The following is a 56,071-nucleotide window of genomic DNA, read 5'->3' as shown; positions in this document are numbered from 1 at the left end:
GGCATCGACCTCATTCTCGTCGGCGGCCCACTCAACCGCGCCGTTGGTGCTGCCGTCGGCGCGCGGGCGCAACGGGATATCGAACAGCTTCGGCCCGACCTTTGCATCCTCGGCACCTGCGGCGCCGATGCTGATGCCGGCCTGACGGCGATCTTTTTCGAGGACGCCGAGTTCAAGCGGCTGATCGCATCGCGCAGCCGCGCCCTGCTTGTCGCCGTTACCAACGACAAACTCGGCACGGCCGCATCCCACGCGGTTGTCGGCATCGACCAGGTGACGACGCTGGTGCTGGAGGCCGACGCGCCGGCGCACCACGTCGCCGCCTTCGAGGCATCTGGGACGACCGTGATCATGGCTGGAGGGAGCGAACGATGAGCATCGCGCATGTGGCTCTTTGGACCAGGGATCTGGAGGGGGTCGCGTCCTTCTGGTCGCGTTTCTTCGGCGCGAGCGTCGGAGACGCCTATGAGAGCCGGCGTCGTCCGGGGTTTCGCTCCCGCTTTCTGACCTTTGGCGATGGGCCGGCAATCGAAATCATGGAGGGGCCTTGGGTGGCTCCGGCCGAGCCCGAAGGCGTCGAGCGTACGGGGCTCGCGCATGTAGCCCTGTCGCTCGGCAGCGGAGCGGCGGTCGACGCGATGGCGGCCCGGGCCTCGGTTGAGGGCATTCTGGTATCGCAGGCGCGGTGGACGGGCGACGGCTTCTACGAGGCGGTGCTTCGCGACCCCGACGGCAATCTGATCGAAATTACCATTTGAGCCGGCGGCTTCCGGCATAGAGGCACAATCATGGACCAACGTTCCGCTCCCACCGCCGTTCGGCAGGGTTACATGACCCGCGACCGGCTTGCCGTGTCGCTGCTCTTCCTGATGAACGGCTTCGTCACCGGAAGCTGGGCACCGAAGATCCCCGAATTCAAGGATCGGCTGGGCATCAGCGAAAGCGTGCTCGGCCAGCTCATCCTGATGTTCGGCGTCGGCTCGCTGGTGCTGATGCCGATCGCCGGCGGCTTTATCGCCCGGGTCGGCTCGCAGAAGGTCGTCAAGGTCACCGCCATCCTGCTGTCGCCGCTGCTCCTGCTTTTGACGCTGCTGCCGAATGTCTGGGCCGCTGCCGTCGGCATGTTCCTGCTCGGCGGCTTCGTCGGCGCGATGGACGTGGCGATGAACGCCAATGCGGTCGAGGTCGAAAAATCGATGCGCCGCGCCATCATGTCCTCCTGCCACGCCTATTGGAGCCTCGGCGGCCTGATCGGTGCCGGCATTGGCGGCTTCCTGATGGCGCGCTTCGGCGTTCTGCCGCACGTCATCGTCGTGACCTTGCTCAGCCTGGCAGTGCTCGCGATCGCCTGGCCGATGATCCTGGCCGACAAGCCGCACCCCGCCGCCACCAAGGAAAAGCTGCGCCTGCCGATGACGCCGCTTCCCTGGCTGATCGGCATCATGGCGCTGTTTTCGATGGTGCCGGAAGGAACCGTGCTCGATTGGGGTGCGCTCTATCTGCGCAACGAACTCGGCGCTTCGGTCGAACTGTCCGGCTTCGGCTTTGCCGCCTTCTCTGCGACGATGGCGACGATGCGTTTTGCCGGAGACCATGTGCGTGATCGTTTCGGCGCCAAGCGGACGCTGCGCATCTGCACGGTCACAGCGCTTGTCGGCATGGTGCTGGCGGGCCTCGCGCCGAATGCCTACCTCGCCATCCTCGGTTTTGCGATTGCCGGGATCGGCATTTCCAACATGGTGCCGATCGCGTTTTCGGCCGCCGGCAACATGCCGGGCCTGCAGCCGGGTATCGGCCTCTCGGTCGCAACCTTCATGGGCTATTCCGGCATGCTGTTCGCACCGTCGCTGATCGGCTTCGTCGCCGAACATACAGGCTTTGCGATCATCTTCGCCTCGGTGCCGGTGCTGTTCATCGTCGTGCTGATGCTGTCGCACCATGCCGTTCATGCGGACCATGGAAAGGGCCATTGAGGTCGGGCGCCTGCCATCAAATCGCCGTCAGGGCATGATGTCGCCGTTGACAACGATGCTTTCCTCATCCACCTGATGGACGAAAAGCAGGAGCGGAACGGGAAAACCCATGCGGGTTTCCGTCTGCATCCCGCGCTGAAACGATGAGACCAGGTCACCGGCGTGACCTGGGGGACCAAGAGGCCTTCATGTCTGCCGCCTTTGATTTTGATCCGCAGCCCCGCCGCGCGTCCGTCGCCGTCGATGTCGGCGGAGTCATAGTCGGCGGCGGTGCGCCGGTGGTCGTCCAATCGATGACCAATACCGACACCGCCGATATCGACGGAACGGTGGCGCAGGTGGCGGCGCTTCACAAGGCCGGCTCGGAGCTGGTGCGCATTACCGTCGACCGCGACGAAAGTGCGGCTGCGGTGCCGAAGATCCGCGATCGGCTCGAGCGCCTCGGCCTCGACGTGCCGCTCGTCGGCGATTTCCACTATATCGGCCACAAGCTGCTTGCCGACCATCCGGCCTGCGCCGAGGCGCTGGCGAAGTACCGCATCAACCCGGGCAATGTCGGCTTCAAGGACAAGAAGGACAAGCAGTTCGCCGAGATCGTCGAGATGGCGATCCGCTACGACAAGCCGGTGCGCATCGGCGTCAACTGGGGCTCGCTCGATCAGGAACTGCTGACGCGGCTGATGGATGAGAACCAGGCGAACGGGTTTCCGCTGACGGCCCAGCAGGTGACGCGCGAGACGATCGTGCAGTCGGCGCTGCTTTCGGCCGAACTTGCCGAAGACATCGGCCTGCCGCGCAACCGCATCATTCTTTCGGCCAAGGTGTCGGGTGTTCAGGACCTGATCGCCGTCTATGCCATGCTGTCGACGCGCTCGGACCATGCGCTGCATCTCGGCCTCACCGAAGCCGGCATGGGCACCAAGGGCATCGTTGCCTCGTCGGCCTCGCTCGGCATTCTCATGCAGCAGGGCATCGGCGACACAATCCGTATTTCGCTGACGCCGGAGCCCGGCGGCGACCGCACCCGCGAGGTGCAGGTGGCGCAGGAACTGCTGCAGGTCATGGGCTTCCGCCAGTTCATTCCCGTCGTTGCCGCTTGTCCCGGATGCGGCCGCACGACGTCGACGGTGTTTCAGGAGCTCGCCCAGAAGATCCAGGACGACATCCGCCGCAACATGCCGGTCTGGCGCGAGAAATATCCGGGTGTCGAAGGCCTCAAGGTCGCGGTCATGGGCTGCATCGTCAACGGCCCCGGCGAAAGCAAACATGCCGATATCGGCATCTCGCTGCCCGGCACCGGCGAAACGCCGGCCGCACCCGTCTTCATCGACGGCCAGAAGGCGATGACGCTGCGCGGCCCCAACATTGCCGGCGATTTCGAGACGCTCGTTTCCGACTATATCGAAAAGCGTTACGGCCAGGGTCAGGCCGCGGCCGAATAGAGCGTTTCCGGTTTAAGCGGAATCACACAAGTGCTCTGTTTCTTTGTTTCTACGCATTTCCTGACGGAAAACCGCTTCACACTTTTCCTGGAAATGCTCTAGCTCAGAGCCGCGTCGTCAGCAGTTTCAATCCTGCGAAAGCGAAGAAGCCTGCCATCAGGCTCTCGATGATGCGTCGCGACTTGAGATAGCCGCGATGCACCGGCGGCAGCGAGAACACGATCGCAAAACCGCAGAAGGTCACGAGACCGAGCAGCATGCATCCGGCGATGAAGGCGGCGGTCACGGCCGTCGGCGCGCCGGCGGGCATGCCGAGCGAGACCAGCATGATCCCGGAGAAAATCGCCTTGGGATTGGTCAGGTGGATGCCGAGCCCCTTGAGATAGTGCTTCTTCAGCAACGCCTGTGGTTGGCCCGGCATCGCCTTTGGGGGCGCATGTCCGCGCATGGCGGCGCGTAGCGCGTTGTAGGCGAGCCAGAACAGGTAGCAGGCGCCGGCGATCTTCAGGACGATCAGCGCCTGTCCGTAAGCGCCGATGAGCGCAGAAAGGCCGGATGCCGTTAGCATCGCCCAGGTGTAGCTGCCGGACAGTACGCCGAAGGCGAGCGCCAGGCCCGCCTTGCGCCCCTGGCTGATCGAGGTGGTGATGATTGCAAGCACCGCCGGACCTGGCGATGCGGTCGCAATCATATAGGCCGTCCAGGCGACCGCGAGTTGCGAAAGGTATGGCGACAGGTCGAACATGGAGAGGGCTCCGGCGTGGATCGCCGGACCTTAGCGAATGTGTCTTTCGCGGCCAAGTGCCTGAGCCAAGTCTGAGAGCCCCCGTCTCGGGACCAGATCTCAGAGAATGTCGTCGAGCGCTTCGATCAGCCGGGCGCATTCGGCATCGGTGCCGATGGTGATGCGCAGGAAATCGGAGATCCTGGGCTTGGCGAAATGGCGCACGAGCACGGCACGCTCACGCAGCGCCTGCATCAGCGCGTCGCCGGAATGGCCGGGATGGCGGGCGAAGACGAAGTTTGCCTGCGATGGGAGGACCTCGAAACCGCGCTCGGCGAGTTGACCGGTGAGGCGTTCACGGGATGCCATGATTTTCTTGCGGGTCGTTTCGAACCAGGCTTCGTCTTCGATCGCAGCGGTCGCTCCTGCCTGGGCCGGGCGGCCAAGCGGATAGGAGTTGAAGCTGTCCTTCACCCGCTCCAGCGCCTCGATCAGCGGCCGCTGACCGATGGCGAAGCCGACGCGCAGGCCCGCGAGCGCACGCGACTTGGAGAAGGTCTGGACGACCAGCAGGTTTTCGTATTTCGGCACCAGCGCGATCGCCGACTGGCCGCCGAAGTCGATATAGGCCTCGTCGATGACAACTGGCTGATCCGGGTGGGCGGCAACGAGCCGCTCGATTTCGGCAAGCGGCAGGCCGATGCCGGTCGGCGCATTCGGGTTTGGCAGGATGATGGCGCCGCAGGACCTGTCGTAATCGGCTAGATCGATGCGGAATTGAGTGTCGAGCGGGACTTCGACGGCATCGATCGCAAACAGCCGGGCGTAGGTCGAATAGAAGCTGTAGGAGATGTCGGGATAGAGCAGCGGGGCGTCGTGCTTCAACAGCCCGGCAAAGATGTGGGCCAGGACCTCGTCCGAACCATTGCCGACGAAGACCTCGCCGGCGGTGACCCGGTGACGGGCCGCGATCGTTTCACGCAGGCGGAGCGCCAGGGGGTCGGGGTAGAGCCTGAGATCGCTGTTGGCCGCTGCGGTGATTGCGCTCAGAACCTTGTCCGAAGGGCCGTAGGGGCTCTCGTTGGTATTGAGCTTGACGAGGTTGGCGATGCGCGGCTGTTCGCCTGGCACATAGGGCTTGAGCGTCGAAACGATGGGCGACCAGTATTTGCTCACGATTCAATTCCTGCGATTGGCGATGAAGCGGGCGGTTTCGGCAAGGATCGACGAGCGCTCGCCATAGGGTTCGAGCAGCGCCTCTGCCTCCGCCACCAGTTGTTCCAGCCGGGTCTCGGCCCAGGCCTGTCCGTGGAGCGCGACGAGCGTGCCCTTGCCGCGTGCGGCATCCTTGCCGGTTGCCTTGCCCATGGTCTCGGCGTCGGCGGTGAGGTCAAGCAGGTCGTCGGCGAGCTGGAAGGCAAGGCCGATCTTTTCGCCGAAGCTGCGCAGACGGTGACGGTCGTTCGCGTCTGCTCCGGCGACGATCGCGCCCGCCTCGCAGGCAAAGCGCAGAAGCGCGCCTGTCTTCATCGCCTGAAGGGTGACGATGCCGGCTTCGTCGGGAGTGGATTTCTCCGCCGCAAGGTCGAGCGCCTGTCCACCGGCCATGCCGCCATGGCCGGCAGCACGCGCCAGCGCGAGGACAAGCGCCGCCTTCTGTGCGTCGGCAAGCGGCGTCTCCGGCGATGCGATGATGTCGAAGGCGAAGGTCAGCAGGCTGTCGCCGGCAAGGATCGCAGTCGCCTCGTCGAAAGCCTTGTGTACGGTCGGCTGGCCGCGCCGGATGTCGTCGTCGTCCATCGCCGGCAGGTCGTCATGGACCAGAGAGTAGCAGTGGACGCATTCGAGCGCCGCACCGACCCGCAGCGCTGCATCGAAGCGTCCGCCCAGCAGGCTGGCGCATTCGATCACCAGAAACGGGCGCAACCGCTTGCCGCCGTTGAGGACGCCGTGACGCATCGCGCCGAGCAGGTTTTCCGGGCGGCCGATCTCGTCGGGTTCGATGCTCAAACCCAGCAGGCGCCCCAGCAGCGTCTCGATCGCGAGCGCGTTGCGTTTCAGTTGGGTCTCGAAGGTCGGTGTTTCCTGTCTCATGAGCGCTCTTTGACATGCGCGAAAGGCGCTTTCAACGGGCTTTCGTGTCGCGGCAGTGCGCTTTGTCGAGGACAGACCTGTGAGTGCCTTGCCTTTTGCCAGAAAGCCCGTTCAACTTTGCCAGCCCATGCACTAAGAGAAACGGATGGACAGAGAGGTGGACAGTCAGGCCGTGGACATCGTTCCCGAGGCGCGTGAGGAGGGCGATATGCCCGCCAGTCGCTGGTCGTCCCTCCGTCGGACGTGGCGCCTGCATCGCCGTCGCATCATTTTCGTCGTTCTTGGCCTGTTGCTTCTGCCCTATGCGCTGATTGCGCTCTATCTCATCGACTTCATTCGCCCGGTTTCGACGCTGATGCTGCGCGACCTCGTGCTGCTGCGCGGCTATGACCGACAGTGGGTCGAGTTCGACAAGATAGCGCCGGTGCTGGTGCAATCGGTGATGATGTCGGAGGATGGCCAGTTCTGCATCCACGACGGCGTCGACTGGGGGCAGATGCGGGGCGTGGTTGAGGATGCGCTCGATGGGGAATCGACGCGCGGCGCCAGCACCATCCCGATGCAGACGGTGAAGAACCTCTTCCTCTGGAACGGCCGCTCCTTCGTGCGCAAGGCGATGGAACTGCCGCTCGCCATCGCCGCCGACTTCGTCTGGAGCAAACAGCGGATGATGGAGATCTACCTGAATGTCGCCGAATGGGGTGACGGTATCTACGGCATCGAGGCTGCCGCCCGCCACCATTTCGGCGTTTCCGCCGCCAAGCTTTCCAGGCGCCAGGCCGCTCTTCTCGCCGTGTCGCTGCCCAACCCGAAAGAGCGCAACGCCGGAAAACCGGGGCGCGGACTGAAACGCCTGGCATCACTGATCGAGCGCCGGGCCAGCCGATCGGGCGGATACATCACCTGCCTTTATGATTGAGATGACGCCTATTCATTGGTCCTGATGCTCGCCGTGGCCTACTGCATGTTTCCTTAAATCCTATTCGATTTAAGGATAAAAACATGCAGCAGTTCAAAGTGCTACAGCGACCTTTGCGCGTCTAATAAGACGCGCGGCGCTGTAATGGTTGCAGCAGGGTGCATAGGGAGATCCAATCTTGAACAAACTCGTCCTTTACGTCGGCAACAAGAACTATTCGTCCTGGTCGCTGCGACCGTGGCTGGCGCTCGAAGCCTCAGGCATTGCCTTCGAGGACGTGGTCATTCCCTTCGATTTTGCGACCGGAAACCCGAAGCTGCGGGAAATCTCGCCGACCGGGCGTGTGCCGCTTCTCGAGCATGGCGACGTCAAGATCTGGGAGTCGCTGGCGATCATCGAATATGTCGCCGAACTGTTTCCGGATGCCGGGCTTTGGCCGGCAGACCAACAGGACCGGGCGCGGGCGCGCAGCTATGCCTGCGAAATGCTCTCCGGCTTTCGTGCCTTGCGCAGCGCCTGCCCGATGAACATTCGCCGGCAGAAACAGACGCTTGGGGTTTCGGGCGACGTGCGCGCCGATGTCGCCCGCATCGAGACGATCTGGGCCGACGCGCTCGCGCGCTCCGGCGGTCCGTTCCTTTTCGGGTCGTTCACGGCTGCGGATGCGATGTACGCGCCTGTGGTTAACCGCTTCGACGTCTACAATCTCGTTAGCGACCCCACGACGTTGGGATATATGGAGCGAGTAAAGGCGCATCCGGCATCCCGGAAATGGGAAGCGGCCGCACGAGCGGAACCGTGGATCGTTGCCGAGGAAGAAGTCTGATTCGACTTCCTTGCGAGGAGGAGTCGAAAAATTGCGCTCGGGGACTGGTCAAGCGGCAGTTCGCCATGTATAAGCGCGCCAAATTTCCGTGATTAACATCTGTTTTATACGGCCATTTCGGCTGCTGAACAGTGTTTTGCCCGATAAGTGGAGAATGAAATGGCTGTACCTAAAAGAAAAACGAGCCCGTCCAAGCGTGGCATGCGCCGTTCTGCTGACGCCCTCAAGACGCCGACCTACATCGAAGACAAGAACTCCGGTGAACTGCGTCGCCCGCACCACATCGACCTGAAGACCGGCATGTACCGTGGTCGTCAGGTTCTGACCCCGAAGGAAAGCGCATAAGCGCTGACATTGGCGGACCGAGTTAAAGGGCTGGCTTTGCCAGCCCTTTTCTTTTGCATGCCTGACATCTTCTCGACGGAGAGGTTGGTATTAAGTCGGCGTGGTGATCTCTGGCGTCACGTGGCGCATGTAGCGATCACTCATTGAAGAGGGAGCGCATTTGTTCATGCTTGCCGCCATTCCATTGCTGATCCTGCCCTTTGCCATCTACAACCTTGCCATGCTCGGCCTTTTCGGCGGCACGGCTGGCCTCGGTGCCGGCGTGATGTCGCTGTCCATGCTGTCCGGCGCGACATGGGCCATGAGCTTCGGCGATCTCCTGATCGTCGTGGCCTTGCTTCTGCTTTTCGTGGAAATTCTCAAGGCGACCCGCACCGGCACGCGGGCGCTGATGGACCATCTGTTGTCGATGGTGCTCTTCATCGCGTTCCTGGTCGAGTTCCTACTGGTCGCCCCGGCGGCCACACAAATCTTCTTCATCCTGATGACGATCAGCTTCATCGACGTCATCGCCGGCTTCTCCGTGTCGATGCGATCGGCCGGCCGGGACGTTTCAATCGGTCTTTGAAGCGGACTGAAGAAGAACGCTCACATCGCCGCGTGCCGATGAGGACCGCGGCGCCGTCGCGATACGCTCAGCCGAGATTGTCGAGCTTGGTCTGAAGGGCGCGCAATTGCTCCTTCAACTCGTCGATATCCTTGGCTTCCGCCTTCTTGGTCTCCTTGACCGGAGGCGAGGCGATGAACGGCGAAAACATCTGCATCGCCTGATGGAACATCTCTGTGTTGCGCCGAACCTGCTCCTCGACCAGTTGCAGCGGCGCCTGCAGGTTCTTGCCGAGCGGCGTGTCGCCGAAGGCCTTGTTGATCTGCTCCCGCATCTGCACCTGCTGCTCGGTGAAGGCCTGCATCGAGTGCTCGAGATAGCTCGGCACGACCATCTGCATCTGGTCGCCGTAGAAGGAAATCAGCTGGCGCAGGAACGAAATCGGCAGCAGCGTGTTGCCGGTCTTGGATTCCTGCTCGAAGATGATCTGCGTCAGAACCGAATGGGTAATGTCTTCGCCTGATTTGGCGTCCTGTACGGTAAACTCCTCGCCCTTCTTCACCATCACGGCCAGGTCGTCGAGCGTGACGTAGGTGCTGGTCCCGGTGTTGTAGAGCCGCCGGTTCGCATATTTCTTGATTACGATCTGGCCGTCGTTCTTCGCCATCAGGCTCTCCTCATTACCCGCGGTCCGTCTTTTTCTACTTTTCAGAGTATCCGCAAACGAATGCCGCTGACAATGTCTTTGTGCGATGCGGCGACGCAAGTGCGAAATCTCGCGGTCGGCAGGGGATGACGGTTTTGCGGCAGTGCATCAAGGCGTTTGACTTGCGCCCCGCGCTTTGCCAGTCTGCTGTCGTCACGCAAGAAAATCTGAGGAAACGTCCCCCATGAGCAATCCCTCCATCGTGATCGCCAGCGCGGCACGTACCGCCGTCGGATCCTTCAACGGTGCCTTCGGCAACACACCGGCCCACGAGCTTGGCGCCGCCGTCATCAAGGCGGTACTCGAACGCGCCGGCGTCGAGGCGAACGAGGTCGATGAAGTGATCCTCGGGCAGGTGCTGCAGGCAGGCGAAGGCCAGAACCCGGCGCGCCAGGCCGCGATGAAGGCGGGCATTCCGCCAGAAAAGACCGCCTGGGGCATGAACCAGCTTTGCGGCTCGGGCCTGCGCGCAGTCGCGCTCGGCATGCAGCAGATCGCATCCGGCGATGCAGAAATCATCATTGCCGGCGGCATGGAGTCGATGTCGATGGCACCGCATTGCTCGCACCTGCGTGGCGGCGTGAAGATGGGCGACTTCAAGATGATCGACACGATGATCAAGGATGGCCTGACGGACGCCTTCTACGGCTACCACATGGGTATCACCGCGGAGAATGTCGCCCGTCAGTGGCAGCTGACCCGCGAGGAGCAGGATCAGTTTGCGCTGGCGTCGCAGAATAAGGCCGAGGCCGCGCAGAAGGCGGGCCGCTTCGCTGACGAGATCGTTCCGTTCGTCGTCAAGGGCCGCAAGGGTGACGTCATCGTCGATCAGGACGAATATATCCGCCATGGCGCGACCATCGACCAGATGACCAAGCTGCGTCCGGCCTTCGACAAGGAGGGAACCGTGACCGCCGGCAACGCATCCGGCCTCAATGACGGTGCCGCCGCCACCCTGCTGATGACCGAGGCAGAGGCCGCCAAGCGCGGCATTCAGCCGCTCGCGCGCATCGTTTCCTGGGCCACGGCCGGCGTCGATCCGCAGGTGATGGGCACAGGCCCGATCCCGGCATCGCGCAAGGCGCTGGAGAAGGCCGGCTGGGCGATCGGTGATGTCGAACTCGTCGAAGCCAACGAGGCCTTCGCGGCACAGGCCTGCGCGGTCAACAAGGACCTCGGCTGGGATCTGTCGATCGTCAACGTCAATGGCGGCGCGATTGCGATCGGACATCCGATCGGCGCGTCCGGCGCCCGCGTTCTCAACACGCTGCTGTTCGAAATGAAGCGCCGCGGCGTTTCCAAGGGCCTTGTGACCTTGTGCATCGGTGGCGGCATGGGCGTCGCCATGTGCGTCGAGCGTCTCTGACCGGCCCGACCGCATGCGTCATGTCAGCGGGTTGATCTTTTCGGTCCTGTTTGTCGCTTCGTCGGCGAACCAGGGTCATGCGACATCTCCGCCGTTCGAACAGGCAAAAGTGGTCCAGTGCATGCTGGACCACACGACTGTCGATGACGAGACCGTTTTCAAGAACCTGATGATCGCTGCCCTCAACGACGACAGCGGCAGTGTCAAATCCTACGTCGTCCAGATGAGCAGTCTGTTGATGAACCTCGCGCTGACCAAGTGCGAGGTCGGAATGTCCATGCTCGCTGATCCGCAATTTCAGGCTGCGGCCAGGATCTACGGGCAGCATATGGGCGAAAAATTGATGAAGAAGGCCTTTGATAAACTGAATTAATCAAGTGGGAGGCGAGCATGAGCAGGGTAGCATTGGTTACGGGTGGGTCACGCGGCATTGGCGCCGCGATTTCCATCGCGCTGAAGAATGCAGGATACAAGGTTGCTGCCAACTACGCCGGCAATGACGAGAAGGCGCAGGCGTTCAAGGAGGAAACCGGCATCCCGGTCTACAAGTGGGATGTCTCCAACTATCAGTCCTGCGTCGACGGCATTGCCAAGGTCGAGGCCGACCTTGGGCCGATCGAAGTGCTTGTCAACAATGCCGGCATCACCCGTGATGCCATGTTCCACAAGATGACCCCGGAGCAATGGGGCGAGGTGATCAACACCAACCTGACCGGCCTGTTCAACATGACCCATCCGGTCTGGACCGGCATGCGGGACCGCAGCTTCGGGCGGGTGATCAATATTTCGTCGATCAACGGCCAGAAGGGCCAGATGGGGCAGGCGAACTACTCGGCCGCCAAGGCCGGTGATCTCGGCTTCACCAAGGCACTCTCCCAGGAAGGGGCTGCCAAAGGCATCACTGTCAATGCCATCTGCCCGGGCTACATCGGCACGGAGATGGTGCGGGCGATACCGGAAAAGGTTCTCAACGAGCGGATCATTCCGCAGATCCCGGTCGGTCGTCTGGGCGAGCCGGAGGAGATTGCCCGCTGCGTGGTTTTCCTCGCATCCGACGATGCCGGCTTCATCACGGGGTCGACGATCTCCGCCAATGGCGGACAGTTCTTCGTCTGATCCTGTTATCGCCCGCACTTTCGACGGCGCTCCGTTTGGGGCGCCGTTTCATTTTTATTGCCTGCTCGGTTCAAAGACAGAAGGTTAATGGCGCACCGGAATCTGTCCGCAAGTTGGAGAAAGCCGGTTTCTGGCCTGTTGTTTGCCGTGCGTCGACATACCATATGTTGTGGAGAACGAATGTGGAACGCAGTGATGTCTGTGATTCGTCGTCGATTCGTTCCGGCTTTGGTCGATGTGTTAACGCAGCGATTCCCATTCCCTGATTCCGGCGAATCAGCCTGATTCTTCGGTTAAAATTTCCTAAACTTTCCAGAGTCTTGGATTCCGAATCCTTTGCCACCTTTAATGCTTCGGCAACCCAGATTAACGCTCGGGGTGCACGGCGCACGCGCTGCCAGAGACCTGATTCAGCATGTGGTGCAATATTGGCAGTTGCAATCTATATGTAGCCGTGAACATACAGTGAATCGAGTGGAGTCAGCGATTCGTCGCCGATTCGTTCCGTGGCTGTTCCGAACCTTAATTTCGCACGTCCAGATATGGTGGTGCGGGCAGGCGCTGGTTTGCCGGGAAATGGTTTTAGTTGCCGGCGCCCCTTGCGTTTGCCGCGGTGCGTGGGCATGTGTTTGCCGCCGGCGCGTAAAGGCGCCTCTTATGTTCTTGAATGCCCGGGATCGATGACGTGTCCGTTCACCCCATGATCCTGAGCGGCCGCGGCGTCACCGCGGTGCTCGGGCCAACCAATACCGGCAAGACGCATTATGCGATCGAGCGCATGATCGCGCACGATAGCGGCGTCATCGGGCTGCCGCTGCGGCTGCTCGCGCGCGAGGTCTATACGCGTGTTGTCGAAAAGGTCGGCCATCACAACGTTGCGCTGATCACCGGCGAGGAAAAGATCACCCCACATCGCGCCCGCTACTCGGTCTGCACGGTCGAGGCGATGCCGCGCGAAACGACGGCGTCCTTCGTGGCGATCGACGAAGTGCAGCTCGCCGGCGATCTCGAGCGTGGTCACATCTTCACCGACCGGCTGCTCTATCTGCGCGGCCGCGGCGAGACGCTGCTGCTCGGGGCCGCGACGATGCGGCCGATCCTCGAACAATTGTTGCCGGGCATCACCGTCGTCGAACGCCCGCGCATGTCGCAGCTGCTCTATGCCGGGTCGAAGAAAATCACCCGCCTGCCGCATCGCTCGGCCATCGTCGCCTTTTCGGCAGACGAAGTCTATGCGATTGCCGAGCTGATCCGCCGTCAGCGCGGCGGCGCTGCCGTCGTGCTCGGGGCGCTGTCGCCGCGCACGCGCAATGCCCAGGTCGCGCTCTATCAGGAAGGCGACGTCGAGTTTCTGGTGGCGACCGATGCGATCGGCATGGGATTGAACCTCGACGTCGACCATGTCGCCTTCGCACAGGACCGCAAGTTCGACGGCTACCAGTTCCGCAACCTCAATCCGGCCGAACTGGCGCAGATCGCCGGGCGTGCCGGGCGGCACCTGCGCGATGGCACGTTCGGCGTCACCGGCCGGGTCGATCCGTTCGACAACGAGCTGGTGCATCGCATCGAGTCACATGAATTCGATCCGCTCAAGGTGCTGCAATGGCGCTCCAAGGCGTTTGACTATGCGTCGCTTGCCGCGTTGAAGCGAAGCCTGGATGCCGCCCCGACAATTCCGGGGCTTGCGCGCGCTCTACCTGCGGTGGATCAGCAGGCGTTCGAACATTTGTCGCGCTATCCCGAAGTGGCCGATCTGGCGACGACGCCGGACCGGGTCGAAAAATTGTGGGAAGCCTGTGCATTGCCGGATTATCGCCGCATTACACCGGCTCAACACGCCGATCTGATCTCCACGATCTACGCCGATCTTGTCCGACGTGGCGCCGTGAACGAAGATTTCATGGCCGAGCAAGTCCGTCGGGCGGATTATACCGATGGTGAGATCGACACACTTTCGGCGCGAATCGCGCAGATCAGAACCTGGACCTATGTGTCGAACCGGCCCGGATGGCTTGCCGATCCGACACACTGGCAAGAAAAGACGCGGGAAATTGAAGATCGATTGTCCGACGCACTACATGAACGGTTGACGAAACGCTTTGTTGATCGCAGGACATCTGTGCTCATGAAGCGCCTGAGAGAGAATGCTATGCTGGAAGCTGAAATCAGTGTGAATGGTGACGTCTTCGTTGAAGGCCATCACGTAGGACAACTAACCGGTTTCCGGTTTACGCTGGCGACCGGCGGAGACGGACCGGATGCCAAGGCCGTGCAGGGTGCTGCGCAGAAGGCGCTGGCGCTCGAGTTCGAAGCGCGTGCGGCGCGTCTGCACGCCTCCGGCAATGGCGACCTTGCGCTATCGTCCGACGGACTGGTGCGTTGGCTCGGCGATCCCGTGGCTCGGCTTGCGGCCAGCGACCATGTCATGCGTCCGCGCGTCATCCTGCTTGCCGACGAGCAGCTGCAGGCCAATGCGCGCGAGCATGTCGTCGCCCGCATCGAGCGTTTCGTGAACCATCATATCGGCACGGTGCTGAAACCGCTTGACGATATCTCGCGCGCCGAGGATCTCGAAGGCCTCGCCAAGGGGCTGGCATTCCAGCTCGTCGAAAATCTCGGCGTGCTGTTCCGCCGCGACGTCGCCGAAGAGGTGAAGTCGCTCGACCAGGACGGTCGCGCCTCGATCCGCAAGTATGGCGTCCGCTTCGGCGCCTATCACATCTTCCTGCCCGCGCTGTTGAAGCCGGCTCCGGCCGAGCTCATTACGCTGCTCTGGGCGCTGAAGAACGATGGCCTCGACAAGGCTGGCTATGGCGATCTGATCCCGATGCTGGCCGCTGGCCGCACCTCGGTCGTTACCGATCCCTCGTTTGAGCGGACGTTCTACAAGCTCGCGGGCTTCCGTTTCCTCGGCAAGCGTGCCGTTCGCATCGACATCCTCGAGCGTCTGGCGGATCTCATCCGTCCGCTGCTGCAGTGGAAGCCGGGTGCGCAGCCGCGTCCCGAAGGCGCCTATGACGGCCGTCGCTTCACCGCGACGACCTCCATGCTCTCCATTCTCGGCGCAACGCCTGACGATATGGAAGAAATTCTCAAGGGGCTTGGCTACCGCGCCGATAGCGTGAAGGCCGAGGATGCCGCAGCGTTCCTGGCAAGCCAGGGCGTGGCGCCTGCAGCCCCGGCCGAGGCGTCCACGGAAGCTGCCGCCGACCACGACGATGCGGATGCAAGCGGTGAAGGCGAACCGGCGGCTGAAACCGAGGCACCTGCCTCCGTCGAGCCGGCGACTGCCGAAGGCGAAGCTGCCGCTCCCCAGGCAGCCGCGGAAGAGGGTGCCGAGGCTGCCGAAGCCAAGCCGGTTCTCCTCTGGCGTCCGGGCACCCGCCAGGACAATCAGCGCCAGGGTGGCCGTCACCAGGGCGATCAGCGCCGTGGCGGTCCGCGCCAGGGGCAAGGCCAAGGCCAGGGCGAGGGACGCGAAGGCGGCCGCAAGGCCGGCGCACCGGCCCGCGGCAAGCGGCACGACGGCAAGCCCGAGGGTGGCCAGCGGCAGGATCGCCATGATCGTCACGATCGCGGCGGCAAGCCGAACGCGGCCAAGTTCGAGGCGCGCCCGCCGCGCAAGGAGAAGCCGATCGATCCGGATTCGCCCTTTGCCAAGCTTGCCGCTCTCAAGGAGCAGATGAAGAAGTAGGAACGCCATGGAGAAACAGTCTGCGTCCAACCCGGCATCGCGCCAGCGTCTCGACAAATGGCTGTTCTTCACGCGCCTGTTGAAGTCCCGCTCGCTCGCCCAAAAGGCGATCGAGGCGGGGCACGTCACTGTCAATGACGAACGGGTCAAGCAGTCCTCCTTCCAGGTGAAGGCGGGCGATGTGCTCGCTGTGTCGCTCGAGCGGCGCGACGTGATCGTGCGTGTGCTTCTGCCCGGCGAACGACGCGGCCCTTTCGATGAGGCGCGGCTGCTCTACGAGGACCTGACGCCGGCGGAGCCGCGGGAAAAGCTCTCGGCTTTTGACCTCGCGACGCGTGAGCCGGGGGCGGGGCGACCCACCAAGAAAGAGCGGCGCGAAACCGACCGGTTGAAGCCCGGTTTCAATCCGCTCGACGATTAGAAAACTCTGCCTTCAGCGCGGCGTTTTGCGCATTGAATATTCTTGCAAAGGGTCCATAAAGCCTTTACCTGACAACCCACGTTGAGTGCATCGGTCTTGCTTCGGCAGCTATGCGCGCCGGACATTCCTAGCATGCGCGGACATGAGCATCACCATTGATTGCGGTCCGCCATCAAACGTGAGCATTGGCTGGAGTACCTCATGACGTATGTCGTGACCGACAATTGCATTCGCTGCAAGTACATGGATTGCGTTGAAGTCTGCCCGGTGGACTGCTTCTACGAAGGCGAGAATTTTCTCGTCATTCATCCCGATGAATGCATCGATTGCGGCGTCTGCGAGCCGGAATGTCCTGCCGAGGCCATCAAGCCAGACACCGAGCCGGGCCTCGATATGTGGTTGAAAGTGAACGCTGATTTTGCCACCAAGTGGCCGAACGTCACCATCAAGCGCGACGCGATGCCGGAAGCCAAGGAAATGGACGGGGTCGAAGGCAAGTACGAGAAGTACTTCTCTGCCGAACCCGGCCAGGGCGACTGAGGCGCTCGGCCTCGGTCCGTGCGCCGAGGCTGGCGAGACGATAATGACCCCGGCGTCAAATCTGGGGAAAATCAGGCTCCGCCCTCGCATCTGCGAGAATGGCGGCTTGATGGCTGCCATGCAGCAAATTATTGATTTCCGCAGTTTTTTGTGATAGGGTCCTTCTACTGATCCACAGAGGGTGTTTTTGCGCGCCCGAAAACCTCACGAAAGCAAACGATCTCCACAGCGCGGTTTTTCCAGATACGCACCGTTGCGTCTCTCTATTGTGACCGCGTTTGATGGGATTGTTTGGGTTCCTTTGGACGGACCAGGATGGACCCACCCGGCGGTATCCCCGTCTATCCCGGGCCTCACTGACCCGGCCCCGGCCAAGAATGGCCGGGTGCGAAACAGGGAGTTTTTGAAACGAATGACGACCCAGCAGAAAAAATCTTCGACACGCCACGGCTTCAAGACCGGTGAATCGATTGTCTATCCGGCCCATGGCGTCGGACAGATCGTCGCTATCGAGGAGCAGGAAGTTGCCGGCATGAAGCTTGAGCTTTTTGTCATCGATTTCGAAAAGGACAAGATGCGCCTGAAGGTGCCGGTCGCCAAGGCCGTCAGCATCGGCATGCGCAAGCTCTCGGAGACCGATTTCGTCGATCGCGCGTTGAAGGTTGTGCAGGGCAAGGCTCGCGTCAAGCGGACCATGTGGTCGCGCCGCGCACAGGAATACGATGCCAAGATCAATTCCGGCGATCTGATCTCGATCGCAGAAGTCGTGCGCGACCTCTACCGCGCAGAAAACCAGCCGGAGCAGTCCTATTCCGAACGCCAGCTCTATGAAGCTGCCCTCGACCGCATGGCGCGCGAAATCGCGGCCGTGAACAAGATGTCCGAGACCGAGGCTGTTCGCCTGGTCGAAGCCAATCTTAACAAGGGTCCGAAGCGCGGCAAGGCGATCGAAGAAGACGACGCCCAGGACGAGGCAGCTTAAAGAGCGCCAGTCCCATACCATCACGACAAGACAAAGCCCGGCCATCGCGCCGGGCTTTTTCGTTTGCAGCTTTTTCGTCGGGGCGAGGGAACTTTTCTCGCCGGCGCGCATTTATCAAAGCCGGCAGGGATGCGCCGCCTTCCTGCCGGGGCGATCTGGGTGCTCTGATCTTCTGTCAGAATTCAGCTTCGTAGTTTGGAAGTAGGGCGCTGCACCGGTTCTTCAAGCTTCGGTGTCGTCGCACCAGCCGCCGTCGGCGTCGGTCGGGTCCTTCCGTCCGGCCCTTGGACTTCACCCGTTAGCGGCGTCCAGGCGCCCGCCATGGAGCGATCGATGAGGACTCTCACAGCAGACAGGCGCATGATCAAGATTGCGATGGAGGCGCCTTATCTCGAGCGTGAAGAAGAACACGCCCTGGCCACGGCCTGGCGAAACGATCACGATCAGGACGCCCGCAACAAGATCGCCATGTCGCATATGCGGCTGGTCATTTCCATGGCGGCAAAATTCCGCAATTTCGGCCTGCCGATGGGCGATCTCGTTCAGGAGGGGCATATAGGCCTGCTCGAAGCCGCCGCGCGCTTCGAGCCCAGCCGTGAAGTGCGCTTCTCGACCTACGCGACCTGGTGGATCCGTGCCTCGATGCAGGACTACGTTCTGCGCAATTGGTCGATCGTTCGTGGCGGCACCAGTTCGGCGCAGAAGGCGCTGTTCTTCAATCTTCGCCGGCTGCGCGCGCGGCTTGCCCAAGGCGATCGTCAGCTCACATCGCAGGCTATGCATGAGGAAATTGCCGCCGCACTCGGGGTCAGCATTGCCGACGTCCAGACCATGGATGCCCGCCTTTCCGGCAGCGACACCTCGCTGCAGGCACCGGTCGGTGGGGCGGATTCCGATGGGGGAGAGCGCCTCGACTTTCTCGCAAGCGACGCGCCGCTGCCTGACGAACAGGTGAGCGACATGATCGACGGCGAGCGTGCCCGCATCTGGCTGCACGACGCCATGGGTGCGCTGACCGAGCGCGAGATGCGGATCATCCGCGCACGACGTCTGTCAGAGGAAGGCGCAACGCTGGAGGAGCTCGGGCTCGACCTCGGCATCTCCAAGGAGCGGGTCCGCCAGATCGAGACGCGGGCGCTTGAAAAGCTCAGGGCGGCGCTGGCAACCAAGGCTCCGGCGCTGACATCGGTCGTGCACTGAAGCATTTTCGGGAGACGTGCCTACAGCGCCGCGCGTCTTATTAGACGCGCTAAGGTCGCTGTAGCACTTTGAATTGCTGCATGTTTTTATCCTTAAATCGAATAGGATTTAAGGAAACATGCAGTGGGTGGCCATCCCGTCCATAGGACGGGTGAACACGTGATGACGCAGTTGCACGTTCGCGCCGGAAACCTCAACGCGTCAAACGCGCGTCGGGCACGGCAAGCGATTTCGCATCTTTGACACGAAGACATAAGACGGCGTCGGACTGAATGGTGCGGCGCCGTTGGCGTTTATTCGGAAATGATCTTCACCCGGTCGCCCGGCTTGATGGTCGAGGTCACCTGCATGGCGTTGATCAGCCGGAACAGATCGAGCTTGCGGTCGGTACCCATCATCCGGGCCGACAGCATGGCGATCGTCTCTCCGGGCTTGACCACGGCGACGCGGATGCGCAGCGGCTTCAGCGACTGTGCTTCGGCCGGCGTCATCTTGCGGAACGTTGCGCGCAGCTGGTTTGCCGTCGGCTCCAGCGCGCGCGACCCTTTTGGAACGGCAGTCAGGAAGCGGTAGATGCGGTTGTCGATGCGCACGACCGTGACGTCGAAGTCCCAGCGATCGGCAGACGCGCGGGCCGTTGCGGCCTCAAGACCGTTGACGCTGATCGGACGGATGGTATCGGGCTGCAGGCCGGTCACCCAGCCGCTGGCGATGTAATCCGTCAGGCTCTTGCGGGCCGTATCGGCGATGCCGTCGAAACGGATCGCCACGTCGCCGGGGCCGGTTGCCAGGACCGCTTCTGCCTTGTTGTCGATCTGGAAGCCGGTCGGCACGTCGAAACGAATGCCGAGCTGGCCATGCATGAAGGTCTGGCCGCGGACATAGCCTTCCTGCGGGCTGTCGCCATAGAGCAGGCCGTCGATGCCGGCGAGATAATAGTCGCGCCCGCGGTCGCCGCTGGTGCCCTCGGCGCCAAACGCGCGCGCGTGCCGGCGCGCGAGATCGACGCGCTGCGGGGCATTCGGGTGGCTCGATAGGAAGTCGAGGCTCTGGTCTGCTTCCGGATCGACCGCGGAGAAGCGGCTGTAGGCGGCCATGGAATCGAGGAAGCGTGCCGCCGCATAGGGGTCGTAACCGGCCTCGCCCAGCATGCGCACGCCGATGACGTCAGCCTGGAGCTCCTGGTTGCGGGAGAAGGCGGCCAGACGCAGCTTGCCGCGCGCCAGTGCCTGCTTGCCGGCGAGATCCGAGGACAGCACCTCGGAGACGACGCGGCTGGCGATGACTTCCGCCTCTTCGCGCTGCTGGCGCTCGATGCCATGGTTGGCGGTGACGTGCGCCATTTCATGCGACAGCACGGCCGCAACCTCGGACGCGTCATTGGCAAGCGCAAGCAGGCCGCGGGTGACATAGAGATAGCCGCCGGGCAGCGCAAAGGCGTTGATCGCCGGGGAATTGAGAATGGTGATGCGGTAGGACTGCTGCGGGTTTTCCGAGACGGCCGTCAGGGCGCCGGCGATGCGGGCGACCAGCCGCTCCGTCTTTGCGTCCTTGTACTCCCCGCCGTAGCTCGCGACGATGCGCGGGTGTTCGCGCGCGCCGAGCTGGGCACGGGGGTCGTTCTTCTGGACTTCGTCGACGATCTGCGGATTGGAGGACGGCGATACGGTCGGCTCGTAGGTCTGCTCGATCACCGACTGGCAGGCGGAAAGCAGCGTCGTCGCAAGCAATGCAACCACAGCACGTGTCCGGAGGCCTCCGCGCTTGGGCGGGAACCGGTCGTTTCTGACTGTATGACTTTCCATGCCTCAGCCCGTTTCCCGTCCAACGCCACCCCACAACAGGGACTCGGGCGGCGTTGAAAGTCTTACTTTTTCAGCCGGATACGTCCGATCCGGGAAGAGTATTCCAGCCCTGGTCTTGCTGTATCTGATTTCAGCGCCACCTGCCTAGTTTACCCCGGTAGAAATAGTTGCCCCGTGGTATCACGGCAACGGATACGCGAATATTCGTGACGCTCCGGCCGGACAATCCGCGCGTCGCATGGCGCGGCGGTCAAATTGTGGCGGAGTACCACGCGCGCTAGAGCATTTCCGGTTTAGACGACGTCGCGGAAACGCTCTATCTGCCTGTTTCCACGCATTTCCTGACGGAAAACCGCTTCGCACTTTTCCTGGAAATGCTCCAAGATTCCACGTCGCATCACGCGTTGCCGAGAAAGCGGTTGATGGACGCCATATCGCGCCGTTCGAGAAAGCGCTCGACCGGGTCATGGGCGATGATACGCCCCTGGTCCAGAAAAAGCACGCTATCGGCCAGCGCCCTCACGTCATCGGGATGGTGCGTGATCATCAGGATCGTGTTGTTTTCCTGATCATGCAGGTCCTGCAGCAGTGCCCGCATACCGGCCCTCATGCCGGGATCGAGAGCGGCAAAAGGCTCATCCAGCAGCAGCAGCGGGCGATGTCGCACCAAGGCGCGCGCCAACGCCACACGCTGTCGTTCGCCGCCGGACAGCGTCGGCGGCAGGCGCTTGCCGAAGCTGTCGAGCCCGACGCGGCCGAGGGCATCGTCTATCCGTGCGCGATCAGCGACCGACAGGCGAAGCGAGGGGCTGATGCCGAAGCCGACATTGGTCGCGACGTCGAGATGTGCAAACAGGTTGTTGTCCTGAAAGATCACGGAGACGGGTCGTTCTGCCGGCGCCTGTCCCGACATCGTCTTGCCGAGAATGCGAACCTCGCCCCGGTCCGGCTCCTCGAAACCGGCGATGACATGAAAGAGGGTCGACTTTCCCGACCCGGAGGCCCCGGCAACTGCGACGATGCCACCTGGCTGAATGGCGCAATCGAAGTGCAGTGCGGTGGTGTCGTAACGAACGTCGACGCCAACAAGTTCTACCGCCGCCTGGGAATTCATGCGTTTCGTCCTTCCGGCACTCGCCTGTCGCCGGCCGTGCCGAGCATGGTGAAGATCAGGCAGATGAGGCCGAGGAAGAGCGCCAGACCGGCTGCATCCGCGGTGCGATAGCTGCCCATCCGGCTGTAGAGCAGCCATGGAAGCGTGACCATGTCCTGCGAACCGAACAGCGCCACTGCACCAAGGTCGCCGAGCGACAGCGCCATGGCGAAGGAGAACGCCATCAGCAACGGTTTCCGGAGCGGCGGCAAGTCGATCCATCGCAGGCGATGGAAGCCGCGGATGCCGAGGCTTGCTGTCAGTCGGTCGGTGCGTGCGGCATGTGTTGCCATCGCCGGTGCCAGGATCCGGTGCACGAACGGCAGCGCCATCAATGCGTTGATGGCGACGACGATGGCGGGGGCGAAACGGGCGACATCGCCGAAGGGGCGCAGGAGCAGAAACCATCCCGCACCGAGCACGACCGGCGGCACCAGTAGCACCAGCGACGTGCTGGCGGTGACAGTGCCCGCAAATGCCCTGGCCAAGGTCGGGGCGTGGCGACGCGCCACGACGATGCCGGCGGCGCGGATCATCGCGGCGGCCATGGTGACGCAAAAGAATGCCGAGAGGACGGCGATGACAATGCTGGTGACGAGAGCACGATGCACGGTCGGGTCGCCGGCAAGCTTCACCAGATCCGCACGCAGGCCGGAACCGACGACGGCGATCAGCGGTGCGCCGATGAAGAGCAGCGAGAACAGGATCCAGCCGGCGTCGGACGTCCGGGAGAGGCCGGTTCCTGCATCATAGCGTCTGGAGATTTTGCCCGCGGTTGCGCTTTGTGCAGGTTCGGTCGCGACACGCGTTAGAGCCAGGAGCAGGGCTCCGGTCATGACGATCTGTAGGGCGGACAGGGCGATCGCCCGCGGCGGGTCGAAATCGAAGCGCAGCGCCTGGTAGATCGCGACCTCGATGGTGCTGGCGGCAGGCCCGCCGCCGAGCGTCAGCACCAGCGTGAAGCTGGTGGCGCAGAGCATGAAGACGAGGCCGGCAGCACCTGGCAGCAATCCCCGAAGGACCGGCCACTCGACAAAGCGGAAGAGTGCGGCTGGCGGCATGCCGAGATTGGCGGCGGTTCTCCAGTATTCCGAAGGGATGCGCTCGAGCCCGGCGAGAAAGAGACGTGCGATAAGCGGCATGTTGAAGAAGACGTGGGCGAGCAGGATGCCGAAAAGGCCGTAGATGCTGATCGGCTGCTGCAGCCCGAGGCCGGCGAGGGCGGTGTTGAGCGCGCCCTGCCGGCCCCAGATCTCGATCAGCCCGAGCGCGCCGACAAGCACGGGCAGGCCGAGCGGCAGGGCCATCACCCGCAGAACCCAGACGCGGCCGGGAAAGCTCGGCCGGCGCGCAAGCGCCCGTGCGATCGGGATGGCAAGAACAACGGAAAGCAGCGTCGAAAGGCTCGCCTGCAGCAAGGTGAAGCGCGTTACCCGCCAGATATAGGCATCGAACAGCACGCTGTTGCCGAAGTCACCGCTCTGGAGCAAAAGGGCTGCAATCGCCAGGCCGACAAACAGCAGGATACCGCCGAGACTTAAAGTCCCGGCGGTCATCGTGATGCGATTTTCGGCAGGCGCGAACAAATGCGCCTCAGTTCTTGCTAATGGCGGCCAGCCATTCGTCGATCCAGGCCTTGCGGTTCGCCGCCACCTCTTCCGACGGCAGCAGGAAAGTCTTCTCCGGATTGACCAGCTTGCTAAAAGCCTCCGGCAGCGGCTCCTTGGTCGCCGCGACCGGCATCATCCAGTTGGTCGTCGGAATGATCGACTGGAACTCCGGGCCGGTCATGAAGGCGAGAAACTGCTTGGCAAGCTCCGGCTCCTTGGCGCTCTTGGTCATGCCGGCAACTTCGATCTGGATGTAGTGACCTTCCGAGAATTCGGCCGCCTGGTAGCGGTCGGTGTTTTCCGCCACCATGTGGTAGGCGGGCGACGTGGTGTAGGAAAGCACCATCGGCGCTTCGCCCTTGGTGAAGAGGCCATAGGCTTCCGACCAGCCCGGCGTTACGGTCAGTACCCTGTCCTTGAGCTTGGCCCAGGCGGCGCCGGCTTCGTCGCCATAGACGGCCTTGACCCAGAGAAGCAGACCGAGGCCCGGCGTCGAGGTGCGCGGATCCTCGATGACGATCTTCTGAGAGGCGTCGCCTTCGACCAGTTCCTTCAGGCTCTTCGGCGGCGTCTTCAAGGTCTGGGTGTCGTAGACGACGGCGAAATGGCCGTAGTCATAGGGAAGGAAGGTGTCGTCGGTGAAGTCGCCGGGTACCTTGACGTTGGCAGGCTCGATGCCGTGCGGCGCGAAGAAGCCGGTGGCCTTGGCCTCGGCGACGAGGTTTGTATCGAGGCCGAGCACGATGTCGGCCTTGGAGGCCGCGCCTTCGAGCTTGAGGCGGGTCAGAAGCTCGACGCCATCGGCGACGCCGACATAGGTGACCTTGCATTCGCAGGTCTTCTCGAAAGCTTCGGCGACCTTGGCACCCGGCCCCCATTCGGTGATGAAGCTTTCATAGGTGTAGACGGTCAGCGTCTTGTCGGCAGCAACGGCATTGGCCGCGAAGACAAGTCCTGCCGTCGCGGCAAGCGCTAGCCGGCTAAGAACCTTGAGTTGCGATGAATTGGACATGGCAGGCACCTCTCCCTAAAAATGATGTTGCATGGGAAAAGGGCGTATCGATCCGATCGCGTCTAATCCCTCCGCCGGTATGAGCCGGATCAGGTTCCGCGGGTTGGCGTTCAACGCCTCTCAGCCTTCGGCCGCCATGCGGTCGGAAGGCACCCCGTTAGAGCGGGTAGAGATTTACCGCCGAGCCGGTTTGATGGCAAGCGAAGTTTGAGGACGGCAAAAGCGCCCGCCCCGCATTTTCGCGCCGCGGCGCATGGGGTAAAATCGTCGGCAGAGTTTGCAGACGCCGAAGGAGCCTGCGATGACTGACATGCTCGTTCGCCTTTATGCACTGCCGGCACAAGCGAGATCACCGCTTGCTGACGGTATCGGCATTCACCGCGCAATGGCACCCGAACGAAGCTTGTTGTTCCCTGGATCGAGCAGACATTTGGCTCCGGCTGGGCGGGCGAGGCGGAGGTGGCCTTCAGATCGACGCCGACGTGCATGCACATCGCGGTGTTCGAGGACCGGATCGTCGGCTTTGCCTGCCACGATGTCACAGCGCTCGGTTTCTTCGGGCCGACGGGCGTCGACGAGGCCATGCGCGGACGGGGATCGGCGAGGCGCTCTTGCGCGTGAGCCTGACGGCGATGCGTGACGCAGGCTACGGTTACGCCATCATCGGCGGCGTCGGCCCGGCCGAATTCTACCGACGCACGGTCGGCGCCATCGAGATCCCCGATTCCAACCCCGGGATCTATGCGGAGATGCTGTTTCCCGATACCTTGCCCGAAGATCACTGACAACGAGGACGCAAAATCGCCGGATCGCGCCCTTGTTCGGTTTTCTTGCTTTTCCTTGCCCGTGCCTTTGCGCTATGGGCTTTGCCATGGCCCGATCCACCTTCACCATTCTGCTCGGCGGTGCACTGACCCCGACCGATCGCCTTGCGCGCCAGCTCGCAGGCAGCCGCTTCGTTGCGGCCGATGGCGGCATGCGGCATGCGCGGGTGCTATCCGTGACCCCCGACGTCTGGGTGGGCGATTTCGATTCGACCGAGGAGGCGCTGCTCGCGGAATTTGCCGATGTCCCGCGCGAGCCCTATCCCGCCGCCAAGGCTGCGACCGATGGCGAAATCGCTGTCGAGGCGGCGCTGTCGCGTGGCGCCGAAGCCTTGATCTTTGCCGGCGCGCTCGGAGGATCACGCAGCGACCATGCCTTCCTGCACCTGCTTCAGGCTGCTTCGCTGGCCGAACGTGGGTTGCCGGTGTTCATGACCTCGGGTGAGGAGGAGGCCTATCCGCTGCTTGCAGGCGAGATCGAAATCGATCTGCCGAAGGGCAGCCTATTCTCGATCCTCGGACTGACCGATCTCATCGGGCTTACGATCGTCAACGCGCGTTATCCGCTCACCGATTTCACGTTGCCGTTCGGGTCTTCGCGCACCGTTTCCAATGTCGCGGAGGGTCCCCTTCGCATTTCCCTCGACACCGGCCGGGCGATCGTTCTCGCCCGCCCCTATGACCTTTCCGGAGCCTGAGCCTTGGCGCCTCCCATTCTGAAACTCGACGATATCTTCCTGACCTTCGGTGGCACGCCGCTTCTGGCCGGCGCCAACCTGCAGGTGGAGCCGGGGGATCGCATCTGCCTTGTCGGGCGCAACGGTTCCGGCAAATCGACGCTGATGAAGATCGCCGCCGGTCTTGCCGAAGCGCAATCGGGCGAGGTCTTCCGCCATCCGTCCTCGACCGTTCGCTACCTGCCCCAGGCACCGGATTTCGAAGGCTACGACACGGTGCAGGCCTATGCCGAGTCGGGCCTTGGCCCAAGCGACGACCCGTATCGCGTCGCTTACCTACTGCAGCACCTGGGTCTGACCGGCGAAGAAGACCCGGCACGCCTTTCCGGCGGCGAGGCGCGCCGCGCAGCGCTTGCCCGGGTGATGGCGCCGGAGCCGGATATCCTGCTGCTCGACGAGCCGACCAACCATCTCGATCTGCCGACGATCGAATGGCTCGAAGACGAGCTGACCCGCAGCCGTTCGGCCCTGGTGCTGATCTCGCACGACCGGCGCTTCCTCGAAAAGGTCTCGAACGCGACGGTCTGGCTCGATCGCGGCCAATCCCGCCGGCTCGACCGCGGCTTCGGCCATTTCGAGGCCTGGCGCGACGAGGTGCTGGAGGCGGAAGAGCTGGAGCAGCACAAGCTCGGCAAGGCGATCGAGCGCGAGGAGCATTGGCTGCGCTACGGCGTTACCGCCCGGCGCAAGCGCAACATGCGTCGTCTCGGCGAATTGCAGGACATGCGCTCGCGCCATCGCGGCCACAAGGGGCCGCAGGGCTCCGTTCAGGCGGCGGCTTCCGACGCCAAGGAATCGGGCAAGCTGGTGATCGAGGCGGAGAAGATCACCAAGGCTTACGGCGAGCGGACGATCGTTGCGCCGTTTTCCATTCGCGTGCACCGTGGCGACCGGATCGGCCTTGTCGGCCCGAACGGTGCCGGCAAGACGACGCTTTTGAAGATGCTGACCGGGCAGATCGAGCCGGATACCGGCACGGTGAAACTCGGCACCAATCTTGAGATGGCGACGCTCGACCAGAAGCGCGAGGATCTCAACCTCGACGATACGCTGGCCCACTACCTGACCGACGGCCGGGGCGAGAGCCTGATTGTCAACGGCGAGCAGCGCCATGTCACCGGCTACATGAAGGACTTCCTGTTCCAGCCGGAGCAGGCGCGCACCCCGATCCGCGAACTGTCGGGCGGTGAGCGCGCCCGGCTGATGCTGGCACGCATTCTCGCCCGCGCCACCAACCTGCTGATCCTCGACGAGCCGACCAACGATCTCGACATCGAGACGCTGGACTTGCTTCAGGAGGTCGTCGCCGGCTTTGCCGGAACCGTCATCCTCGTCAGCCACGACCGCGACTTCCTCGACCGCACCGTGAGCTCGACCATCGCGCCGGCCAATCCCGAAGCGCCTGACGGCCGCTGGATCGAATATGCCGGCGGCTACACCGACATGATGGCGCAGCGCAAGGGCGCGATCGAAGAGCGGCGCAAGACGGAGAAGGCGGAAAAGGCCAAGGTGGCCGATGCCGCTGCCCCCGCAGCCGAGGCACCGAAGGCCAAGGGCAAGCTCTCCTACAAGCAGAAGTTTGCACTCGAAAACCTGCCGAAGGAAATCGCCAAGGCGGAGGCGGAGGCAGCCAAGCGCGAGGAGCGGATGGCCGACCCCAACCTCTTTGCCAAGGACCCGAATACGTTTGCGAAACTGGCGAAGGAGCTGGAAAAGCTTCGCGGCGATCTCGCCCGCATGGAAGAGGAATGGCTGGAACTGGAGATGCTGCGCGAGGAGCTCGAGGGCTGAGCCTCGCCGCTCCCGCGTTGAAAGTTGGCAAGGGGTATGATAAGGAAAACTTATTATATCTCTCGTGAACGATCCTGATGCCGACAAAACTCGAATCCGAAACCATCGGCATGTTGCTGACCGATGTCTCCCGCCTTCTGCGTGGCGCTTTTGACCGCAAGGTCAACGCCATGGATCTCGGCATCACGCCCGGTGAAGCGCGCACGCTGATCCAGGTGGCGCTGACCGAGGGCATCAAGCAGGCGGAAATCGCCACGCGCATGGGCATCGAGCCGATGACGCTGTCGGCCTATCTCGACCGGCTGGAGGCGATGGAGCTGGTTGCCCGTCTGCCCGACCCGGCCGACCGCCGCGCCAAGAACGTCGTCATCACCGACAAGGCCGATCCGCTGCTCGCCGAGCTGATGGCGGGGCTGCGCGAGATGATGAATGCCTATACGGAAGGGCTCGACGAGGCGACGCGCGACATGCTCTGCGCCAACCTGCGTATCCTGCGCGAAAATTTGCGCGGCCTCGATCCGTGCGTCGCCGGCAAGGAGAAGGGTGCAAAGCCATGACGCGCCGCATGAGCGAACGGCGCACCAGCATCATCGGCGCCTTCCTTGTCGCGCTCGGCCCCGTTTCCATGGCGCTCTATACACCGGCAATGCCCGAACTGGTCCGCGCCTTCTCCTCCAGCGAGGCGGCGATCAAGATGACGCTGTCGCTCTACTTCGCAGGCTTCGCCTTCGCACAGCTGGTTTCGGGCACGCTCTCCGACGTCATCGGCCGCCGGCGCACGACGCTGATCTTCATGACCATCTACCTCGCCGGCAGCCTGATGGCAGCCTTTGCCCCATCGGTCGCGGTCCTGCTCGCCGGGCGCCTGGTGCAGGGCATCGGCGCCTCCGTCGGCATGACGGTTGCGCGCGCCATCGTGCGCGACCAGTTCACCGGCCTTCAGGCGGCGCGGATCATGAACATGATCGGCATGATGCTGGCCATCGGGCCGGCGGTGTCGCCGACGCTCGGCGGCCTGGCGCTTGGCCTCTTCGGCTGGCAGTCTATCTTCTTCCTGATGGTCGGCTTTGCGCTGATGGCCTGCGTTTGCGTGCAGTTCTTCATGGCCGAAACCGCGACGCCCGATCCGGCCAAGGGCCATCTGCGGCCGATCCTTGCCGCCTATCGCGAGCTTCTGACAGATACCCGCTTCGTCTCCTCGACCCTGGTGATTGCCGGCGCCGTCGGCGCGCTCTACGCCCAAGCGACGATGCTGCCCTTCGTCCTGATCGGCACGGTCGGGCTGACGCCGACCGAATTCGGCGTCGGCATGCTGATGCAATCCGGTTTCTTCTTCTCGGGCACGGTCACGGTGCGGCTGTTAATGCGGCGGTTCACGCCGCAGGCGCTGGTGCCGGTCGGTCTTTGTTTCATCGCGCTCGGCAGTGTGGCGCTCGCCTACACCATGCACGCGCTCGAACCGAGCTTCCTGGCGGTGATGGCGCCGGTCGGCGTCTACGCCTTCGGCATCGCCTTCGTCATGCCCTACATGATGACGGCGGCCATGGCGCCTTTCCCGCATATCGCCGGTACGGCGTCGGCGATGATGGGCTTCATCCAGATGGGCGCCGGCCTTCTCGGCGGCGCCTTGGCGGCCGTTGTCGGCGTGCCGGTGCTGGCGCTCGGCACGATCATTCCGAGCTTCGGCCTTCTCTGCGTGTTCAGCTATCTCTGGTATCGCCGCACCGTTCGCCTGACGCCATTGGCGGCGCCAGTCGATGGCACGCAGCCCCTGCCGGAAGCGGCTGAATAAGACGAAACGAAAAAGCCTCCGCGACCCGGGTCGCGGAGGCTTTTTCTTGTCAGGTGCTTGCCGCTTTTAACGGTTGCGTGCAGCCAGCGTGCGCAGGCGCAGCGCATTCAGCTTGATGAAGCCGGCAGCATCCTTCTGGTCGTAGGCGCCCTGGTCGTCTTCGAAGGTGACCAGCTTGTCGGAATAGAGCGACTTCGGGCTTTCGCGGCCGGTGACCATGACATTGCCCTTGTAGAGCTTCAGCGTCACTTCGCCTTCGACATGCTCCTGGCTCCTGTCGATCGCCGCCTGCAGCATCTCGCGCTCCGGCGAGAACCAGAAGCCGTAATAGATCAGCTCGGCGTAGCGCGGCATCAGCTCGTCCTTGAGGTGGGCGGCGCCACGGTCGAGCGTGATCGATTCGATCGCGCGGTGTGCCGACAGCAGGATGGTGCCGCCGGGGGTCTCGTAGACGCCGCGCGACTTCATGCCGACGAAGCGGTTTTCGACGAGGTCGAGCCGGCCGATGCCATTGTCGCGGCCGTAGTCGTTGAGCTTTGCCAGCAGGTTTGCCGGCGAAAGGCGCACGCCGTTGATCGAGACGGCGTCGCCGCGCTCGAAACCGACCTTGATGACGGTTGCCTTGTCGGGAGCCGCTTCCGGCGAGATCGTGCGCATGTGCACGTATTCCGGGGCTTCCTGCGACGGATCTTCCAGAACCTTGCCCTCGGAGGAGGAGTGCAAGAGGTTGGCGTCGACAGAGAAGGGAGCCTCGCCCTTCTTGTCCTTGGCGACCGGGATCTGGTGCTTCTCGGCGAATTCGAGCAGGTCGGTGCGGCTCTTGAACGACCAGTCGCGCCATGGAGCGATGATCTTGATGTCGGGGTTGAGCGCGTATGCCGACAGCTCGAAGCGAACCTGGTCGTTGCCCTTGCCGGTGGCGCCGTGGGCGATCGCGTCAGCGCCGGTCTTCTTGGCGATGTCGATCAGGTGTTTGGAAATCAGCGGACGCGCGATGGAGGTGCCGAGCAGGTAGACGCCCTCATAGACGGCGTTGGCGCGAAACATCGGGAAGACGAAATCGCGCACGAACTCTTCGCGCACATCCTCGATGTAGATTTCCTTGATGCCGAGCATCTCGGCCTTCTTGCGCGCCGGCTCCAGTTCTTCGCCCTGGCCGAGGTCTGCCGTAAACGTCACAACTTCGGCGCCGAGTTCGGTCTGCAGCCACTTCAGGATGATCGAGGTGTCGAGACCGCCCGAATAGGCGAGAACGACCTTTTTCACGTCTTTATGCGATGCCATGGTTTCCGTCCGTCTGGTCTTGGAAGAGGGCGGCGTGCCGCCTTGGAAATTCTGCGGCACTTTATCCGGAACACGCCTGGATACAAGCGGAAGAACGCTGCGACACCCAAATCCGCTGGCAAAAGCCGACGCTCCGGAATAGACGAGGTCACCGAGTGTTCCAGGAATCGCGCACATGGACTTCCTTCCCAGCCTGCCCACGCTGTTCGGCTTTGCTGCCGCCACGCTGCTGCTTGCGGCAACGCCGGGGCCGGACATGACGCTTTCGATCAGCCGCGCGCTGTCGCAAGGCAAGAAGGCCGCCCTATTCGTGGTGCTCGGGACGAGCTTCGGCATCGTCGTTCACACCCTACTGGTCGCCTTCGGCATCTCGGCGCTGATCACGGCCTCGCCTGCTGCGTTCATGGTGCTGAAGACCGGAGGTGCCGCCTATCTGCTCTGGCTTGCGGTTCAGGCGATCCGCCACGGATCGACGCTTTCGGTCAAGACCGTCGAAGGTTCCGGCGGTACGGCTCTTTCCAACGTCTCGTCGGGCTTCTGGGTAAACCTGCTCAACCCCAAGGTCATCATCTTTTTCATGACTTTCCTGCCGCAGTTCGTCAGCGCCAACGATGCATCGGTGACGGGCAAGCTTCTGTTCCTCGGCGCGATGTTCATCGTCATCGGCATGCCTGTAAACATGCTGGTGGTATTTACCGCCGACTGGCTGTCCTCCTGGCTGCAGCGCAACAAGGGGTTCATGCGGGCGCTCGACTACAGTTTTGCCGGCGTCTTCCCTGTCTTTGCGGTGAAGATCTTCATGACGACGGCGCGATAGGGCGTCTTCGGAGGGTTTCGCCCCTCATCTGCCTGCCGGCATCTTCTCCCCGCATGTGGGGAGAAGAGCACGTGCTGCATCGTTCGGCGGCAACGGCGATCGCCGGAGCAGCATGGGGAGACGTGTGAAACGGTAGATGGCACTTCACGCCGTTTGCCGGAGAACGGCTGAGAGATTGCCACTTGTCTCTTCTCCCCGTCTTTACGGGGAGAAGATGCCGGCAGGCAGATGAGGGGCAAGCTCTGATCGCCCCGTAAGCGACGGGGTCAGCCGATGAGCAGCGCGTCGTCGTCGAGCGTCTGGCCGCGGATGCGGCGGAACATGGCGATGAGGTCCTCGACCTGCAATTCCTTGCGGCTGTCGCCGGCAACGTCGAGCACGATCTCGCCGCCATGCAGCATGACGGTGCGATGGCCATAGTCGAGCGCCTGGCGCATCGAGTGGGTAACCATCATCGTCGTCAGCCTGCGCTCGGAAACGATCTTCTGGGTGAGGTTCATAACGAACTCGGCCATCCCGGGATCAAGGGCGGCGGTATGTTCGTCGAGCAGCAGCACTTCGGAGCCGGCAAGTGTCGCCATGACCAGCGAGACCGCCTGGCGCTGGCCGCCCGAAAGCAGGTCCATGCGGTCGCCCATGCGGTTTTCGAGGCCGAGATTAAGCTCGGCGATGCGCTCGCGGAAATGTTCGCGGCGCTTCGGCCCGAGCGCTGCCATCAGGCCACGCTTCTCGCCGCGCTTGGCGGCGAGCGCCAGGTTCTCTTCGATCGAAAGCGCACCGCAGCTACCGGTCAGCGGATCCTGAAACACGCGGGCGACAAGGCCGGCGCGAGCGGCGGTGCCCTTGCGGGTCACATCGGTCTTGCCGATCGTCACCTGGCCCGCACTCGGCAGCACGTCGCCGGCGAGAACGCCGAGCAACGTCGATTTGCCGGCGCCATTGGAGCCGATGACGGTGACGAAGGAGCCCTGCTCGATTGTGAGGTCGACGCCGTTCAGCGCCTGCTTCTGCAGCGGCGTTCCCTTGCCGAAGACGACCTGGATGTTCTTGACGCTGATCATGCCGCACCTCCGCGACGAAGTCGGGGAAGGATGAGGGCGAAGGTGACGAGCACGGCGGTCACGAAATTGAGATCGGAGGCCTGCAAGCCGAGCATGTCGGTCGACAGCGCCAGCTGGATGGCGATGCGATAGAGGATCGAGCCGAGCACGCAGCCGATCAGCGCGATCAGGATGCCGCGGGCGCCGAGCAGCGTCTCGCCGATAATGACGGCTGCAAGGCCGACGACGATGGTACCGACCCCGGAAGTGACGTCGGCAAAGCCGTTGGTCTGGGCAAAGAGCGCGCCGCCGAAGGCAACGAGCGCGTTCGAGATCGCCATACCGAGATAGATCTGCCGGTTGGTGTCGACCCCTTGCGCACGGGCCATGCGCGCATTGGCGCCGGTTGCCCGCATCGCAAGACCCGCATCGCTTTCGAGGAAGCGCCAGACGACGATGACGGCAACGAGCACCAGGATGCCGATGAACAGCGGGCGAACGTAGAAATCACGAAGCCCCAGGCCAAAGAACGGCGAGAGCATGGTGTCGGCGTTGATCAGCGCGACGTTGGGTTTGCCCATCACGCGCAGATTGACCGAGAACAGCGCGATCATCGTCAGGATCGAGGCCAGCAGATTGAGGATCTTGAAGCGCACGTTGAGCATCGCCGTGACGATGCCGGCGGCGGCACCCGCCACCATGGCGACACAGGCCGCGATCCACGGGTTGACGCCGGCGATGATCAGCACCGCGGTCACCGCGGCGCCGAGCGGGAACGAACCGTCGACCGTCAGGTCAGGGAAGTCGAGAACCCGGAATGCGAGAAAGACGCCGACGGCGACAAAGGCGTAGACCAGCCCCAGTTCGACGGCTCCCCAGAAAGCGATTTGACTCAAACCCCCGACCCTCTTTTTTTGCCGCGCGCCTTAAGCTTGTTCTATCAGCGCGGCGTCTCCGGTTGGCCATGACGTCCAGAGATCCGGCGTCGGCGCAGCTTCAAACTGTCAGAGCGCATCTTGCGTGCCCCGAGGGAAACGCCGTGCTCCAATAACGAACCGCCCTCGTATGGAACGAGGGCGGCCAAAACGCAATAAACTTGAACCTGAAAAGGCTCAAAGCCTTATTCGACAACGCGTGTAGCGCGCTTGACGACACTTTCCGGAAGGGTGACGCCCATCTTTTCAGCGGCCTTCTTGTTGATCACCAGGTCGGAACCGGCGGCAACCTTGACGGCGATATCACCCGGGTTTTCGCCCTTGAGGATGCGAACGACGATTTCGCCGGTCTGCTTGCCGACATCGTAGTAGTTGAAGCCGAGAGCCGCGAGCGAGCCGCGCGCGACCGAATCCGTGTCAGCGGTGAGGAGCGGCAACTTGGCTTCCTCAGCCACGGCGATCGCACCTTCGAGCGCGGAGATGATCGTGTTATCGGTCGGAACGTAGATCACGTCGGCGCGGCCGACGAGTGCGCGGGCCGCACCCTGGACTTCGGCCGACTTCGTTGCCGCGGATTCGACCACGGTCAGGCCGGCCTTTTCGGCTTCCGTCTTCAAGACTGCCAGAAGCGACACGGAGTTGGCTTCGCCGGAGTTGTAGAGGTAGCCGATCGACTTGGCGTTCGGCAGGATTTCCTTGATCAGCGCGACGTGCTCGGCGACCGGCGACATGTCGGAAAGACCGGTGACGTTGCCGCCCGGCTTGTCCATGTCCTTGACCAGTTGTGCGCCGATCGGGTCGGACACGGCGGTGAAGACCACCGGAATATCGCGCGTCGAGGAAACGACGGCCTGGGCCGACGGGGTCGAGATCGGAACGATGACATTAGGCGCTTCACCGGCGAACTGGCGGGCGATCTGTGCTGCGGTCGCCGGGTTGCCTTGGGCGGACTCGTAGAGGAACTTGAGGTTTTCGCCCTCCTTGTAGCCGGCTGCGGCCAGCGCGTCCTTCACACCGTCGCGTGCGGCATCGAGAGCCGGGTGTTCGACGATCGCGGTTACGGCGACGGTCACCTCATCGGCGCGTGCGGGCAGGGTAAATGCCACCGTGGCGGCAAGGGCGACGAGAAGTGAGCGCATGGGTGTCCTCCTAGATTGATTGCCCGCTTTCTTAGGAAACCGGTGACATGAAATCAATCGATAGGAACTGCATCACCCATCAAAGTTCTTCATCGATCACGACATGCCTGCGGTTGAGATGGTGCGGATCGACACAATCCGAGGGCGTTGCGATCGTCTTTGAGTCGTGAAAGGTGAAATGCGGGCGGAAAACCGCGCCGCACCCACCTGATGGCTCAGTCCTCGCCGTGATTGGCAATCATCATTGCTTCGAAGGCGAGCCGGTCGACCTTGCGCATGCGCTCGGATTCGGACTTCAGCTGGCCGCAGGCGGCCAGGATGTCGCGGCCGCGCGGCGTGCGGATCGGCGAGGCGTAGCCCGCCTGGTTGATGAAATCGGCGAATTTCTCGATCTGCTCCCACTCGGAACACTGGTAGTTGGTGCCCGGCCAAGGGTTGAACGGAATGAGGTTGATCTTCGCCGGCACGCCCTTCAAGAGCTTCACCAGTTCCTTGGCGTCCTCGAGGCTGTCGTTGACGTCCTTGAGCATCACATATTCGAAGGTGATGCGGCGCGCGTTCGACAGGCCCGGATAGGCGCGACAGGCATCCATCAGTTCCTTCAGCGGATATTTCTTGTTGATCGGCACTAGCATGTCGCGCAGGTCGTCGCGCACCGCATGCAGCGAGATCGCCAGCATGACACCGATCTCGTCGCCGGTCCTATAGATCTCGGGCACGATGCCGGAGGTCGAAAGCGTGATGCGGCGCTTGGAGAGCGACAGGCCCTCGCCGTCGGAGGCGATCAACAGGGCGGTCTTGACCTCCTCGAAATTGTAGAGCGGCTCGCCCATGCCCATCATGACGATGTTGGTGATCTTGCGGCCTTCCGCCGGCACGATCGCGCCCTGGGGCGTGTCGCGCTCCGGGAAGTCGCCGAGCCGGTCGCGCGCGAGCAGCAGCTGCGCCAGGATTTCCTCGGCCGTCAGGTTGCGCACCAGCTTCTGCGTGCCGGTGTGACAGAAGGAACAGGTGAGCGTGCAGCCGACCTGGCTGGAGATGCAGAGCGTGCCGCGGCCCTCTTCGGGGATGTAGACCGTTTCGATCTCGACCGGGCGGCCGGCGCCGCGGGCGGGAAAGCGCAGCAGCCACTTGCGGGTGCCGTCGCCCGAGGTCTGCTCCTCGACGATCTCCGGCCGGGCGATGGTGAAATGCTGCTTCAGCATCTCGCGCATGTCCTTCGAGACGTTCAGCATCTCGTCGAAGTCGGAAACACCGCGCACGTAGAGCCAGTGCCAGAGCTGGCTGACGCGCATCTTCACCTGACGCTCGGGAATACCTTTTTCGACCAGGGCCTTGGCCATGTCCTCGCGCAACAGCCCGATCAGCGAAGGCTTCTCGGCCTGCGGTGCGATGCGCGCCTGCGGTGCCTTGACGGTATCCACCCGGTTCAAGATTTCAGTGGCTGCCATGCTCTGGTGTCCTGTCGTACAGAAAACGCCCGTCCGGAGAAGGGTCCGGAGATTGTCCTGATGCTCGAATTGAAATCGGTCGAGCCTTCAAGCGCGGCCAATAGGGCGCGGGGGCTCTTAATTTGCCGGGGCTGTAGCATTGTTTTGCTCAAGAGTCACGCGCAGGCGTCAATCCTGAATGCAAAAAGGCCGGCGTCAGGCGCCGGCCTTGTGTTCTGCCAAAGTGGCGAGAGCCTACTTGCAGGCTTCGATCTGCTTCAGTGCAGCCGAGATGCCCGACAGCGAATAGGCGTAGGTGGTCGTGGTGCCCTTGCGCGACTTGGCGTTGACCGACATCGCCTTGCCGGTCTTCATCGCGGCAACGAGCGCCGGCTCTTCAGCGGCGTTCTCGACCCAGGCAGAGTTGCCCTTGGTGAACATCACGAAGGTGCGGCCGTCGATGACGACGTTGACCTTCGAGTTCTCCTGCAGCGGGTAGCCCATCATGGCCTGCGGCTCGTAGCTGATGTTCTGGCCGGGGCGCTGGGAAACGAGGAAGAAGATGTCGCCGTGGTCGACGCCGGCCGGGCTCTTTTCCTTCGGAACCGACAGGACATAGCAGACCTTGCCGCCGCCGGAATTGTAGGAATAGGCGCCCCAGGCGTTGAACTGCTGGATGCGCGTCGGAGACTGGGCGGCAGCCATGCTGGCGGTTGCCAGAACGAGTGCGATTGCGGTTGCGATCTTTCTTACAAACATGAGGTCCTGCCGCTTTTCTTGCTTTTCGATCACCCGAAACAGGTCAGACGGGCGACGCGTAGTCATGATTTCAATTGTTGTGACTTAATTCAGGTTACCAAACCGTCAACGAGGGCCAAAATCCGCTGGTTTCAGCCCCGAAACGAAGCATTTGTCGCCTTCGCTCCAGCATCCGCAGATCTGCCGTCCGTCAATTTTTTGGAGCGCTCTTCCGGCGTCGAGTGTTCGGCGCCTCGAACAGCTCTTCCGGATCGTTTCCTGCCCCATGCCATTCCAAACAACGCGCGTCTCAACCAAGACGTTTCGATGCGTGTCGTTCCAAAATGTCTATGCCACAAAGAATTGGGCAAGAGTTTGACTTTTGGGCAGGAATACGGCGGACACACGGACGGACCGCATTTTCCGCGGTCATTCCTCGGGATTGTCGGCCAGCGTCTCGTCGGCCTTGAGGTAGTGGGCTTCCTTGATTTGCCCGCTGATGGCGGCAAAGGCGGCAGTCAGAACCGCGACATCATCGGAAAATCCGACGACGGCGAGCACATCGGGAAGGAAGTCGAGCGGCAGCACGAAATAGGCCAGTGCCGCCAGCAGGATGCCGCGCGTGCGCGTCGGCGTCTTCGGGTCGATCGCGCAATAATAGGCAGCCACGAGTTCCCGGCTGAACGGTATCTGCCGGGCGGCGCGGCGAAAGGTCGGCCAGAAGCGTCGCTTGACGCGCTTTTCCCTGCGCTCCTGTTCGGATTCTTCGCCGGGCAGGAGAATTTCACCAATCTTTACGTCGTCCATCGCCTCGCTTCCGATGTTGCAACGCTCAACAATATGGGAAGTGCCAGATCCATTTCAAAATCTATTTCAAATGGTCGGGCATGCGGCCGGCCGCAGCCTTGTCCATTCTGGCAGCCAGCTTGAAGTCCAGTTCGGTGAGGCCGCTGGCGTCGTGCGTCGTGAGCGTCACGTCGACGCGGTTGTAGACGTTGAACCATTCCGGGTGATGATCGAGCTTTTCGGCAACGATCGCCATCTCCGTCATGAAGCCGAAAGCCTCGACGAAATTCTTGAAGCGAAAAGCTTTCCAGATGGAGGCGCCGTCTTCGGCGCGCACCCACCCTTCCATCTTGTGCAAATGCTCGGCGATTGCCGCCTCGTCGAGTTTCTCCGGCCTCATCCGTTCCTCCCTTTCACCGCGTCTGTTCCAAGGCTGTGCCGCCGCGTATAAGTCGGCTGGCCTCTTATCTCCTTGAAAGGGATAGCATGAAACCGGTCCGAATTCTTTTTGTTTGTCTCGGCAATATCTGCCGGTCACCTCTGGCTGAAGGCGTGCTGCGCGAGCTCGCGGCGCAAAAGGGTCTGGCGTCACAGATTTCTGTCGATTCTGCCGGTACGGGTGGGTGGCATATCGGCGATCCACCGGACCGCCGGTCGATCGAGGCGGCGCGCCGGCACGGCATCGACATTTCCGGCCTTCGCGGGCGCAAGGTTTCAAAGGCCGACTTTGCGGCGTTCGACCTGATCCTCGGCATGGATGGGGAGAACGTCAAGACGCTTCGCCAGCTCGCGCCGGCGGGGCTTGAAGACAGGATCGATCTGTTTCTGAGCTACGCTTCGGGGCGGGACCAGGACGTTCCTGATCCCTATTATGACGGTCCCGAAGCGTTCAAACGCCTTTACCAGATGTTGGAGGCCGGATGCTCGTCGTTGCTGGAAAGGCTCGAAGAGCGGACTTCGTGAAGCGGAAACACCTCTTCGGTGAGGTAGGGGCCGCCGCCGACGGAATCGCGCGACGACAAAAGCACGAAACGTGAGACGGTGAAGGGTGAGGCCATGAAGTTGCCGCGTCCGGAGAGATATTCGACCACATCCTCGACGCGGCTGGAGCGCAGCCTTGCAAGCGTGACATGCGGCGTGAACTTGCGCGGGTCGGCCGGCAGCCGCAGCCTCTGGCAGATGCGCTCGATTTCGGCCTGCAGCGCGTACATTTCCGGGTGATTGCTGACCCCAGCCCAGACCGAGTGTGGCTTCTTCGAGCCGAAGGCGCCGGTGCCGGTCAGTTGCAGCTGGAATTCCGGTCTTTCGATCCGGTCAAGCTTGTCGATGATCTCGTCTGCGGTGCGCCAGTCGACGTCACCAATGAAGCGCAAGGTGATGTGGTAGTTCTCCACATCGATCCAGCGAGCTCCGGGAAGACCTCCGCGCAGCAATGAAAGACTCATCGCAACATTGCGCGGAATTTCGAGGGCGGTGAATAGTCTCGGCATGGCGAGCTCCCCGAATCTCTTGCAGATGTCTCAGCGAATCACGCATCGAGTCTGCAGGCAACTACTATTTGACGCTTGCGAATATTAACACTCTCTTAACTGTGGATGATTTGTTCACTCCGCCTTTGACAATGTTGCAATGAAACGTTCGACCACGGGCAGCGCCTTATCGACCATCGTGCCGACGCCGTTGCCGTTCGGGTGCATGCCGTCCTCAAGCTTGAGTGCTGCGTCGGTGACAACGCCGTCGAGGAAGAAGGGGTAGAGCTGCAGCCCGTATTTCTCTGCGAGTTCCGGATAGATCGGATTGAACCGGGCGGCATAGTCGGCACCCATGTTCGGCGGCGCCATCATGCCGGCGAGCAGCACGGCGATGCCGCGCTCCTTCAATCGTGAAATCATCGCCTCGATGTTCTTGCGGGTTTCTTCCGGCGGAATGCCGCGCAACGCGTCGTTGGCGCCAAGCTCCAGGATGACACCCTTGGTGCCGTCGGGTATCGACCAGTCGATGCGCGCAAGGCCGCCTGAGCTGGTGTCGCCAGAAACGCCGGCGTTCGCCACCGTGACATCGAGGCCCTTTTGCTTCAACGCCTTTTCAAGCCGGGCCGGGAAGGCATCCTCGGGAGGCAGCTGATAACCCGCCATCAGGCTGTCGCCGAAGCCGACGAGGCTGATCGTTTCGGCCCGTGCTGCCGCCGATAACGCAATTGTCATTGCGAGCCCCAAGAAAAACCGTTGAAATCCTTTTAATGCCATGGGTCTGTTCCTAAATCGCGGGTGCTGTTTTCTTATTCCCTTTCCGTTTCATATAGGATTGTTTCGCTTGGCCAGTACCATCATCGAGCTCAAAAATGCCGACCTCACCCTCGGCGAAGCCGCGGCCTCGGTGCATGTGCTGAAAGGCATGAGCCTGACAATCGACGCCGGCGAGTCCGTCGGCATCGTCGGGCCTTCCGGTTCGGGCAAGTCGACGCTGCTGATGGTGCTGGCTGGCCTTGAACGGCTGGACCGCGGCGAAATCATTATCGACGGCACGCCGCTGCACCGGCTGAACGAGGACAGGGTCGCCGACTTCCGCGGGCGCAACATCGGCATCGTCTTCCAATCCTTCCACCTCATCCCCAACATGACAGCCCTCGAAAACGTTGCCGTGCCGCTCGAACTCGCCAATGTTCCCGGCGCCTTCGAGATCGCGCGCAAGGAGCTTGTGGCCGTCGGCCTCGGCGAGCGCTTGAGCCACTATCCCGGCCAGCTTTCCGGCGGCGAGCAGCAGCGCGTGGCGATCGCCCGTGCACTCGCGCCGTCGCCGAAGCTGCTGATCGCCGATGAGCCGACCGGCAATCTCGATGACGAGACGGGCCGGCAGATCGCCGATCTGCTTTTCGCCGAACAGCGTGACCGGGGCATGACACTGGTGCTGGTCACCCATGACGCAGCGCTCGCGGCCCGTTGCTCGCGGCAGGTGCGGGTGCGCTCCGGCGAGATCATTTCCAGTGGCGCGTTCGAACCGGTCGTCGAAACGCAGCGCCAGGAAGCGGCATCCGCATGAGCGAGGCCCTCGCGATCCGACTGCGCCCACTGCTCGCCCTGCGGCTGGCGTTGCGCGAAATGCGCGGCGGCCTCAAGGGGTTCTATATCTTCCTCGCCTGCATCGCGCTTGGCACGGCGGCGATCGCCGGCGTCAACTCGCTGTCGCAATCGATCACCGCGACGATCGCGTCCCAGGGGCGCGAGCTGCTTGCCGGCGACATCCGCTTCGAGCTCAACAACCGGGTGGCAACGACAGAGGAGCGCGCGTTCCTCGACGGGCTCGGACCCGTCTCGGTTTCAGCGGGCCTTCGCTCCATGGCGCGTTTGCCCGATGGATCGAACCAGGCACTCGTCGAGTTGAAAGCCGTCGATGCAGCCTATCCGCTCTATGGCAAGCTGGAAAGCCAACCGGATCAGCCGCTTGGCAGTCTGCTGGCGCGGCAGGGCGACGTGTTCGGTGCGGTGGCCGCACCGCTGTTGCTTGATCGCCTCGGCATTTCCGTCGGTGATGAAATCCTGCTGGGCAATGCCCGCATCAAGATTTCAGGCAAGATCGTGCGCGAGCCGGATGCGCTCTCCGACGGATTCGGCTTCGCACCGCGCCTGATGGTTTCGGATGAAACGCTCAACGCATCGGGTCTCGTGCAGACGGGAAGTCTTGTCGAATACGGCTACAAGGTGAAGGTGAGCGATCCGACCCGGGTCGACGCGGTCCGCGGCGACGCCGAGACGCGCTTTCCGTCGGCCGGCTGGTCGATCCGCACCAGCTCCAACGCGGCCCCGTCGCTGACCGCCAATATCACCCGTTTTTCGCAGTTCCTGACGCTTGTCGGGTTGACGGCCCTGATCGTCGGCGGCGTTGGTGTCGCCAATGCCGTGCGCGCCTATCTCGACCAGAAGCGCAGCGTCATAGCCACCTTCAAGTGCCTGGGTGCGCCTGCCTCGCTGGTGGCGATGATCTATCTGTCGCAGATCCTCCTGATCGCTCTGATCGGCATCGCCATAGGGCTTGTTCTCGGTGCGCTCATTCCCTTCGTCGCCGCACAGTTTCTTGCCGATCTGCTACCGATTTCGACGGAGTTCAGGCTCTATCCCGGTGCGCTCGGCATCGCCGCCCTGTTCGGCGTGTTGACGGCGCTTGCGTTCGCCATCCTTCCGCTCGGCCGCGCACGCGGCATCCCGGCGACAGCGCTCTTTCGCCAGCAGGGCTTCGACCCCTCGGGCTTTCCCGCATGGCCCTATCTGGTCGGCGCGTTCGCCTGCCTGGGCGCGCTTGCAGGACTTGCCATCTGGACCGCCTATGACCGCTACATCTCGCTCGTGTTCCTCGGCGCGATCGCCTTCGCCTTCATCGTTCTGCGTCTCGTCTCGCTGCTGATCTCATGGCTTGCGCGCCGTAGCCCGCGCGTCAACTCGCCGTCGTTACGGCTGGCGATCGGCAACATCCATCGACCGGGCGCGCTCACGCCTTCGGTGGTGCTGTCGCTCGGCCTCGGTCTTGCGCTTCTCGTCACGCTTGCGTTGATCGACGGCAATCTTCGGCGCGAACTGACCGGCAGCATGGCCGAGCGGGCGCCCAATTTCTTCTTCGTCGATATCCAGGGAAGCGAAATCGAGGGGTTCCGCGCGCTGCTCAACGGATCGATGCCTGATGGCAAGGTCATCGAAGTGCCGATGCTGCGCGGCCGTATCGTCGCCTTCAACGGCGAGGACGTGAACAGTCGCAACGTCCCGCCGAGTGGCCAGTGGGTGCTGCGCGGCGACCGCGGCATCACCTATGCCAAGAACAAGCCGGAGAATTCGACGCTTGCAGAAGGCAGCTGGTGGGCGCCCGACCATAGCGGCGAGCCGCTGGTGTCGTTTTCGGCGGAAGAGGCGCGCGAGCTCGGATTGAAGATCGGCGACATGGTGACGGTCAACGTGCTTGGCCGCAACATCACCGCCAAGATCGCCAACTTCCGCAATGTCGAATGGGAATCGCTGTCGATCAACTTCGTGATGGTATTCTCGCCCAACACCTTTGCCGGCGCTCCGCATGCGTGGCTCGCAACGGTGATCGATCCCGGCGCGACGCCGGAGGAGGAGGCGACGGTGCTGAAAGCCGTGACCAACGCCTATCCGACGATCACCAGCGTGCGGGTAAAGGATGCTCTCGACATTGTGAACGCGCTTCTCGGGCAGCTGGCAACGGCGATCCGTGCTGCCGCCGCCGTCGCGCTCGTCGCCTCCGTCCTGGTGCTGGCCGGCGCGCTTGCTGCCGGCAATCGGGCGCGCATCCACGATGCGGTGGTGCTGAAGACGCTGGGCGCCACGCGCGCCACGCTGATCCGTGCCTTCAGCTACGAATACATCATCCTTGGCCTTGCAACCGCGGTCTTTGCGCTGTTTGCGGGCGGCGTCTCCGCCTGGTACGTCGTCAGCCGGATCATGAAGCTGCCGTCGAGTTTCCTGCCGGATGTTGCGGTTGCCACGGTCGTCATTGCGCTGGTGATGACTGTTGGCATCGGGCTTGCCGGCACCTGGCGTGTGCTGGGTCAGAAGGCGGCGCCGGTCCTGCGGGAGCTCTGAGCGGACGGAGTTAACCGTAAATCCCTGTCATACAAGGCCATAAACGCCCAGGCTGTGCCGAATCACGGGTCTGAAGGTCTTGTACGCAAGGGCTTTCGGCATCATATTTATCCACAGGCATGCTGGAGCCCCGCAGCGGCGCCTGGGCATGGGATGATGGCCGATCGGTCAGGTCATCCGCCCGACACCGTAAGTTCAACCGGGGCTTAAATGAGGAAACAATGGCTGATCTGAGAAACTACCAAACCCGAATGTCGCCCGCCGGCGCTCAGGCGGGTGCCGTGATCGACGAAGGCCTTCGCACCTACATGCTGAAGGTCTACAACTTGATGGCCCTCGGCCTGGCGATCACCGGCCTGGCAGCTTACGGAACATTCGCGCTTGCCGTCTCCAATCCGGCATTCGCCCAACTTCTCTATGCGTCGCCCCTGAGATGGGTCGTCATGCTCGCTCCGCTGGGTCTCGTGTTCTTCATGAGCTTCCGCATCAATAGCATGAGCGTTTCTGCCGCGCAGATGACGTTCTGGGTCTATGCGGCCCTGATGGGCGTTTCGCTGTCGTCGATCTTCATGGTCTTTACCGGCCAGAGCATCGTGCAGACGTTCTTCGTGACCGCCGCCTCGTTTGGTGCACTGTCGCTCTACGGCTACACCACGAAGAAGGACCTGTCCGGCATGGGCTCGTTCCTGATCATGGGTCTGTTCGGCGTCATCATCGCGTCGATCGTCAACATCTTCCTCGGCTCTTCGGCACTCGGCTTCGCAATCTCCGTGATCGGCGTGCTGATCTTCGCAGGCCTCACCGCCTACGACACGCAGAAGATCAAGGAAATGTACTACGATGCCGACGACAGCACCGTTGCTGGCCGCAAGGCGATCATGGGCGCGCTGACGCTCTACCTCGACTTCATCAACCTGTTCATGTTCATGCTGCAGTTCATGGGCAACCGGAACAACTAAGCCTGAAGAGATTGACGGAAAAGGCGGCTTCGGCCGCCTTTTTTGTTGCCCGGAAAAGGGCTTGATCCACGGGTGCGATCCATGTGACTGAATGAAAAAATCCAACCGTCAAGATCCTTCCATGTCCCTGACCCTGCGCGACGCCACCGTCTCCGATCTGCCCACCATTGCCGAGATCTATCGCGAATCCGTTCTGAACGGCGTGGCGACCTATGAGGTCGCGCCTCCGTCGCAGGCGGAAATGGCAGCGCGCTTCTCCACCATCGTCGGCCATGGTTATCCCTACATCGTCGCGATCGACGCGGCGGGCATGATCATCGGCTACGCCTATGCCTCGGCCTTCCGCACGCGGACGGCCTATCGCTTCCTGGTCGAGGATTCGATCTACCTGGCGCCTTCGGCACGGGGGAAGGGGGCAGGAAGGATGCTGCTCGCCGAGCTTGTTCGCCGCTGCACGGCGCTTGGATTTCGCCAGATGGTGGCGGTCATCGGCGGTGCCCATCCCGCATCGATCGCGGTCCATCAATCATTGGGTTTCGAACATCATGGGCTGATGAAGGCGACCGGCTTCAAGCATGGACGGTGGCTCGATACCGCGATCATGCAGCTTGCGCTGGGCGATCGAGCGACGAGCGATCCGCCCGAGGGCGTCTACCCGGATACGCTTTATCAAGCCTGAGGGCAGATGTCAGCGAAGCCAGAGCCGGCATGTGGGCCTGACTCTCCGATCGTTCCGATGTGGCGTCTCAGGTTTCGACCAGCTTGAGCGCCTTGTCGAAAACCTTCAGGACCTGTCCGAGCTCGTGCCCGCGCTTCAGAATCGTGCCGTGGACGTTGAGCACGCTAAAGGCACCTTGCTTGGCCGCCAGCTTCGGGTTTTTTTCGATGCGGAAGAGAGGCATCTCGCCCGCGCGCTTGAAAACGGAGAAGACGGCGCGGTCCTTCAGGTGGTCAATGGCGTAGTCGCGCCATTCGCCTTCGCCGACCATGCGGCCGTAGACCCACAGGATCTGGTCGAGTTCTCGGCGGTGAAAGGTGATGGGAGGAGCATTCCGGGCGTTCTTGTATTCCGAGAGATCGACGACCACTTCAGAAGTGGTCTGGCGCTGATGTCGCGCCTCGCCTCGCGGCAAATCCGGCTCATCGGTCATCGGCAATCCGGCCTTCTGTTGTGACAGAACGATAACAGTTTGCCTGACACGAGCCGAAAAGCAAGCCGGAACCGGCCGGAGCCGCTGGGTGCAGATGGCATTTCTTGCCTCTGCCCCATTTCAGTCAAATCGCCGCCCCAATTCACCGCAAAACTCGCGGGCGCTGACGGACAGAGTCGTTGCCACCGTATGTCCGGTCAGATCGTCATGCTGCGTGACCTTCAAAGAACGCAGTCATGGCCGGTTCGGTCCGGTAACTTCGAACCCTCAGCCCCAGCCCCTCGATGCTGCCGGGCCGAACCACCCCTTACAGCGCCGCGCGTCAAGTATGACGCGCAAAGGACGCTGTAATGGTTCAGGCATGCCGCCTATTTTCCCTAAATCGATTCCGACTTAAAGCGTCCTGCAGCCGCTCACAGTTTGCCCTGCGGGCCGGCGAGCACGGCAGTCGCGCCGATGATCGCGCCCGGGGTTTCAGCATCCTTCATCGACTGCAACAGCACCGCGCAGCCGCTTTTGCCACGCTGCTCCGTCAGGACGGTTGCAGGCAGGGTGAAGGTCGCAGGCTTGCCATCCCACATGCCAATGGTCTGGATATCGCGCACTGCGTGCCAGTAGGCGATCTTCTTGCCGCTGTTTTCGCCTTTCTCGACATTGACGATCTTCGCCCGGTCGAAATAGACGACGACGACATTTGCCTTGCCGTCACCCGCGCCGACCTTGATCGAAATCTCCTCGCCGTTGATCTTCGCGTCAACCGGAACGGCAAGCCCCTTGCCGGCGGTCTTCATGGCGTCGAGCCGGGATTTGATCGCCTGCAGATTGGCGCCGTTGACGTGGTCGCGACCGTTGAGGATCGCCTGCGGTGTGTAGACGCCATTTCGACCCAGCATGCGGGCATAGGCATATTGCCGGTCTGTGTTCTCTGTCGAGGCGAGCGTGTCTTTCCAACCGAGATAGTTCCAGTAGTCGACGTGATAGGACAGCGCCACCACGTCGCCGTCATCGACCAGCTTCTTCAAGGCGGCATCGGCTGGAGGGCAGGAGGAACAGCCCTGGCTGGTGAAGAGTTCGACGACGCCTTTGATAACCTTGCCATCCTCAGCCATAGCCGGAACCGACGCTGCAGCAAAAAGCCCGAAAGCCATTGCAACGGGGCGAAGGAAATATCTGTCTGCGAATGTCATGGCGTCACTTCATTGGCGGCCGACAGGCCTACTTCACGGGGAAGTCCATTACATACGACGCCGATGCTTCAACGGGAAGTCACGTTGGAGTGAGGATATGGGCAGGCAACCTATAGGAAACGTGAAAAGGCCGGGACACCTTGCGGTATCCCGGCCTTTCAATGTTTCAAGCAACCAGAGCGATCAGGCGGCGAGGTCGCGCAGAACCGTCTGCAGGATGCCGCCATTGTTGACGTAGGTGACTTCATCGAGCGTATCGATGCGGCAAACGAGCGGAACGTCCTTCACGCTGCCGTCGCCATAGGTGATCTTGGCGACGCGCTTTTCGCGCGGCTGAACGTTGGCGAGATTGTCGATCGTGACGATCTCGTCGCCCTTCAAGGCCAGCGATTCCCAAGTCGTTCCCTGTTCGAAGACGAACGGGATGACGCCCATGCCGACCAGGTTCGAGCGGTGGATACGCTCGAAGGACTGGGCGATCACGGCCTTGACGCCGAGCAGGTTGGTGCCCTTTGCAGCCCAGTCGCGCGACGAGCCATTGCCGTATTCGACGCCGGCGAAGATGACGAGCGGAACGCCCTCTTCCTTGTACTGCATGGCCGCATCGTAGATCGACATCTCTTCCTTCGACGGATAGTGGATGGTGTAGCCACCTTCCTTGCCGTTCGGGCCGAGCATGTGGTTGCGGATGCGGATGTTGGCAAAGGTGCCGCGCATCATCACCTCATGGTTGCCGCGACGCGTACCGTACTGGTTGAAGTCGGCGACGCCGACGCCATGGTCGATGAGGTACGAACCGGCCGGCGAAGCCGCCTTGATCGAACCGGCCGGCGAGATGTGGTCGGTGGTGATCTTGTCGCCGAACAGGCCGAGAACGCGAGCACCCTTGATATCGGAGATGCCCAAGCCGGACTTGCCCATGCCAACGAAGTAGGGCGGGTTCTGCACGTAGGTCGAACCATCGTCCCAGGCGTAGGTCTGGCCCGGAGGAACCTGAACGGCCTGCCAGTTTTCGTCGCCCTTGAACACGTCGGCGTACTTGGTCGCGTAGAGTTCGCGGGTCACGTACTTGAAGATGAACTCCTGGATTTCCTTGGAGGTCGGCCAGATGTCCTTGAGGAAGACCGGGTTGCCGTCCCGATCTTCGCCGAGCGGCTCGTTGGTCAGGTCCTTCTGAACCGTTCCGGCGAGTGCATAGGCGACGACGAGCGGCGGCGAGGCGAGGTAGTTGGCCTGAACGTCCGGCGAAATACGGCCTTCGAAGTTGCGGTTGCCGGAGAGAACGCCGGCGGCAATCAGGCCCTTGTCGTTGATCGTCTTGGAGATCGGGGCCGGCAGCGGACCGGAGTTGCCGATGCAGGTGGTGCAGCCGAAGCCGACGAGGTTGAAGCCAAGCGCGTCGAGGTCCTTCTGCAGGCCCGACTTGGCGAGGTATTCGCCGACGACCTGCGATCCCGGTGCAAGCGAGGTCTTGACCCACGGCTTGGACTTCAGGCCCTTGGCAACGGCGTTGCGGGCGAGAAGGCCGGCGGCGATCAGAACCGACGGGTTGGACGTGTTGGTGCACGACGTGATCGCAGCGATGGCAACGTCGCCATGGCCGAGATCGAAGACGGTGCCTTCGACAGCGTAGCGGTTCGAAAGCTGGCCCGGCTTCTTGTAGTCGCCTTCGAGGGCGGTTGCGAAACCGGATGCAATGCTTTCCAGCGGGATGCGGCCTTCCGGACGCTTCGGACCGGCCATGGCCGGAACAACGTCGCCGAGGTCGAGTTCGAGCGTGTCGGTGAACACCAGCTCGGAGCCGTCACCATCGCGCCACATCCCTTGAGCCTTGGAGTAGGCTTCGACCAGCGAAATGCGCTGTTCTTCGCGGCCGGACATGGTGAGGTAGTTGATGGTTTCGCTGTCGACCGGGAAGAAGCCGCAGGTGGCGCCGTATTCCGGACCCATGTTGCCGATGGTGGCGCGGTCGGCGAGCGTCATGTTGTCGAGGCCGGGGCCGAAGAATTCGACGAACTTCGAAACAACACCCTTCTTGCGCAGCATCTGCACGACCATCAGCACGAGGTCGGTCGCCGTCACGCCTTCCTTGAGCTTGCCCGTGAGCTTGAAGCCGATGACCTCGGGCAGCAGCATGGAGACCGGCTGGCCGAGCATCGCGGCTTCAGCCTCGATGCCGCCGACGCCCCAGCCGAGAACGCCGAGGCCGTTGATCATCGTCGTGTGGCTGTCGGTGCCGACGCAGGTGTCCGGGTAGGCCGTGATTTCGCCGTCTTCTTCACGGGTCCAGACAGTCTGGCCCAGATATTCCAGATTGACCTGGTGACAGATACCGGTGCCGGGCGGCACGACGCGGAAGTTCTTGAACGCCTGCTGGCCCCACTTCAGGAAGCGGTAACGCTCGCCGTTGCGCTGGTATTCCAGCTCGACGTTGCGGGCAAAGGCGTTCGGAGTGCCGAATTCGTCGACGATAACCGAGTGGTCGATGACGAGGTCGACGGGCACCAGCGGGTTGATCTTTTCCGGATCGCCACCAAGCGACACCATGGCGTCGCGCATGGCAGCGAGGTCGACAACGGCGGGAACGCCGGTGAAGTCCTGCATCAGAACGCGGGCCGGGCGGTAGGCGATTTCGTTTTCGGCGGTGCCCTTGTCGTTCAGCCAGGCTGCGACGTTCTCGATGTCCTTCTTGGTGACGGAGCGGCCGTCTTCGTTGCGCAGCAGGTTTTCGAGCAGCACCTTCATCGAGTAGGGGAGCTTCGAAACGCCGGCAAGACCGTTCGCCTCAGCCTTGGGCAGGCTGTAATAGACGTAGTCGACACCGTTGACGGTGAGCGTGGAGCGACAATTGAAACTGTCTAGGGACTTGGACACTGGATAATACCCCGTTCCGTCTGATCGCCAAAAACTGACGTACGAACGCCCGAGCGCAATGAAGCGCGAATTGGGATGCGGGTGCGGCCATTTCCGCTGTCCGTACGTGGAAATTCATTCCATGTTCGGCGCTAGGATGAAATTCACGCCGACCGCTGGCGTGTTGGCCGCCTTATAGATAATTTCTCCAAATCGTGCCAGACCAACCAAGGTCCAATCGGGACTTTTTTTTGCCCTGCGGCAAAGAGTGTAAAGGGAAACTGAAAATTCATGCGCCTGCTGGCTGAAGGTCTGAGTGCGAGGCGAGGCGAGGATCTGATTTTTAACGATATTTCCTTTGCTCTTAGTGCCGGCGAAGCCCTTGTGGTGACGGGTCCGAACGGGTCGGGAAAATCGACTTTGCTGCGTGTTCTGGCCGGTCTTCTCATGGCTGAAAAGGGCAGTCTCAAACTTGAGAATGGCCCTCCTGAAATGCGCCATCCGTCAGAGCTCAGCCACTATCTCGGCCACCGAAATGCGATGAAACGCGAGCTGACCGTCGCGGAAAATCTTTCCTTCTGGAAAAACTTCATGGGTGATTCGCCCGGTGGCTCGGGCAGGGACCTGGTCGAAGCGGTGGAAGCCGTCGGCCTTCCTGGGATCGCGCACCTACCCTTCGGCTATCTTTCGGCCGGCCAGCAGAGGCGCATGGCGATGGCCAAGCTGCTTGTCGCCCACCGTCCGATCTGGATCCTCGACGAGCCGACGGCGGCGCTCGACGCCGGTGCCGACAGGCTTTTTGCCGGATTGGTCAACGCGCATCTGGATCAGGGCGGCATCGTCGTTGCGGCCACGCATCAGCCGCTCGGGCTCGAGCGCACTGGGGAATTGCGGATGACCGGCTTTGCCGGCGTCGGCGGAGGCATGTGGCATGACGCGTAATCTGGCGATCGCGGGCAAAGAGATGAAAGGGGCGTGCAGGTGATCGCGCTCTTCCTCCGCGACCTCAAGCTTTCCATCCGCGCCGGCGGCGGCGCGATGATCGGCGTTTTGTTCTTCATGACGGTCGTCGCCGTCATCCCCTTCGGTGTCGGCCCTGACCTTAATCTTCTCGCGCGGATCGGGCCTGCCATCCTGTGGATCGGGGCGCTGCTCGCGTCGCTGCTCGGTCTCGACCGGCTGTTCCAGGCGGAGCGCGAAGACGGGTCGCTCGATCTGATGCTGATGCAGGAAACGCCGCTGCTCGCCACCGTGTTCGTCAAATGCGCGGCCCACTGGGCCGCCACCGGCCTGCCGCTGGTGATCGCTGCACCGCTGCTCGGCCTGTTCATGAACATGGACGAGCTTGCAATCGGCGCCACCATGCTGACGCTGCTTGTCGGAACGCCGGCGATCACCTTCATCGGTGCCGTCGGTGCGGCCGTTGCCGTGTCGCTGCCGCGCGGTGGTCTGCTGGTGTCGATCCTGGTGCTGCCGCTTGCCATTCCGGTGCTGATCTTCGGCGTCAGCGCCGTCTATGCGGCGATCGAGGACCCGGCCCCGTTTCTGCCGCCCTTGATGATATTGATGGCAATCACCCTGTTTTTTGCCGTCATCGGGCCGGTTGCCGCCGCCGCGGCGCTTCGCCATGCGTCCGACTGACGCGGATGGTGCGGGAAACCGATAAACTGTTTGCGGTTTTCCGTCTGTCTCCCGCTCTAACCTGTTAAAATCGATGACGTTTATGATCGTTGGGTTGATGCGACAGAAGAACCATCGTGATCTCGTGATTGACGGGGATCAATTGCAGCAAAGGGCCTTAGGCGTTAAAGAGCCATCATGAGCGAAAACAGCCTTGCTATCCGCAAATTCAGCGATCTCGCCAACCCGACGCGGTTTCTGGCGCTGGCCGATCGCGTCCTGCCGTGGTTTGCGGCGCTGACGGCGCTTTTCTTCGTCCTCGGCCTCTGGCTGTCGTTCACGACGGAAGGCGACTATCAGCAAGGCGAGACGGTGCGCATCATGTATGTGCATGTGCCGGCCGCCTGGCTGTCGATGATGTGTTACTCGGTGATGGCGCTCGCTGCCATTGGCACGCTCGTCTGGCGGCATCCGCTGGCCGACGTGTCGTCGCGGGCCGCAGCGCCGATCGGCGCCTGTTTCACCTTCCTGGCGCTCGTCACCGGCTCGCTGTGGGGCAAACCGATGTGGGGCGCCTGGTGGGTTTGGGATGCACGACTGACGTCGGTCTTCGTGCTGTTTCTGATGTATCTCGGGCTGATGGCGCTCAACCGCGCCATCGACGACCCGGCGCGTTCGTCGCGCGTCTCGGCCGTGCTGGTGCTGGTCGGCTTCGTCAACATTCCGATCATCAAGTTTTCGGTCGAATGGTGGAACACGCTGCATCAGCCGGCGAGCGTACTCAGGCTTGATGGCCCGACGATCGACCCGGAGTTTCTCCGCCCGCTCGTCGTCATGGCCATCGCCTTCACGCTTCTGTTCTTCACGCTGCACATCGCCGCCATGCGCAACGAGATCTGGCGCCGGCGTGTGACGTCGCTTCGCCGTCTGGCGGCCCGAAGTGCCGGCCGGGAGGTCTGATCCAAATGATGAGCCACGCTGCCTATGTTTTTGCCAGCTACGGGATCGCGACGCTGACCGTCGTCGGCCTCTGTCTCTGGGTGATCGCCGACGGGCGCGCGCGCCAGCGTGAGCTGCGCGAACTCGAAGCGGCAGGGGTACGCCGGCGTTCGGCGGAAGCAGCAACCGGAGAGCCGCGATGACAAGCAGCCCCGCACCCGGTAGCGAGGAGCGCAAGCCCGGAGCCCTGCGTGTCGGCCTTGCGCTGCTGCCGCTGGCGATCTTCGCGGCGCTTGCCGCCATCTTCTGGAGCCAGCTCAATTCCGGCAAGGATGTCAGCGAAATCCCCTCGGCGCTGATCGGCACCAAGGCGCCGATGCTCGACATGTCGCCGCTCGAAGGCGCGACCCGGGACGGCCAGCCGATGCCGGCGCTGACCGACGCTGCCATCAAGGGCAAGCTGACGCTGGTCAATGTCTGGGCTTCCTGGTGTGTGCCGTGCCGGCAGGAGCATCCGTTCATTCTCGAACTGTCGAAGGACGAGCGTCTGACGGTCGTCGGCATCAACTACAAGGACCAGAACGAAAACGCCCTCCGGTTCCTGGGCGAACTCGGCAATCCCTTTGCAGCCGTCGGTGTTGATCCGCGCGGCAAGGCGGCGATCGACTGGGGCGTCTACGGTATTCCCGAATCCTATCTCGTCGGCGCCGACGGCACGATCCTTTACAAGCGCGTCGGTCCGTTCGACGAGAAGAGCGTGAAGGAAGGGCTGATGCCGGCGATCGAGAAGGCTGCCGCTGGTTCTTGAGCGGTTCAGGCCAAGTCCGCAATTGACCTCGTAACGTTTCGTGCAACGGCTACGATTCGCGCCTCATCCTGTGCTCGTCACAGGGATCCAGCCACGGTGCGTCCGCACCGTGAATGACCATGGGCTGCTTAATTTTCCAAGAAAGTTCGCCTTGCAGTCAGGGCGGAGTCTCGCGCGCCGCCGACGCGGCGCTGCTGGATCCCTGTGACAAGCACAGGGATGAAGGAGGTTGATTGTTCGCCTCCAGCCAACTTTCCGGGGGCGGGGATGAGCGAACCGCCGCCTTAAATCGCCGCCTGCCACTCGCGAATTGCATCCAGCGGCCAGACCAGCATCAGCACATTGAGGGTGAGGTTGTCGCGGATCAGCCAGCCGGTGAAGAGTTCGAAGCCGATGGCGATCAAAACGGTCAGCCAGACGGGCATGCGGGCGGCAAACAGGAAGCCGGCGACCATGGCCAGCGTGTCCATCGTCGAATTGAGGATGCTGTCGCCGAAATAGTCGAGCGAGATCGTCGCCGAGCGGTAGCGGTCGATCACCATTGGGGTGTTTTCGGCGATCTCCCAGGCGGATTCGATGACCATCGCCAGGAACAGCTTGGCGGTCAGTGGCTTGCCGCGCAGAAGCAGGTGGCCGAGGCCATAGAACAGGAAGCCGTGGATGATGTGCGACGGCGTGTACCAGTCAGCAATGTGCTGGGAATTGCCGCTCGATTTGACGACGGGTTCGAAGATTTTGACGTAGCCGCAGTCGCAGATCCAGATGCGACCCATCAGATGCTGGGTGATGACCTGGATCGCGAGAACGCCGACACAGGCCACGAACCAGAGCAGCGCCCGCCGGTTCTGACTGTCATTGCCGTCGATGGCTGTGCTCACTTGGCGCTATCCTGATCCAGCGAATGCTTCATGATCAACGGCATTTGCGCCAGTGTAAACAGGATGGTGATGGGCATCGTGCCCCAGACCTTGAACGCCACCCAGAAATCGGTGGAGAACGAACGCCAGATGACCTCGTTGAGTACGGCCAGCACCAGGAAGAAAATGCCCCACCGCACCGTCAGCTTGCGCCAGCCGTCTTCATCGAGCTTGAAGGCGGAGTGGAAGACGTAGCCGAGCAACGACTTGCCGAAGAGAAGCCCGCCGAGCAGGATCGTGCCGAACAGCGTGTTGACGATCGTCGGTTTCATCTTGATGAAGGTATCGTTCTGCAGCCAGAGGGTCAGCGCGCCGAAGACGAAGACGACGATGCCGGAGATCAGTGGCATCATAGGCAGCGTGCGCGTCAGCATCCAGGAGACCACGAGCGCAATCGCGGTGGCGGCCATGAACAGGCCGGTCGCGATGAAGATCGGGCCGCCGAGTTCGGAGAGCGTCGGGAAATGTCCGGCCAGCCACTCGCCGCGGGAATTGGCGAAGAAGAAGACCATCAGGGGTCCGAGCTCCAGCACCAGCTTCAACAGCGGGCTGACTTCCTTCTGCGGCTTGGTAGCCTCGATCGTCGACATTTCGGGATCCTGTTTTTGCATGTGCCTGCCGCTCATAACACCAGCTTTGCGGCAAAACCATATCAAGGCAGCCGGCTTGCGCAAACGCCACCGGACATTTCCGTAAATCGGAACCGATTTACGGGCAAATCATGCTGCCGATCAAAGATTGCCTCTTATGGCGCATTGCCTCGAACAAGACGTGGCGGACATCCGCCGTCACGCGGCGACGCCCGCGATCGCCTCGGCGAAATCCTTGGCCTCGAATGGTTCGAGATCGTCGATGCCTTCGCCGACGCCGATGAAATAGACCGGCAGCTTGTGCTTGGCGGAGATGGCGACGAGAATGCCGCCGCGGGCCGTGCCGTCGAGCTTGGTCATGATCAGCCCGCTGACGCCGGCGACGTTGCGGAAGATCTCCACCTGCTGCAGCGCGTTCTGGCCGGTGGTGGCGTCAAGCGTCTGCAGCACCGTGTGCGGTGCGTCCGGGTCGAGCTTGCCGAGCACGCGCACGATCTTTTCCAGTTCGGCCATCAGCTCGGCCTTGTTCTGCAGCCGACCCGCGGTGTCGATGATCAGCACGTCGGCCTTCTTTTCGCGCGCCTGCTGGAAGGCCTCATAAGCAAGGCCGGCGGCATCGGCGCCGAGCTTCGATGAAACGATGTCGGACTTGGTGCGATCGGCCCAGATCTTCAGCTGCTCGATGGCGGCGGCGCGGAAGGTGTCGCCGGCGGCGAGCATCACCTTGAGGCCGGCGCCCGACAACTTGGCCGCGAGCTTGCCGATCGTCGTGGTCTTGCCCGTGCCGTTGACGCCGACGACCAGGATGACATGCGGCTTGTGGCTGAGGTCGAGTTCCAGCGGCTTGGCGACGGGCGAAAGCACCTTGGTGATTTCGCCGGCCATGATCCGCGACACGTCCTCGCCGGACACGTCCTTGCCGTAGCGCTCGGAGGCGAGCGTATCGGTGATGCGCATGGCAGTCTCGACGCCGAGATCGGCCTGGATCAGCAGATCCTCCAGGTCCTGCAGCGTCGCCTCGTCGAGCTTGCGCTTGGTAAAGAGGCTGGCGATCTGGCCGGTCAGTTGCGACGAGGTGCGGGCAAGCCCGCGGCGCAGGCGCTGATACCAGGTAAGCTTGGGCTGTGGCGCGGCAACGGGCTCTTCCTGCGCGCGCTCGGCAGCGCTGGCAAAACCCTTCGGCAGGCTGGCGGCAATAACAGCTTCGGGGGCAGGTGCTTCGGGCAGCGGCGTTCCGAGGACCGGCTCCTCGGGGACCGCTGCCTCTGAAACTGGCGCCTCGAAAACACTGTCGTCTTGTTCGACGACATCCTCGACAGGTGCCGCATCTGCAGCCAGTTCATCGCTCGCATCGTCGCCGATCGGCTGATCTTCGACGGCTGCGATTTCCTCCTGCTCGGCCAGATCCTCTGGCTCGACAGGCGGCTCTTCCGGTGCTGTTTCCTGAAGCGCGGCGTAGGCCTCAAGCGCCTCTTGCGTTGTGGGCGACAGTTCTCCCTGTTCTGCCGCTGCATCCACGGGCACGACCGCGTCTTCGCTGACAGAGGTATTCTCGTCGTTGCGCGCCTCGTCCGATGCCGGTCCGCCCGCGGTCTCGATCTCGGCCGGCAGGATCGGGTCCTCGACGGCAAGCGGCAGGGCTTCGATATCAGACAGCGGCTCAAGCAGTTC

Annotated in this window: 55 protein-coding genes, 1 pseudogene and 1 riboswitch (2 of these 57 only partly in view); of the genes and pseudogenes, 32 read left to right on the top strand and 24 right to left on the bottom strand. The window is 62.4% G+C overall.

All coding sequences use genetic code 11. The features are described 5' to 3' along the window. From J3R84_RS17380 to ispG, 4 genes are all read left to right on the top strand, one after another. Window positions 1–375, top strand: the final stretch of a protein-coding gene (locus J3R84_RS17380) for a DeoR/GlpR family DNA-binding transcription regulator (protein WP_025425234.1). 408 nt of this gene lie to the left of the window's left edge; 375 of the gene's 783 nt are visible here — the last part of the coding sequence; its start codon lies off the left edge, out of view; its stop codon occupies window positions 373–375. Continuing rightward, window positions 372–758, top strand: a complete 387-nt coding sequence (locus tag J3R84_RS17375; RefSeq protein ID WP_025425233.1) for a glyoxalase/bleomycin resistance/extradiol dioxygenase family protein — start codon at window positions 372–374, stop codon at window positions 756–758. The genes J3R84_RS17380 and J3R84_RS17375 overlap by 4 nt, the downstream gene beginning before the upstream one ends. A 30-nt stretch (window positions 759–788) precedes the next feature. Further along, window positions 789–1,973: an MFS transporter gene (locus J3R84_RS17370; protein WP_203528728.1), complete on the top strand. Its 1,185-nt coding sequence runs from the start codon at window positions 789–791 to the stop codon at window positions 1,971–1,973. A 188-nt stretch (window positions 1,974–2,161) separates the two neighbouring features. After that, window positions 2,162–3,415, top strand: coding sequence for a flavodoxin-dependent (E)-4-hydroxy-3-methylbut-2-enyl-diphosphate synthase (ispG, locus tag J3R84_RS17365; RefSeq protein WP_025425231.1), 1,254 nt, complete (start codon window positions 2,162–2,164; stop codon window positions 3,413–3,415). 103 nt (window positions 3,416–3,518) lie between these two features. On the opposite strand, the gene J3R84_RS17360 is transcribed toward ispG, so the two are convergent. The 3 genes from J3R84_RS17360 to J3R84_RS17350 all read right to left on the bottom strand — a co-directional run bounded on the left by J3R84_RS17360 (window position 3,519) and on the right by J3R84_RS17350 (window position 6,233). After that, complete coding sequence (locus tag J3R84_RS17360) at window positions 3,519–4,160, bottom strand: LysE family translocator (RefSeq protein ID WP_203528729.1); 642 nt, start codon at window positions 4,158–4,160, stop codon at window positions 3,519–3,521. A 99-nt stretch (window positions 4,161–4,259) separates the two neighbouring features. Continuing rightward, the gene (gene hisC / locus J3R84_RS17355; RefSeq protein WP_025425229.1) at window positions 4,260–5,315 is read right to left on the bottom strand and encodes a histidinol-phosphate transaminase; all 1,056 of its coding nucleotides are present in this window, start codon (window positions 5,313–5,315) and stop codon (window positions 4,260–4,262) included. 3 nt (window positions 5,316–5,318) lie between these two features. Further along, window positions 5,319–6,233 (bottom strand): polyprenyl synthetase family protein, encoded by a 915-nt coding sequence (locus J3R84_RS17350; RefSeq protein ID WP_025425228.1) that lies wholly within the window; start codon window positions 6,231–6,233, stop codon window positions 5,319–5,321. A 172-nt stretch (window positions 6,234–6,405) separates the two neighbouring features. Here J3R84_RS17350 and mtgA point away from each other — a divergent pair, with 172 nt between their 5' ends. The 4 genes from mtgA to J3R84_RS17330 all read left to right on the top strand — a co-directional run bounded on the left by mtgA (window position 6,406) and on the right by J3R84_RS17330 (window position 8,891). Continuing rightward, a complete protein-coding gene (gene mtgA, locus J3R84_RS17345) occupies window positions 6,406–7,152 on the top strand; it encodes a monofunctional biosynthetic peptidoglycan transglycosylase (RefSeq protein ID WP_025425227.1) in 747 nt (248 codons plus the stop codon). Between the two features lie 178 nt (window positions 7,153–7,330). Next, on the top strand, window positions 7,331–7,978 hold the full coding sequence (locus J3R84_RS17340; protein ID WP_203528730.1) for a glutathione S-transferase family protein: 648 nt from the start codon (window positions 7,331–7,333) through the stop codon (window positions 7,976–7,978). 159 nt (window positions 7,979–8,137) lie between these two features. Next, on the top strand, window positions 8,138–8,323 hold the full coding sequence (gene rpmF, locus J3R84_RS17335) for a 50S ribosomal protein L32 (RefSeq protein ID WP_025425225.1): 186 nt from the start codon (window positions 8,138–8,140) through the stop codon (window positions 8,321–8,323). 166 nt (window positions 8,324–8,489) lie between these two features. Continuing rightward, entirely contained in the window at window positions 8,490–8,891 is a 402-nt protein-coding gene (locus J3R84_RS17330) for a hypothetical protein (RefSeq protein ID WP_025425224.1), read from the top strand. A 67-nt stretch (window positions 8,892–8,958) separates the two neighbouring features. Here J3R84_RS17330 and phaR read toward each other — a convergent pair whose 3' ends face one another. Next, window positions 8,959–9,537: a polyhydroxyalkanoate synthesis repressor PhaR gene (gene phaR, locus J3R84_RS17325; protein WP_025425223.1), complete on the bottom strand. Its 579-nt coding sequence runs from the start codon at window positions 9,535–9,537 to the stop codon at window positions 8,959–8,961. Between the two features lie 223 nt (window positions 9,538–9,760). Between phaR and J3R84_RS17320 the strand changes: the two genes are divergently transcribed. The 8 genes from J3R84_RS17320 (at window position 9,761) to J3R84_RS17285 (ending at window position 18,895) form a co-directional block, all read left to right on the top strand. Then, window positions 9,761–10,942 carry an acetyl-CoA C-acetyltransferase gene (locus tag J3R84_RS17320; protein ID WP_203528731.1) on the top strand — a complete coding sequence of 394 codons (1,182 nt, stop codon included), beginning with the start codon at window positions 9,761–9,763 and terminating at the stop codon, window positions 10,940–10,942. A gap of 13 nt (window positions 10,943–10,955) precedes the next feature. Continuing rightward, window positions 10,956–11,315: a hypothetical protein gene (locus tag J3R84_RS17315; RefSeq protein WP_025425221.1), complete on the top strand. Its 360-nt coding sequence runs from the start codon at window positions 10,956–10,958 to the stop codon at window positions 11,313–11,315. Between the two features lie 17 nt (window positions 11,316–11,332). Further along, on the top strand, window positions 11,333–12,058 hold the full coding sequence (locus J3R84_RS17310; protein WP_025425220.1) for a beta-ketoacyl-ACP reductase: 726 nt from the start codon (window positions 11,333–11,335) through the stop codon (window positions 12,056–12,058). Between the two features lie 700 nt (window positions 12,059–12,758). After that, entirely contained in the window at window positions 12,759–15,752 is a 2,994-nt protein-coding gene (locus J3R84_RS17305; RefSeq protein ID WP_063997122.1) for a DEAD/DEAH box helicase, read from the top strand. 7 nt (window positions 15,753–15,759) lie between these two features. Next, on the top strand, window positions 15,760–16,173 hold the full coding sequence (locus J3R84_RS17300; protein ID WP_057210875.1) for an RNA-binding S4 domain-containing protein: 414 nt from the start codon (window positions 15,760–15,762) through the stop codon (window positions 16,171–16,173). 201 nt (window positions 16,174–16,374) lie between these two features. After that, on the top strand, window positions 16,375–16,713 hold the full coding sequence (gene fdxA, locus J3R84_RS17295) for a ferredoxin FdxA (protein WP_025425217.1): 339 nt from the start codon (window positions 16,375–16,377) through the stop codon (window positions 16,711–16,713). A gap of 412 nt (window positions 16,714–17,125) precedes the next feature. Next, on the top strand, window positions 17,126–17,695 hold the full coding sequence (locus J3R84_RS17290; RefSeq protein WP_025425216.1) for a CarD family transcriptional regulator: 570 nt from the start codon (window positions 17,126–17,128) through the stop codon (window positions 17,693–17,695). A gap of 333 nt (window positions 17,696–18,028) precedes the next feature. Then, a complete protein-coding gene (locus J3R84_RS17285; protein WP_025425215.1) occupies window positions 18,029–18,895 on the top strand; it encodes an RNA polymerase factor sigma-32 in 867 nt (288 codons plus the stop codon). 293 nt (window positions 18,896–19,188) lie between these two features. On the opposite strand, the gene J3R84_RS17280 is transcribed toward J3R84_RS17285, so the two are convergent. The 4 genes from J3R84_RS17280 to thiB all read right to left on the bottom strand — a co-directional run bounded on the left by J3R84_RS17280 (window position 19,189) and on the right by thiB (window position 24,475). Further along, window positions 19,189–20,700: a M48 family metalloprotease gene (locus J3R84_RS17280; RefSeq protein WP_025425214.1), complete on the bottom strand. Its 1,512-nt coding sequence runs from the start codon at window positions 20,698–20,700 to the stop codon at window positions 19,189–19,191. Window positions 20,701–21,097: 397 nt separating this feature from the next. After that, window positions 21,098–21,814, bottom strand: a complete 717-nt coding sequence (locus tag J3R84_RS17275; RefSeq protein ID WP_025425213.1) for a thiamine ABC transporter ATP-binding protein — start codon at window positions 21,812–21,814, stop codon at window positions 21,098–21,100. Further along, window positions 21,811–23,415, bottom strand: a complete 1,605-nt coding sequence (thiP, locus tag J3R84_RS17270; RefSeq protein WP_025425212.1) for a thiamine/thiamine pyrophosphate ABC transporter permease ThiP — start codon at window positions 23,413–23,415, stop codon at window positions 21,811–21,813. Before thiP ends, J3R84_RS17275 begins: the two co-directional genes overlap by 4 nt. A gap of 31 nt (window positions 23,416–23,446) precedes the next feature. Beyond that, on the bottom strand, window positions 23,447–24,475 hold the full coding sequence (gene thiB, locus J3R84_RS17265) for a thiamine ABC transporter substrate binding subunit (RefSeq protein WP_025425211.1): 1,029 nt from the start codon (window positions 24,473–24,475) through the stop codon (window positions 23,447–23,449). Between the two features lie 49 nt (window positions 24,476–24,524). Continuing rightward, a riboswitch (TPP riboswitch) is annotated at window positions 24,525–24,642 on the bottom strand. A gap of 134 nt (window positions 24,643–24,776) precedes the next feature. On the opposite strand from thiB, the pseudogene J3R84_RS17260 reads away from it, so the two are divergent. The 5 genes and pseudogenes from J3R84_RS17260 (at window position 24,777) to J3R84_RS17240 (ending at window position 29,619) form a co-directional block, all read left to right on the top strand. Continuing rightward, a pseudogene (locus J3R84_RS17260) lies at window positions 24,777–25,260 on the top strand (GNAT family N-acetyltransferase). Window positions 25,261–25,346: 86 nt separating this feature from the next. Further along, the gene (locus tag J3R84_RS17255; protein WP_025425210.1) at window positions 25,347–25,997 is read left to right on the top strand and encodes a thiamine diphosphokinase; all 651 of its coding nucleotides are present in this window, start codon (window positions 25,347–25,349) and stop codon (window positions 25,995–25,997) included. Between the two features lie 3 nt (window positions 25,998–26,000). After that, complete coding sequence (locus J3R84_RS17250) at window positions 26,001–27,827, top strand: ABC-F family ATP-binding cassette domain-containing protein (RefSeq protein WP_025425209.1); 1,827 nt, start codon at window positions 26,001–26,003, stop codon at window positions 27,825–27,827. Between the two features lie 77 nt (window positions 27,828–27,904). Next, window positions 27,905–28,384, top strand: coding sequence for a MarR family winged helix-turn-helix transcriptional regulator (locus tag J3R84_RS17245; RefSeq protein ID WP_025425208.1), 480 nt, complete (start codon window positions 27,905–27,907; stop codon window positions 28,382–28,384). After that, on the top strand, window positions 28,381–29,619 hold the full coding sequence (locus J3R84_RS17240) for a multidrug effflux MFS transporter (RefSeq protein ID WP_025425207.1): 1,239 nt from the start codon (window positions 28,381–28,383) through the stop codon (window positions 29,617–29,619). The genes J3R84_RS17245 and J3R84_RS17240 overlap by 4 nt, the downstream gene beginning before the upstream one ends. Before the next feature lie 66 nt (window positions 29,620–29,685). Here J3R84_RS17240 and J3R84_RS17235 read toward each other — a convergent pair whose 3' ends face one another. Beyond that, window positions 29,686–30,903 carry an argininosuccinate synthase gene (locus J3R84_RS17235; protein WP_025425206.1) on the bottom strand — a complete coding sequence of 406 codons (1,218 nt, stop codon included), beginning with the start codon at window positions 30,901–30,903 and terminating at the stop codon, window positions 29,686–29,688. Window positions 30,904–31,078: 175 nt separating this feature from the next. On the opposite strand from J3R84_RS17235, the gene J3R84_RS17230 reads away from it, so the two are divergent. Continuing rightward, a complete protein-coding gene (locus J3R84_RS17230; protein WP_025425205.1) occupies window positions 31,079–31,720 on the top strand; it encodes a LysE family translocator in 642 nt (213 codons plus the stop codon). 266 nt (window positions 31,721–31,986) lie between these two features. Here J3R84_RS17230 and J3R84_RS17225 read toward each other — a convergent pair whose 3' ends face one another. The 7 genes from J3R84_RS17225 to J3R84_RS17195 all read right to left on the bottom strand — a co-directional run bounded on the left by J3R84_RS17225 (window position 31,987) and on the right by J3R84_RS17195 (window position 38,188). Further along, window positions 31,987–32,781 (bottom strand): ABC transporter ATP-binding protein, encoded by a 795-nt coding sequence (locus J3R84_RS17225; protein ID WP_025425204.1) that lies wholly within the window; start codon window positions 32,779–32,781, stop codon window positions 31,987–31,989. Next, the gene (locus tag J3R84_RS17220) at window positions 32,778–33,656 is read right to left on the bottom strand and encodes an ABC transporter permease (protein WP_025425203.1); all 879 of its coding nucleotides are present in this window, start codon (window positions 33,654–33,656) and stop codon (window positions 32,778–32,780) included. The genes J3R84_RS17225 and J3R84_RS17220 overlap by 4 nt, the downstream gene beginning before the upstream one ends. 224 nt (window positions 33,657–33,880) lie before the next feature. Then, window positions 33,881–34,834, bottom strand: coding sequence for an ABC transporter substrate-binding protein (locus J3R84_RS17215; RefSeq protein ID WP_025425202.1), 954 nt, complete (start codon window positions 34,832–34,834; stop codon window positions 33,881–33,883). A 215-nt stretch (window positions 34,835–35,049) separates the two neighbouring features. Next, window positions 35,050–36,285, bottom strand: coding sequence for a dual-specificity RNA methyltransferase RlmN (gene rlmN, locus J3R84_RS17210; protein WP_025425201.1), 1,236 nt, complete (start codon window positions 36,283–36,285; stop codon window positions 35,050–35,052). 234 nt (window positions 36,286–36,519) lie between these two features. Beyond that, window positions 36,520–37,023, bottom strand: a complete 504-nt coding sequence (locus J3R84_RS17205; RefSeq protein ID WP_025425200.1) for an invasion associated locus B family protein — start codon at window positions 37,021–37,023, stop codon at window positions 36,520–36,522. Between the two features lie 408 nt (window positions 37,024–37,431). Further along, entirely contained in the window at window positions 37,432–37,809 is a 378-nt protein-coding gene (locus tag J3R84_RS17200; protein WP_025425199.1) for a YkvA family protein, read from the bottom strand. 61 nt (window positions 37,810–37,870) lie between these two features. After that, window positions 37,871–38,188, bottom strand: a complete 318-nt coding sequence (locus J3R84_RS17195) for a 4a-hydroxytetrahydrobiopterin dehydratase (protein ID WP_025425198.1) — start codon at window positions 38,186–38,188, stop codon at window positions 37,871–37,873. Window positions 38,189–38,274: 86 nt separating this feature from the next. Here J3R84_RS17195 and J3R84_RS17190 point away from each other — a divergent pair, with 86 nt between their 5' ends. Then, the gene (locus tag J3R84_RS17190) at window positions 38,275–38,751 is read left to right on the top strand and encodes a low molecular weight protein-tyrosine-phosphatase (RefSeq protein WP_025425197.1); all 477 of its coding nucleotides are present in this window, start codon (window positions 38,275–38,277) and stop codon (window positions 38,749–38,751) included. Here J3R84_RS17190 and thpR read toward each other — a convergent pair. Then, window positions 38,688–39,278, bottom strand: coding sequence for an RNA 2',3'-cyclic phosphodiesterase (gene thpR, locus J3R84_RS17185; RefSeq protein ID WP_025425196.1), 591 nt, complete (start codon window positions 39,276–39,278; stop codon window positions 38,688–38,690). The two genes, J3R84_RS17190 and thpR, sit on opposite strands and share 64 nt — an antisense overlap. A gap of 114 nt (window positions 39,279–39,392) precedes the next feature. After that, on the bottom strand, window positions 39,393–40,034 hold the full coding sequence (locus J3R84_RS17180; RefSeq protein WP_025425195.1) for an arylesterase: 642 nt from the start codon (window positions 40,032–40,034) through the stop codon (window positions 39,393–39,395). A gap of 67 nt (window positions 40,035–40,101) precedes the next feature. Between J3R84_RS17180 and J3R84_RS17175 the strand changes: the two genes are divergently transcribed. The 4 genes from J3R84_RS17175 to J3R84_RS17160 all read left to right on the top strand — a co-directional run bounded on the left by J3R84_RS17175 (window position 40,102) and on the right by J3R84_RS17160 (window position 45,014). Further along, a complete protein-coding gene (locus J3R84_RS17175) occupies window positions 40,102–40,827 on the top strand; it encodes an ABC transporter ATP-binding protein (RefSeq protein ID WP_025425194.1) in 726 nt (241 codons plus the stop codon). Further along, window positions 40,824–43,376: an ABC transporter permease gene (locus J3R84_RS17170; RefSeq protein WP_203528732.1), complete on the top strand. Its 2,553-nt coding sequence runs from the start codon at window positions 40,824–40,826 to the stop codon at window positions 43,374–43,376. The genes J3R84_RS17175 and J3R84_RS17170 overlap by 4 nt, the downstream gene beginning before the upstream one ends. Window positions 43,377–43,597: 221 nt before the next feature. After that, entirely contained in the window at window positions 43,598–44,335 is a 738-nt protein-coding gene (locus J3R84_RS17165; protein WP_025425192.1) for a Bax inhibitor-1/YccA family protein, read from the top strand. Between the two features lie 121 nt (window positions 44,336–44,456). Beyond that, the gene (locus J3R84_RS17160) at window positions 44,457–45,014 is read left to right on the top strand and encodes a GNAT family N-acetyltransferase (protein WP_025425191.1); all 558 of its coding nucleotides are present in this window, start codon (window positions 44,457–44,459) and stop codon (window positions 45,012–45,014) included. A gap of 67 nt (window positions 45,015–45,081) precedes the next feature. On the opposite strand, the gene J3R84_RS17155 is transcribed toward J3R84_RS17160, so the two are convergent. From J3R84_RS17155 to acnA, 3 genes are all read right to left on the bottom strand, one after another. Then, a complete protein-coding gene (locus J3R84_RS17155) occupies window positions 45,082–45,486 on the bottom strand; it encodes a DUF2794 domain-containing protein (RefSeq protein WP_038576579.1) in 405 nt (134 codons plus the stop codon). 413 nt (window positions 45,487–45,899) lie between these two features. Continuing rightward, complete coding sequence (locus tag J3R84_RS17150) at window positions 45,900–46,673, bottom strand: DUF1223 domain-containing protein (protein WP_025425189.1); 774 nt, start codon at window positions 46,671–46,673, stop codon at window positions 45,900–45,902. A 183-nt stretch (window positions 46,674–46,856) separates the two neighbouring features. Next, on the bottom strand, window positions 46,857–49,547 hold the full coding sequence (acnA, locus tag J3R84_RS17145) for an aconitate hydratase AcnA (RefSeq protein WP_203528734.1): 2,691 nt from the start codon (window positions 49,545–49,547) through the stop codon (window positions 46,857–46,859). Between the two features lie 270 nt (window positions 49,548–49,817). Between acnA and ccmA the strand changes: the two genes are divergently transcribed. From ccmA to J3R84_RS17120, 5 genes are all read left to right on the top strand, one after another. Beyond that, window positions 49,818–50,468, top strand: coding sequence for a heme ABC exporter ATP-binding protein CcmA (gene ccmA, locus J3R84_RS17140; RefSeq protein ID WP_025425187.1), 651 nt, complete (start codon window positions 49,818–49,820; stop codon window positions 50,466–50,468). Between the two features lie 39 nt (window positions 50,469–50,507). Further along, complete coding sequence (gene ccmB, locus J3R84_RS17135; RefSeq protein WP_025425186.1) at window positions 50,508–51,167, top strand: heme exporter protein CcmB; 660 nt, start codon at window positions 50,508–50,510, stop codon at window positions 51,165–51,167. A 177-nt stretch (window positions 51,168–51,344) separates the two neighbouring features. Beyond that, window positions 51,345–52,106, top strand: coding sequence for a heme ABC transporter permease (locus tag J3R84_RS17130; RefSeq protein WP_025425185.1), 762 nt, complete (start codon window positions 51,345–51,347; stop codon window positions 52,104–52,106). Window positions 52,107–52,111: 5 nt separating this feature from the next. Then, a complete protein-coding gene (ccmD, locus tag J3R84_RS17125; protein WP_171520373.1) occupies window positions 52,112–52,288 on the top strand; it encodes a heme exporter protein CcmD in 177 nt (58 codons plus the stop codon). Beyond that, a complete protein-coding gene (locus J3R84_RS17120; protein WP_025425184.1) occupies window positions 52,285–52,893 on the top strand; it encodes a DsbE family thiol:disulfide interchange protein in 609 nt (202 codons plus the stop codon). Before ccmD ends, J3R84_RS17120 begins: the two co-directional genes overlap by 4 nt. A gap of 284 nt (window positions 52,894–53,177) precedes the next feature. Here J3R84_RS17120 and J3R84_RS17115 read toward each other — a convergent pair whose 3' ends face one another. From J3R84_RS17115 to ftsY, 3 genes are all read right to left on the bottom strand, one after another. Further along, on the bottom strand, window positions 53,178–53,771 hold the full coding sequence (locus J3R84_RS17115) for a DUF2585 domain-containing protein (RefSeq protein WP_025425183.1): 594 nt from the start codon (window positions 53,769–53,771) through the stop codon (window positions 53,178–53,180). Beyond that, window positions 53,768–54,400 (bottom strand): septation protein A, encoded by a 633-nt coding sequence (locus J3R84_RS17110; RefSeq protein ID WP_025425182.1) that lies wholly within the window; start codon window positions 54,398–54,400, stop codon window positions 53,768–53,770. The genes J3R84_RS17115 and J3R84_RS17110 overlap by 4 nt, the downstream gene beginning before the upstream one ends. 198 nt (window positions 54,401–54,598) lie before the next feature. Then, a protein-coding gene (ftsY, locus tag J3R84_RS17105) for a signal recognition particle-docking protein FtsY (protein WP_025425181.1) crosses the window boundary here: on the bottom strand, window positions 54,599–56,071 show its 3' portion. Its footprint extends 219 nt past the window's final position; the window shows 1,473 of its 1,692 coding nt (coding positions 220–1,692); its start codon lies off the right edge, out of view — the gene reads right to left on this strand; it ends in the stop codon at window positions 54,599–54,601.

The sequence above is a fragment of the Ensifer canadensis genome (genome assembly GCF_017488845.2).
Lineage (GTDB): Bacteria > Pseudomonadota > Alphaproteobacteria > Rhizobiales > Rhizobiaceae > Ensifer > Ensifer canadensis.
Note: the sequence above shows the minus strand (reverse complement) of the source record. Positions and strands in the feature narration are given on the sequence as shown.

Bases quoted from the DNA above. Each gene is read 5' to 3' on its own strand.
- J3R84_RS17310 (WP_025425220.1), top strand. From the start codon at position 11,333: ATGAGCAGGGTAGCATTGGTTACGGGTGGGTCACGCGGCATTGGCGCC.
- J3R84_RS17285 (WP_025425215.1), top strand. From the start codon at position 18,029: ATGAGGACTCTCACAGCAGACAGGCGCATGATCAAGATTGCGATGGAG.
- J3R84_RS17280 (WP_025425214.1), bottom strand. From the start codon at position 20,700: ATGGAAAGTCATACAGTCAGAAACGACCGGTTCCCGCCCAAGCGCGGA.
- J3R84_RS17155 (WP_038576579.1), bottom strand. From the start codon at position 45,486: ATGACCGATGAGCCGGATTTGCCGCGAGGCGAGGCGCGACATCAGCGC.
- J3R84_RS17230 (WP_025425205.1), top strand. From the start codon at position 31,079: ATGGACTTCCTTCCCAGCCTGCCCACGCTGTTCGGCTTTGCTGCCGCC.
- J3R84_RS17275 (WP_025425213.1), bottom strand. From the start codon at position 21,814: ATGAATTCCCAGGCGGCGGTAGAACTTGTTGGCGTCGACGTTCGTTAC.
- rpmF (WP_025425225.1), top strand. From the start codon at position 8,138: ATGGCTGTACCTAAAAGAAAAACGAGCCCGTCCAAGCGTGGCATGCGC.
- ccmD (WP_171520373.1), top strand. From the start codon at position 52,112: ATGATGAGCCACGCTGCCTATGTTTTTGCCAGCTACGGGATCGCGACG.
- phaR (WP_025425223.1), bottom strand. From the start codon at position 9,537: ATGGCGAAGAACGACGGCCAGATCGTAATCAAGAAATATGCGAACCGG.
- J3R84_RS17130 (WP_025425185.1), top strand. From the start codon at position 51,345: ATGAGCGAAAACAGCCTTGCTATCCGCAAATTCAGCGATCTCGCCAAC.
- J3R84_RS17170 (WP_203528732.1), top strand. From the start codon at position 40,824: ATGAGCGAGGCCCTCGCGATCCGACTGCGCCCACTGCTCGCCCTGCGG.
- J3R84_RS17290 (WP_025425216.1), top strand. From the start codon at position 17,126: ATGACGACCCAGCAGAAAAAATCTTCGACACGCCACGGCTTCAAGACC.
- J3R84_RS17240 (WP_025425207.1), top strand. From the start codon at position 28,381: ATGACGCGCCGCATGAGCGAACGGCGCACCAGCATCATCGGCGCCTTC.
- J3R84_RS17215 (WP_025425202.1), bottom strand. From the start codon at position 34,834: ATGCGCTCACTTCTCGTCGCCCTTGCCGCCACGGTGGCATTTACCCTG.
- J3R84_RS17245 (WP_025425208.1), top strand. From the start codon at position 27,905: ATGCCGACAAAACTCGAATCCGAAACCATCGGCATGTTGCTGACCGAT.
- J3R84_RS17315 (WP_025425221.1), top strand. From the start codon at position 10,956: ATGCGTCATGTCAGCGGGTTGATCTTTTCGGTCCTGTTTGTCGCTTCG.
- J3R84_RS17190 (WP_025425197.1), top strand. From the start codon at position 38,275: ATGAAACCGGTCCGAATTCTTTTTGTTTGTCTCGGCAATATCTGCCGG.
- J3R84_RS17225 (WP_025425204.1), bottom strand. From the start codon at position 32,781: ATGATCAGCGTCAAGAACATCCAGGTCGTCTTCGGCAAGGGAACGCCG.
- thiB (WP_025425211.1), bottom strand. From the start codon at position 24,475: ATGTCCAATTCATCGCAACTCAAGGTTCTTAGCCGGCTAGCGCTTGCC.
- J3R84_RS17360 (WP_203528729.1), bottom strand. From the start codon at position 4,160: ATGTTCGACCTGTCGCCATACCTTTCGCAACTCGCGGTCGCCTGGACG.
- J3R84_RS17205 (WP_025425200.1), bottom strand. From the start codon at position 37,023: ATGTTTGTAAGAAAGATCGCAACCGCAATCGCACTCGTTCTGGCAACC.
- J3R84_RS17255 (WP_025425210.1), top strand. From the start codon at position 25,347: ATGGCCCGATCCACCTTCACCATTCTGCTCGGCGGTGCACTGACCCCG.
- J3R84_RS17160 (WP_025425191.1), top strand. From the start codon at position 44,457: ATGTCCCTGACCCTGCGCGACGCCACCGTCTCCGATCTGCCCACCATT.
- thpR (WP_025425196.1), bottom strand. From the start codon at position 39,278: ATGCCGAGACTATTCACCGCCCTCGAAATTCCGCGCAATGTTGCGATG.
- J3R84_RS17370 (WP_203528728.1), top strand. From the start codon at position 789: ATGGACCAACGTTCCGCTCCCACCGCCGTTCGGCAGGGTTACATGACC.
- fdxA (WP_025425217.1), top strand. From the start codon at position 16,375: ATGACGTATGTCGTGACCGACAATTGCATTCGCTGCAAGTACATGGAT.
- J3R84_RS17235 (WP_025425206.1), bottom strand. From the start codon at position 30,903: ATGGCATCGCATAAAGACGTGAAAAAGGTCGTTCTCGCCTATTCGGGC.
- J3R84_RS17305 (WP_063997122.1), top strand. From the start codon at position 12,759: ATGATCCTGAGCGGCCGCGGCGTCACCGCGGTGCTCGGGCCAACCAAT.
- J3R84_RS17165 (WP_025425192.1), top strand. From the start codon at position 43,598: ATGGCTGATCTGAGAAACTACCAAACCCGAATGTCGCCCGCCGGCGCT.
- J3R84_RS17180 (WP_025425195.1), bottom strand. From the start codon at position 40,034: ATGGCATTAAAAGGATTTCAACGGTTTTTCTTGGGGCTCGCAATGACA.
- J3R84_RS17150 (WP_025425189.1), bottom strand. From the start codon at position 46,673: ATGACATTCGCAGACAGATATTTCCTTCGCCCCGTTGCAATGGCTTTC.
- J3R84_RS17375 (WP_025425233.1), top strand. From the start codon at position 372: ATGAGCATCGCGCATGTGGCTCTTTGGACCAGGGATCTGGAGGGGGTC.
- J3R84_RS17350 (WP_025425228.1), bottom strand. From the start codon at position 6,233: ATGAGACAGGAAACACCGACCTTCGAGACCCAACTGAAACGCAACGCG.
- ccmA (WP_025425187.1), top strand. From the start codon at position 49,818: ATGCGCCTGCTGGCTGAAGGTCTGAGTGCGAGGCGAGGCGAGGATCTG.
- J3R84_RS17300 (WP_057210875.1), top strand. From the start codon at position 15,760: ATGGAGAAACAGTCTGCGTCCAACCCGGCATCGCGCCAGCGTCTCGAC.
- J3R84_RS17200 (WP_025425199.1), bottom strand. From the start codon at position 37,809: ATGGACGACGTAAAGATTGGTGAAATTCTCCTGCCCGGCGAAGAATCC.
- J3R84_RS17110 (WP_025425182.1), bottom strand. From the start codon at position 54,400: ATGTCGACGATCGAGGCTACCAAGCCGCAGAAGGAAGTCAGCCCGCTG.
- rlmN (WP_025425201.1), bottom strand. From the start codon at position 36,285: ATGGCAGCCACTGAAATCTTGAACCGGGTGGATACCGTCAAGGCACCG.
- ispG (WP_025425231.1), top strand. From the start codon at position 2,162: ATGTCTGCCGCCTTTGATTTTGATCCGCAGCCCCGCCGCGCGTCCGTC.
- J3R84_RS17120 (WP_025425184.1), top strand. From the start codon at position 52,285: ATGACAAGCAGCCCCGCACCCGGTAGCGAGGAGCGCAAGCCCGGAGCC.
- J3R84_RS17330 (WP_025425224.1), top strand. From the start codon at position 8,490: ATGCTTGCCGCCATTCCATTGCTGATCCTGCCCTTTGCCATCTACAAC.
- J3R84_RS17195 (WP_025425198.1), bottom strand. From the start codon at position 38,188: ATGAGGCCGGAGAAACTCGACGAGGCGGCAATCGCCGAGCATTTGCAC.
- J3R84_RS17320 (WP_203528731.1), top strand. From the start codon at position 9,761: ATGAGCAATCCCTCCATCGTGATCGCCAGCGCGGCACGTACCGCCGTC.